Here is a 56,671-nt window from a genome sequence, read left to right on the forward strand (position 1 = left end):
ACTTTCGCGTTGACAAACGATTCGGTCTTGCTGCTGGAATAGACTTTGGTTGACGATGCGGCTGTGTCATCAATCTGCGCTCCGGCGACGCCCACCGAGGCTTTAACTTCATTGAGGGCTGAGACCAGGTCCCCTTTGGCGGTGGTGGTCAGGTTAGCCAGGTTGCCAACTTTACCGTATAGCGACTTGATATCGACGGCAATGGCCTGGGCAAATAGGGTTACTCTCTGTGCGAGTGTCATAGAATTGAATTGTTACGGTTTGTTTACGCTTGTTTAAAGAGTTCATAGATACTGGCCAGGTCCGGTGCAACTTCGCCTGAGCTATCTAGTACAGTCGTGATCATCTGCACATTGATCGGGATTACGGCATCGATAGTCAGCGGCACGTGCTGATCTGAATAGGCGGGGGCATTGGTGGTCTGTCTATTGGTAACAACTCCACCCGCCAACACCGCCCTGTTATCAAAGTAGAGCGTATGCGATACCCCCCGCTCCGGCAGGTTGGTCGTGTCCAGCACCAGGTCGATAGTCTTGCCCGTGACGGTCACTGTCGGCTGCTCGACCGACGAAAACAGCCCACCGCCATTACTGAATTTCCAGCGCACAGCGGTGGGCATCACAAAGTCATCCGGCAGGGTAACCAGCAGGTGAAGCTGGTTACCCCGGAATAGCACCAGGTCAAGCGTGGTGACGTTTTGGCGGATGGTATTTTTCATCTAGTACGAGCAGCGAGCGGGTTTGATGGTATGACGCATGGCGTTGACCACAGCCTTGATCATTACCCATAATTCAGGATCACTTTTGTAGACGTCCTCCTTCAGGTACCACTCTTGTTGTTCAAGAGGAACATGGCTAGTAATGGCATAATAGCGGTTCCATAGCTCATCGACACTAATGTCCGGCTCATTGAGGATCTGGATAATCTCCCAAGCAAAGACTACCTGTTTGGACTTAGCCCAGTACTGCTCAAAGGGTACGCCTTTCTGCCACGAAGGACAAAATCCTTGAAATAGGCCGTAGACAATCTCACCCAACCGGCGATAATCGGGGTTTTCAAAACGTTTGTTAGCTTCTACGAATGCTTGCATTGTGTTAGGAATTAATTGTTGGGAAATGGATCTTCGTCTTTGTTGTTGAGCCAGTAGAGCGTAGCGTTCTCTCCCGCGTTGAACTGAGCGCCGAAATTGGCGTGGGGCCGGATATTGATCCGGTTAATCACACCCTGCCAGGTTGAGGGTAGATTGATCACGGCAGTGTGAACCTGACCATCGGGAATCACCTCGAATTTGACCGTCTGATTGTCGCCGTTCCCCTTGCCGTTCCGGTACCGGATTACGTCCTCGTGCGCGTAGCGGTTGGTGCTCTCGTTTAGGTTTGGATCACCATTCGGCGTTTGAGCATTGCGCTGAAACGACAGACTCCACTGGGTTTCTTTGCCTGAATACTTATAGCGCAGGTAGATTGTCTGGGTCTGATCAGCCTTGTAAATCACCGCAGGCGATGACATCACCGCATCGTAACCTGCGCCGAAATAAACCTTCCAGCCATCCTTTGCGCTGCCAGAATAACCATCATCCCAGGTGTGGATATCGGGCGCATCACCACTATTCAGATACCAGCCTTCACGCCCGGCCCGATTCCACTTGAAACGGGGGGTAAAGTCCGGACGGAACGAATGCGCGTAAACGTAAGCCCGAACCTCATCGACGGTGCCTACGATGACCTCGGCCTCGTGACGGTATTTCATCACGTGATCCAGAATCTCCTGGGGAGAGGCCGTGATGGTGGCATAGCTACCACCCATGTGCGGGTTATCGGCAAAGAAACCGCCGTCACCACGGTAGGCGTAGGCAGCCTCGTAGTTGTGCTTTAGCATCAGCCCGATGCCCTGCCCATCCTTACCACCTACCCAGATCCACGGCTCGCTTAGAAACTGCCCACCCGGACGCCCACCGTTCCAGTCTACGTTGTTGGCATTATTGCGGCCCAGCCGGGCTTCAATCGTAGTTAGGCCGTCATTGCTGTAGGGATTCGTGCCATCATACCACTTGAAGATATTGAGCCCGTTCACGTACAAGCACGGGGTCTCCTGGGGCTTGGTCACCACACGGGCATCGGCATACTCAGCCGCACCCTGCTGGTTAAAGTTGGCCTGGTAGTTGAGCTTCAGCGCACGCCCGGACAACCGGACCCACTTCTCCATCGTGATGGCCGAGACTGGCAAATAGAACCGGTTCTGACCATAAATCGGGGGTCTGGTTTTGTTATGAAAACCCTGCCCATCCGGAGACACGTGATACTCCTGAAGCTCACCGCTGTTGAGCATATCATCCCCACACTCATTCGGATTCAAACCAAGACCTGTGTCGTGAGAAGGGCCAGCCGCCCCGTTAGCGGCATCCGTATAAAAGGGCTTTGGTAGCTTATACAAGCAATCACTTAACCCCTGACCCCAGAAGATTCGGTTGGGAAAACCTGAGCGATTTACCGGGCCGTCATCATCGCCGTTATACCTGTTGGGGTTGTACAACAAGGTGTGGCTGACGTTGCCTTTCTTGTTCCAGAGTTTCCAGATGGCACCACCGCCCCCCGGTGTGTTTGAGTAGCCTTTCTGGTTATCAAGGGCCAGCTGGATCTTGATAAACTCGTTCTCGAATACGGGGAATTTATCGGCTGTCGAAGCGGTAGGCCACGACGGATAATCGTAGGTGTCGCCCCGGTAAGAATAGTAACCCGATCCGGGCGAGGTGACCGTTGTGGTTTGGCAACCTGTTACGGTAACCGTGGCGGTTGCTGACTTACTACAACCATTCTTCGAGGCCGTTACGGTGTAGGGGTAGGAGCCGTTCTCGCTGGGCGCGTTGAAGGTGATCGACGTGCCCGACATCCCGTTTGACCAGGCATACTGTAAACCGCTGGCCGCTGTTCCGGACGCCATAGCGGTCAGCTGCACGGATGCACCACAGCTTACGCTGGGCGAACTGACCGCCAGTTGCAGATCACCACAGCCGGTCGAGTTATCGGTGGGTACCGTCGTGGTACCAACCCGGCTTACCGCGATTTTGTCAGAAGCGAAATAGCCTTGGGGCGTGATGCGAACCGAGTTGGTGCCGGTTTGAAACCCCGATACCGTGGCGGTCGCGGTTTTTAATGAGCCTTCCGTGGCCTCCAGCTGAAGCGACTGCGCCGAGCCGTTATTGACGCTGATCAGGGCGGTCGGCGGGGCCGAGTTCGACTGATACGACAAGACCAAGGTGTAGCTGCCCGGTGCCGGAATACTGCTCACCGAATAGGTCAGCTCACCGTCTTTGATCTTGCTGTCACTTGCACCGGGCTTATCGTAGGTGGTGCCCGCGCCGGACGCCTGGTAAGCGGCAAACGACTGGTTGTAGTTGATCGGTACCGTCGTTGAGCACGTGGGCTTGTTTTTGGGCGGTTTGGTACCTTTGGGAATAATACAGCCGTCAGCGGTGGTCAGATTCCAGACGCCGTCGTAAACGGCTTTATTGAAAGCCGCTTGCCCTGTACTGGTCAGGGCGTAGTAGCCTTTCGGGGCGTCACTCGTCACGACATACGACTCACCCTTGTAGGTAATCGTCGCCTGAATGTTGGCTTTGTTTTGCCCCCAACTAGCCAGGCTCAGCAGGCTAAAGAGAAGTACTAAGAAACGATTCATAGTCAAGTTACAGAAGTAGGTAGGTTAGTTTTGCGCACTGCCGATGCGGCCCGAATAGCCCGCTTTTTCCCAGAGCGTCTGGGCAGCGGGCAGGGCTTCGTAAGTTTGATTGGTGTCGGACGAATTGACCGTGAACTCGTAGACCTGAGCGCCGGGGCCGCGCAGTTTGACCTTAAACTGATTGTTGTTCAACAGCCCACCCGGAACCCGCACGATATCGGTTCGCTCATCGGTCCAGCCCTGATTCATACCCCCCAGGATGTAGACCTGCCAGCCCGTGGCCGTGGCTTTGTAGCGTAATAGATAGGCCGGTTTCTGCACGCCATACGTCCCATCACTGTAGTTGTAGGCGTCGGTGCCATCGTAGGCCGAAAAGCCGCCCGATCCACCCACCTGCACCTCTGGATTCTCGATAAGTGTACTGCCCGTGTAGAAACGCTCCAGCGGCTGCATATCCGCTCTGGCCTGAAAGATGGCCGTGTACGTGTGCAACTCGTGGTTGTAGAGCGGCATTGACTTAAAATCACCCCGCACAAATTGTGGACTTGTCGGAAATACGTAAAAGCCCCAGTCCTGCTCGTTCCCCGCAAAAAAGCGCGTTACTGCGTAGCGTGAGTAGGTCATGTACGGCGGTTGCCAGACCTTCGGAGTCTCGTAGCCGCCAGGATTCTGGATATAATCGAAGGGCATCCGCTGAGCCGTAGCCGGGTAAGCGCCATCCACAAAGCCCCCATCGCCCTCGTACATCGGCTCCATCATCCGCCAGAAGGGCCGGTACTTCCCTTGACGGTCCATCATTTTCTTGCGGTTCAGCTGGATATAGCCCTTTTCGTCGGCCACGATGTGGACCGTTTTCATCTTGCTCCACAGGTAAGGCAGACTCTGGGTACCCGCTTTTTTGTTGACCCAGATATCCTGATAGTCCTGACCACCAATATCGAAGTTGAACAGGTAGTAATAGCCCATCAAAAAATCCTCGACATCGTAGTGCGAGCCGGTCAGCTTGTAGGTACGCTGTCCGCCGTCCGGATTGTTGAGCGTGATGTTCCCCTGACTGTCCCCACCGATGTGGCTTACGTCGCAACGCCCCTCGGCAAAAATGCCGTTCCCATTCTTGAAGTCCATCCGGGGACGGCCCTGGTAGGGAGAAGCCCCGAACGTGATTTTGCAATCCGGGTGCGCTTTTTCCTTCACCACCAGCATACAAAGCCTATACCGGTTGGTACGCCGGATCTGGGTTTCGTTCTGCCACCAGCTGTCCCCCATGTTGCGGATCTGCTCGACCGTTCGGGTCACCCCATCGGTTTCGCACTTGACCAGGTGATTTTTGCTCGACTCCCAGGAAGGCCAGTACTGCCCCGTGCCGTAGATGCCGAAGCCCCAGTCTGAACTGGTTTCGATGTTGAGCGCCAAATACTTCATAAACGCCAGGTCGCCGTACCCATACGAGGGACAGCGGGACCAGATCATGTTGTAATAGGTCTGGAGATCATTCTCGTAGAAAGCCGCTCCTTCGAGGGTGTGGTGGATGCCTGACTCGGTGATATATGCCTGTCCTTCACCGGGGCTGTACTGGCTGCGCGTAGACGCCTCGACGGCATAGTCATTGAACGTATTGATCCCGTAGTCGAGCCGTTGCTGTTTGGTGGCTAGACCCGCGAAATCGACACTAAAGCGAAACGTGGGTGAGTAGTATTTGCCCGTACCAAACTGAGCGGGGTTAAACTCCCCCCGGCCCTCCGGGGCGTAGGGAATCAGGGTGCGGCCCGCTGACCGGCTACGCACTGCGTCGGGGGGCAAGTGATCGACCAATACTTTACTACCGTCCGAATAAAGACGGTAGACCAGCTGAGTGCCATCCACCAGGGTAGACGCCCGGTGTCCGGTGATGGTTTGTGCCTGCGATACAAGGGTTGCCAGCAAGCACCAGAGTAGGGTTAGCTTTTTCATTGTTTAGGTCCGCCGTCGTCGTTGGAATCAGATGTGTAAAGAATTGCGTTGACCTCGTCGGCTGGATTGGAACTGACCGGGTCGGGCGTGGTGGGTGTTGTGCCATCGGGGGTAAAGTCCGCTGGGTTAGAGGTCACCACGATATCATCATCCGCCGGGCACTCCCGTGTTTTCCACTGAAAACCGGCTACCGAATCGGGCAGGGTGTAGACGATCTCGGTACTATTGACCATGCCCGACTGAGCACTACAGCCACTTGCCAGCGTCACCCGAAGCCAGCACGCTACGCCGTCGATGGTGCCAGGCACGTAATCGTATTCTTGAATTGCTGCCATGATTAGGGGGCGGTGTAGAGGGTTGTCCGGGCCTGGAGGCCGGTGATGGTGACAGTCCGGGTGATCACGTTATTCACGCCGTCAGGGCTGATATTGATTTCTACCTGCTCACCCGGATTGATCGGGCCGATGTTGCTGCCAAACTTGTAGCAGCCGATCACGCCCGACGGGAATGCGTCCATTTCGTAGAAAGGGAAATCGAAACCGCCCACCATCTTGACTCTCGCCTGCCAGGGTTTACCGTCTGGGGTTCTGTAATAGGCGTGGAGCTGGAAGGTATTCGCTTGACCACCCTCAAAAACTGCGTACTGAATGGAGGTTTTCTGATTGGCGCACGGATCAGCTTCGGCCACATTGAGCAGCTGTACACCTTTGGTAATGGTCGAATTGTTGCCAAACGTGAAGCGGAGCGGTAGCGTCAGATTACCCGAAATGCTGTTCTTATCGAGCGTTACCGTACCCTTACCCGCTCCAGCGGTCGAGAAGGTCATCCGGTCAGGATAATTTCCATCGATGCTGTAGGAGCCGGAGCCGGTGTAGTCCTTTGTCGATCCATCCGAGTAGACTTCCACCACCTGATAGGTACCAGTCACTGCATCCGTGGCACTTTCCTGCAACGTTAGATCGCCTACGATATCGTAGTGGTCGAAGGTCGCCTGCGAATCGTTGACGTTCTCGAGCGAAATGGTTCGCTCAATAAAGCCACCCCCAGCCGGGAAGGTGAACCGCAAGACGCGGTCCAGATTGGCCGTGATGCTGTTGCGGGGCAGGGTTACGACGCAGGTTGCATTCGCACCGGTGACGGCGGTCATACCGTCCGGATAGGGTTCGATGATCGAGTACGAACCAGCTCCCATGTACTGGGTTTCTGTTTCGTCCGACATAGTTGCCACAATGCGGAAGCTGCCCGACGTGCCCTCGACTAGTTGCGGTGGCCCTTCCTGCTTGTCGATGCGGTAGGTTTTGGCAAACACGGCGGTCGCATCATAGATGCTCACGTCTTTGAAGGCCGATAGACCCGTTGCCGGATTGTACGCCTTCAGCTGACAGCTGCGCGTATCGTTGGGCGTATTGTTGCTGGCTATCGTCAACCGGGCTTCATTGCCTACTTTCTCAAAGGCTACGTCGCTACCGCCATTGTAGGCAATCTGGGCGCTGGTTGTTACGTCCTCCTGGGAGTTGTCGGTATAAAACTGGACAACTTTATAGTAGGTCTGGGTGCCTTCCCGGACCCCGCCATCCCCTTGAATGAGCAAACTTTGCGGCTGCTTGGTCGGTGGTGGGCCGTCGAGCGGAGTCCAGCTGGGGGCCATCACTTTCACGATAGCCAGTTGCACGCGGGGGCAATCACCACCGGCCTGTCCGTTTTTGGTGACCGTTAAGCGCACGTAGCGGCAGGTGCGGTAGTTGCCCTGTAGATCCTTCTCGACTTGCAGGATCACCTCGTCCGCCCCCCGTGACTGGTTGTTGACCGTTGCCATGCGGAACCAGTCGGTGCCGTTGATCGAGCCATCGACGTAATACGCAATCGGCATGGCTCCCGGATCATCCTGACGAGGCAGGATCTTGATTTGCTGAGGAGCCGCTGTGCCGTTTAAATCAATCGTTACGGTTGACTGATCCGTTTCGCCCAGACAGGGCGTTGACCACATATTTTGCGTGTTCTCGCTGGTCAGCGTCGCGGGTACCCAAGCTGGATTCGCCGTTTCGGTACTGGAGGCCGTGACAGACTTGCCAGCGGCCACGTTGATCAAATTCGACAGATCCAGACAGCCCTCATCGGAGGTTTTGGGCGAGTAGCGGAACGCGTTGGTACCCGAAACCGGACGAAGCTCGACCACCAGTTTCTGACCGGTACGGAATTTGGCCGGAACGGTGTACTCAAAGCCGTAGATATGGCCGGTTGTGTTCGTTAGTCCCAGCACTGTACTGACTTCCTCGCGCTTGACGTGGGCGGTGATGGTCGTCGCCAGAATACCATTGATGTAGAGCCGTGCCTGGGCGCGTTCGTTAGGGTGGTTAAGATCCGCTACCCAGCCCGTGATCTGAAAGCAGGTGACGGTATCGAGGGAACCATCGTAGTTTGGTCCCAGCAGGCCAATCGGCTCCAGATAACGCGGTGCCCCCGTTCTTACGAAGTTGAGTGAGGCTGCGGTCAGCGTGGTGCCCTTGCTGTAGGTTTTACCCCCAAACGAGGCCGTCACGGTGTAGGCTCCGCCCACTTCCGCATCCGGGCCGGGCGTCATCACGCCGGTCGCAAAGTTGATACTAGCATCCTTGCCCTGAACGGAGAACACAGCCCCGACAGCGGGTTTGTTAGTCCCATCGGTGTAATAGGCCGTGGCAACAAATTGACCGGTCTGGTTGATGGGAAAGCTGTTTGGTCCCGTTACCCGGATGTAATCGAGCTGTTTGCCCCCACGGCGGTAGAGCTTACCGTCCGCACCGATCACCACCTGGGGTAAATCGCTATCACTGGTGGTGGGCAGATCGGTCTGAATGCCGCCCATCAGCTGCACTAAAAAGTCGGTCCATCCCTTTCGTTTGGAAGAACCCGACTTGACGACCTGGTCGAAGATCCGCTCGGAGGAATCTTCTCCGAATATAATGGTCACGTCGCGCCGGACATTTTTTTTCTGATTGCGACAATGAACGGTGTACAGCGTGCCATCCACGAAGGGGGCACCGCTGGCCTGAACAAGAAATTTGGGTGATGCCTGCCAGGTCTGGCCGTCGAGTGAGTAGTCCCACTCGTTACCCGTTGGGGTATCAATGCGAATGCCTGCCATAGTTACGAGGGTTCCTGATCACCGGTCCAGCTGCGGGCAACGGGCCTAAAGCCGACTAGATCTCTGATTTGTTGAAATGAGGCGCTGAGCGCGTTTAGATTGGCCTCCGTCACGGTTGGCACATCGGCCAGGCCCGCTTCGTCCCGGTTGGTGGGTTTTTGCGTCAGCTCTTTGTAGCTGATGGGAAGATCCTGTCGACGGAATAGCTTTGCTCCTGACTGCTGGGTGAGAAAGCCCAAGGTTTCGGGATTGGGCCGGGACGCTGCGTTTCTAAAATTTAAAATGTCAACTGGGGTGAGCGTCCGCACCGAATCGTCGATCGATGGGTCGCGCGTGAGCACGGGCTGGGTTGGCTGAATCGTTACCGTGCCAACGGGCAGGGAAACAACCGGCACGGTCTGCGCTACTTCCAGCGTATCTTCCGAGTAGTACTCATCCCGCTTAAGCAGCGAATAGGAGAAGCTGTGAGCAAACTGATTGTCGCCGTCTTTGAACTGCTTGATCTGTTTGCTGGTCAGACCAATGGCTACCGCTTTGGACCCCTTTACTTGGAAGCGGACGTACGCACAGTAAAAATCATCCCACCGGATCAGATCGGCCTGCAGCTGCCAGCCCGAGGTTACCTCGAAGCTCTGTTGACGCGAAACATTGTAATCGACAAACTGCGCGGCTGTTGGCGCGTAGTTGGACGGTAGTGCCCGTTCGGCCTGCTCGTAGAAGCGCTGCAACTCGGCTGAGCCTTTTCCCCAGGTAGTGATGCAATCGAAAGCGCCCAGGCTATTCTGGTAGGCAAAAAAGCGACGGTAAGGTTTGGGGTCGTAATCGACAATAAACCGATACTGGGCGCTGTAATCAGCCGAAGACGATCGGATTTTAACGTAGTACTCCTTCAGGTGTTTGCCAGCCGGAACACCAGCCAGTAAACCACGCTGGGCAATGCCAACGGCGTAGGTTAGTTTGTCTCCCTTTTTGAAGACCATAGCGGCCTGCACGCCGGGCACGTTTTGGGTGCTGTCATCGTCATACTTGACGAACACGTCCAGTGTGACGGGCTGAGGAGCATCTTCGCGCAGGTTAACGAAGGTTAGCCAGGCGGGTTCGTCGACGTAAATTTTGCGGGTAACCGGTCCAAACCGCAGGGGACGATCCTGGGCGGTAGTGGCTCCCTTAACGTAGTTGATCAGGGAAAACCCACCACTGGCCCGATGCTCAAAATCAGCACCGCCCAAATAGGCGTGCCGAATTGTATCGTTTTTGATCAGCGTAGGCTTGATCGGATTGCCCCAGGCTTCCCCGTAGGCGATGTAGTATTTACGGTGGGAGGTTTGGGATAGCTGGCCACCAGTAGACCCAAATGCGGGAATGTCCGCGCTCAGGTAGCCGTGCAGCAGATCGCCGGCATCAAACTCGCAGCGGCCATCGTCATCAGCTTCCACGTGCTGTTCGCTGATCAATTCAAAATCGTCGTCCCCAACACCATCGGTACCAGGCTTTTGCAGGTATACTTCAATGTACACCCCATACCGCTCCCGGATCAGCGCTTCGCCACCAGCTGGCAGGGAACCCGACACGTGAAAACCAACCGAATCGCCGTAGGGCTCGACCGTATAGGCCGTGCCAGGCCTTTTTGCCGTTAGCTCGATGATACCGAAGGGAGGTCCCGGATAGATAGCGACCGTAAAATCCTGCCGGATGGGATAGTAGCCGGTGAAGTAAGGCAGGATGCTTTCCAGGTAAGCCGCTGAGCCGTCACCCGCCGGAAATTCGCCCGGTTCGGTCGGATTCGTGCGGGCCGTCATAACGACTTCCTTATTGCCCCATTGAAGAACGAACTGATCGCCGTCAGCACTGCCCCGATCGTAGACCAGAATGGCGGTGACTGCTTTGATTCCGGTGCTTTCGTACCGACCGCTCCCCGTAAACTGGTAGCGCATACGCCCCCCTTTGGTGAGCGCAAATTCGTCGGGTGCAGAAACTAAAACAACGGCCATGCCGCGAAATTGCCTAGGGCGCGCGCGCTAATACAGGACAACAATCAATCCTGGTAAAGCACGTCGCTTTCGGTCAGGGTCAAGTTCACCGGCACCAGCCAGGTGAACTGAATACCATAGCCGTATTTATCCCCACCCACTGGGCCAATCTTCTGACAGGGAAACTTCCGGATCTCCATGCTGATGTCCTGATCAGCAAGCTCTCCGCTTTCGCTGTCCTGAATCATCAGCGCAATGGCTTTAAGCAGGATAGCCCGGTTTTGCCGGTACACTTCCCGTTTGCCTGCTTTACTGGCTGAGCCGCCTGCCTTGCTCATCACGGCCATACTGCCCACGATCTGACTGTAGTAGTTGTCCCGGCCAGCCGTTTCGATATCTTCCTCGAAATCTTCCCAGACCAGTACTGGATTCGGACCAAAATTAAAACTGATCACTTCCGTGGGGGAGCCAACGTCTTCCACAAAACAGAATGTTTTATTGGATTCGCTGTAGGCAATGTCCGCCAGCCGGCTGGCCAGGCCCTCGCCGTAGGCTTTATAGAACTCAGACAGATCGGTCATTTCTCTAGTTTTGCTTTAAGCTCCTCGTTTTCCTTCATGATCGCGTCCAGCGTACTCAGCACCAGAAACAGGTTTGACCGCTCCAACTGGGCAAACGTACCCAGGGCACTCGTCTGCCTGGCTAATGATAAGCCCACATCCAGCCAGCTTCCACCGCCATCACCCTGGCCAGATTGTTTAAACAAATGCGGGAACTGAGTCGGAAAGCGGTCCAGACAACCTTCAAAGTTCATCAGCACGCCCTGCTGAATTTCGACCGGTACTATAGACACTCGTTTAATTTGCTCAGGATGTTCCCGGATATCAAACAGCTTCCGATAGCCTTCGCCGGAGGGTTGAAAGAAAAACGCGCGGGGCCGGTAGAGCGAAGCCATTAATTCAGCCAGGTCTTCGGGTTGACCGTCCGACCGGTAGCGATCGCGCGCAGCCTGGGCGTACATAAACTCCCCGAAGGTCAGAAAGTCAAGCCCATCGCCGGGACCGATGTAGGTGCGTTTACCGATGCGCAGTTTAGGCAGCATCCACCGCTCAGGCCGTGTATCCAGAAAGTCAAGCAGGCTAATCAGACTCACCCGATTGTCATCGCTTAGCTTATGCCAGTACTTGTGGCCAATGCCGTACCAAAGCTCGAGCAACACCCACCGACCAGCCGGATCGGAGTCTAGACCGATCCGCCAGTTCAGTAGCTGCCGGAAGTGGCGGGGGGTGATATCAGCCCAACCAGCCGGGCCGGTGAATGTCTTAGAGCCGATCTGGACGGTGTTCATGCTGCTGCAGCTTTTGCCGCTGAGCTGCGCTGAGAGCGGTTTGTCCTTTCAACTTTCTGCTCGACAGCCGTCAGCCGGTTCTCCATATTCTTACCGCTATCGACTACGGATTTAGCCAGGTTGTCGACCGATGTAGCCAGTTGTAAATGGCTGGCGGAGTTCTGATTGACAATCTGAAACATCTTTTCCTGCGTTTCCTTGCGGTCATCAGCATGAGACTGAATCAATTCGGTGAGCTTTTTCCAAAGCGTGTAAATCATATACAGCGCAATGGCCGCAAAGGGGGAAATCCTTAAAATTTCGGTGATTATGGGTAGGATATCCATGCCATTTTAAGCGTTTACAATTGTGATAAATACGTCGTCATTCTGGGCTTCCGCTTCCCGCAGAAGATCCATGAGTAGCTTTAAGCCGACGGCTGAACGCTGTACCATGTTGCCCACGCGTTTTGTGCCCACCAGAATACAGCCGTCCGTATCTTTCGTCCAGTTACCGATGTGAATCCGGATGCCAGAAAAGAAGGGCACTTTTAAAAGCTCTGGGAGGACGATACCAAACCGTTTTGATTTGGTTAACTCCACTTTATAGCGACCAGCTGGAATCGCTGTTTCACCCCAAATTTTACCTTCACCTTTGGGGCCGAATCCCCGGATCGGGTCTTCCAGGGTAGCCAGGATCTGCACCGATTTATTTGCCTTGAAAACGGCTAAAACACCACCGGTATAGCTATCCGTACGGTCAATTCGATTAAGCAGCAGTTCCATTGCGGGGGGTGATTATAAATTTTCGGGTAAACGAATACAGCCCGAAAGCGACCGCTATCAAGGCAAATAGAACGATAGCCGCCGTTCGCCATCGTTCCATCCAGGTTTTGTACTTAGGATCGACACCCCAAATGGCTTGCTTTCTGGGTACTTTGGCCAGCACGTCCTTAGCAATAGTGGCCGAATCACACCCGCCCTCGACGCGCGTCTGATTCTTGTCCCGGTAGAGCCGTACCCAGCTGGTCCGATTATGCTCCTCGATGATTACGCGGCTGGTGTCGGTTCGAACAGTGATCACAGCCGAATCGCGGGGTATTGTAACCGCCACCGGTACCGTTACCATTGTGGTGTCCGTGACCGTTTGGCCGTACTTGCGAAAAGCAGACTCGAAAGAAGAGCAACCCGACAACAGGTAAGCGATCAACCCAGCAACAGCCAGCAATAGCAATTGATACCGGCAATCACGAATGGCATTAACCAGGTGAATTAACGCCGTGATGGCGATCACCCGCAGGGTGCAAAACAGGACTCGAAATAGGACACGTGTCATAAGAAACGGTGGTTAAAAACTAACAATAGGTCGATTAATGATTGGGCTACCGCCGGAGGCCTCCGGGGAAGGGTTCGAGGGCGTATCGTTGATCAGGCCAGCTAATTCAGAAAGGAACCGGGAAGACTGCTCATCGAAGTAGGTGATACTACGCTCCAGTGACTTATCACTGGGAGCCGATCGGTAATTGGTCGTTAGCGATTGGGAGATGGCCAGCACCTGAACGCCGTCCTCGGTGATGCTCACCAGGCGTTCGCGCAGGGCACGGGCAACGGTCAAATACACCAGCGCGCGACGGGCAGCATCCAGCTGATCAGCCTGCTTATCCGTTAGGCTCGTACCCAGCAGGCCGGTCAGTTTATCGCCCAGCATCCTGCGAACCGACGACTCCGCCGTGCGCATCGATGCGGCCAGGGTCGAGAAAATCAGCCGCGACGATTTGATGTTGTAGTACCGGTTAAAAATCGCAGCCGATGGGATCAGTTTGCTTTTTTCCTGCTTGTACTCCTCCGATTCTTTGTAAGCTGGAAACGTGTCGAGATTCTGGGCCAGGAACTCCAGCAGCTGCTCGATGCCGTCAAAAATGGTATTCTGCAGCGAACGCGTCATGCGGTCGACCTGCCACTCAAACGCATCGTTGGTATCCGCCGTCTGGGTACGCATCAGTCCCAGATCGGTAATCCGGGCCGTGTTCAGACTGGCATAGCGGAGTAGGACCAGGGCGGCCATCGGCACCCCGACCAGGTTTAGCAATTCTTCTTCGTCCGGATTTGTCGCTCCGTTTTCGCCCAGCTGATCCAGCAGCTGATTGCCCACAAACGTGGAAAGAAACCGCTGGGCTGGTCGAAACGAAGGTGATAGCTGCTCGTGACCGACATCCCCCGAAAAATTAACGAAGCTGCGGACCTGCTCGACCGAGTTAAATATTAGGTTCATACGGCAGTCTCTTGTTTAGCGGTGGTGGCACCGGTGCTCTGGGGAGTCATCACCGTATCCCGAAATTTGAAGGTTAGGCGGGGGAACCGCTTCTTCCAGCCGTTGTACTCCGCGATAAATTTGAGGGGTTCCAGAATGCGGGACCGGTAGGGCGTGGATTTGGCAATGAAGATGTTGTACGCCTGGTTTTTATCCGAGCCGCCGGAGCGCTGGATATCTTTCGACTGAAAGCCAAACAGGGACGGATCGGTGCCCAGCGCATAAAGCAAATTAGCCTGGCCATCGGAGTAGTCTTCGTTGTACTTATTATCCTTCTCCTTATCGTCCAGGACGTGAATGACGACGCCTAATTCGTTCTTGTTATCGTCGAACCACTTGTCGGTTAGAATTGCTTTGTTGGCATTTTCAACGTTGGTCAGCGATTCGGTCATGCCTTTCAGGAACTCATCCCGGATAGCCCGTTTTGCGTCGAAATTAGACTCCGTCCAACGCTCACCGTACACCCGCTCCCAGTACTCCTCCGGCACTTCAATGTGATAGCGCAGGGCCATCTTATTGACCATGCCGAACTTTTTAAACTGGGGAATGCTGGCCAGATAATCCAGCCAGCCCGACGTGCGCACAGCATCCCAAGCCGGCAGCTGGTAGTAGCTCTTACCCGGCGAGGGAAAACAAAGCGGATAAATGAACTTGGGATCTTTCTGGCCACGTACCCACTCGATCCGGTCAGAGCGGTAGGGACTAATGGCCCGAATGAGTTCTGTATCCGCATCGTCTGCGGTTGCTTCGGGCCAGTTGGCATTGAGGTAGACTTTATCCAGTGCACCGGTGCGCTCATCCATGCGGCCCCAGCGGCAATACGCTGTTTCGTTGTTATGCAGCTGGTTGATCTTTTTGCGGTCCCGGCTCATGCAGAACTCCGGAAAGCCGTTCCACCACCAACCCATATCGACCGAAGCCTCCAGCAAGTAACGCTCGAAGGTGGTATCGGTTAAGAAATTGTAGATTTCGTCATCGTCGATCTCTTCATCCGAGTTCAGCGAGGCCGTGGCCATTACGCCACCGGCAACCCAGAGCGCTGCTTTGTCGGCGATCGCCTGGGGGATGATGGTTGACTTGCTGGCCAGCTCAATAATTTTCTGGGGATAGTCATTACCCTCACCCCAGAACGTAATTTTATCGTCACCGGGCGAAAGCATCCGGCGCTTGACTGGCTCAGTGGGCATCACGCCCAGTTCAGCGGGTGAGGTGGGCGTCCCTTTCACGGTAGGGAATCCTTTCAGTGAAACAACCGCCCGAGCCGCTGGCAATAGAGCGATATTCCCCGCATCGTTTAGTGTAACTTCACTCATCGTACCGACTGACCGTTAACTTCTAGGATTAAGTGGAGGTGGATTTTGCGCAGCTGATCGCTGCCAACAGCCCGGATCAGCCGGGTCCATTTAGCTTTGAGCGTTCGTTTGGCCTTCTTTTTGGGGCCAACCTGCTCGAATTGTTCGGTTTTTGTAACCCGACCGCCGTTGACGTGCCAGACGGCCTTTTCATAGCGAATGATCTCGCCACCGGTGCCTTTGTCTTCGTCAGCTGTGCAAAAAGCGATGGCGAAGGGTATAGGAACCCCCCGCGCATCGCAGCTTTCGATGATTGCCAGAGCCTCCTGCCAGGAGAGTAGTGTCGTCGGACGTGTGGCAGACTTACGGTTTACATGGCTCATCGTCGTTTAAGTGAAGCGTTCGGGTTACGGACCGAAATAGGGCGGCAAGTTGCGCCCACAGCGGGGCGAAAAACAGGACAACAATCAATCAGCGTGCACCGCTAATCTCAAAATTGAAATGGCTACCTTTAGGCATGGCAACGTTTAACACCAACAACGCCCTGCGTTTGCTGCTTTACGAGGAAGAATACCTACAGTACTGGCTCGATGCCGGCTACACCAAAGCGGACCGCGCGCGGACCCGGCATCGATTTAAAAATGATCAGCTGAGTCTGGACTTGATTGAGGAGATGCTCGACAAGTGCGGCTTCAAAGTCGCGCAGGAGAAGAAATGGAACAAACCCCAGAAAAAGCTGTGAGTTTGATTCAATCACCTGGCATGATTGGCCCTGCAATTCTGAAAAAACCCAGAAAAACGCGCAGTTTCCGTTTTACGCTTTTTTGAGGGTTAACCGTCGTGCGCTCAGATGAATAGCAGTGAATCGCGTTTCAAATTTGATACGAAAATTTTAGCCTGTTTTTCAACGATTTTCGGCTAAATGGCTGATTTGTAAGGGTCGCTTGCCTGAAAATAATGGTATATCAACTTTTCCCGGTTTCCTGACCCCGCTACGCACTACCGGTGAGTGCAGTTGCAGGGGGTGGCGGGGGTCGTGCATATATGATTGGGCCTTCGACCGGGCCAAATAAAAAGCCCAGCCTTGAGGCTGAGCTTATCGTCATGCTTGCAGTCGATCTTGTAGTCTAGTTACCAAAGACAGCACCCAATAGGTCGGTCTTACCAGGCTCCACAATGGTTAGATACCAGAACACGGTATCCATTGCATCGGTATAGTGGGTGGTCTCATCCTGGGGTACTTCATCGACGTACTTCTCATCCGTCTTATCTTTCTCAAAGCCATTCCTACCCTCTTTGACCTTTGCATTGCCCATTGCCTTCACAACCTTACGCATGTTCTCCCGGTTGAAGCGTTGCTTGGCAAAGCGGGTGTCGATCTCTCTGAGGCACCAGCCCCAGGCCAGGAACCTGGCATCGTGCGAGGGTACTTTCGAGAAGTACTTGGTCTTGACCTTCCAGCCAGCAGCCTTCAGTCCTTTGATCACTTCATCCGCATAGGTCATCGGGGACTTACCATCCTTACCAACAGCTGTAGGGTCATACACATAGGTAAGCTGCTTTTTGTAGAAATAGCGGTAATACTCCACAAACCGGGCTACTACATCCTGTACCTTATCGGGGTACAACACATCAAAGGATTTGAGGTACCTGACTTCATCAAAACCTGATTTATTCATCAGGTGTAGTTTTGAAAAACGCTGGCCAACAACAATACCGTTAAAGCTGCTACCATAGTCCATTCCGATGGTGAGCGGCTGGTTATGGTCCAGATCCGCATCCTTCCGGCAGTCATTGTACGATTCCCCCGCTATAACCCGTTTGTCGACAAAATTGTAATCCGTCGCGTCGTACTGGTGATGGTGCTGGTCAAAGTCCGGATAGAAGCCGTTATCGACGCCATCCTGCTCTTTATTAAGAATAAACGCATCGAAAGCGCTGGGCTTAAACATGCGTTTCTTTTCCCTAAAATAAGCCAGGCCCAACGCGTGCACGTTGGCAAAGCTGGAAGCGGCTGCATAATGGACCAGCCCTTTACGAAGCTCATTCAATTGGCGCTCGTAGCTCTCGATCCGTTTGAGCCGGGCCGCATTGCGCGCGCGGGTTTTGAGCCGCAGTCGTTCATTGTAAAGCTCAAGCTGAATAGCCAGAATCAACTCGATGGCTTTCTGGTGGTGTGGCTTGAGTGACTCTTCTCTGTCCTTTAGAATCCATTTAGCCTCCCGCTCGGTCGGCATATCGGTGGTAAAGGTCACGCTGTGATGTTCCGGGATATCGCCATAACGTTCGTAACCGCCCCGGTTAATGGCCATCACTTCCGAATCGAGTTTATCCTTTTTAAACGTTTTGGCTTCGTCACCCAGAATAGCCGAGATGCTCATACCATTGGCAGAGCCGGGCCGGTCCTGGCTGACCATGCGAAGAACCGACACGCAGTCGGTTCCCGGATTACGCATAAAAATAGAGTGGTGCGGATCGAGCGGAGCGTTGTAGGGCAAACGCAAATTATACTTCTTATCAGGAAAGCGACCCTGCCAGAAATCGACGTTGCGCACGTAGCCCAGCGCTTCCATACCCTCCATGAGTTCGGGCAATGTGCGGTCCATGAGTTGCACATAGGTAGCGCCAATGACAACGATCGACGAACGCGCTAATTTCTTTAGCAACTGATGCAGTTTAGGAGCCAGCACACCCCGCGTTTTTCCGGTACCACGTCCGGCCACAACGGTGGTGTACTGCGCCCCGATCGCCAGACAAATCATCTGGAGATAGTTAAAGTGCATTCGTTTTTGCTCCCGTAGGTCTTCTTCAGGACTGATGGACGCCTTTGGGGCCGGAAGACTATCCCGGCGCATGAGTTGTTGATTCATGGCTATAAGGGTTCTTCGTCCTGAATTAAGAGCTCTCGCCGGGCGGCTTCTTCACCGATAAATTTGGCGACCGTTTCGAATAGTTTCGGGATTGGCTTAGCCCCGATCAGACGCGGGTCGAAATCGATTAGCAGTTCGATGTTTTTGCCCTGGTTGTCTTCTTTCTGCTCGACTTCATCACCGACGCCCATTTTCTGCAGGATCGCATCGCACTGAGCGACTACTTTATAATCTTCAGCTAGGGAAGCCTTCACGCGGTTATCCCGGATCTGGGCAACCAGCATGATGCGATCCCACTCCTTATTGGTTTTTTCCATCGATGCAAAAAACCGTTTCATGTTGCGCACGTCGCGCCAGGCTTGGGGTTCACTGACTTCACAATCTTTCATCAGAAAGTTGACCGTGAAGGAATCTGTTAGCGGTCGCTGGGTTAGGACAAACTCCCTGGCTTTCTTCCAGCGCAAGAGTTCAGCTTGCAGTTCAGGCGTAAGGGGGTATTTGTCCTCATCCTGGTACCACTTCATGATCTTGTCAAAGATCAGCTCGAAGCGGGCTTCTTCGGTTTTCATAAAAGCTACGGTTTAGCCCGCTCCGGGCGGGGGCGAATCATGGTTGCTCTTTAGCTCTAATTGTTGTTTACGGGCCAGGTACAGATCGTACTGGACTTGATAGGACTGACGTTGCTCAGGCGTCAGGTTCTTTTTCTTCAAATAGCCTTTATAGCGGCTCACATAGCTACGTGTATTGAGTAGGAGCGACCGCTGGTCGACGTCCTGTTCAATGGGTTGGGGTAAATAGCCGTACTGGGTAAAGAAATCCAGCTGACTGTATAGCTCATCAAGTTGAAGCGTCAGGCGTTTAACCTGGTAGGCGTATGGCCGGCGTTGGATCTGGGCCGCTTCACTATTGCCCAGGTGCTCATTGGCCCGAATCCAGGCTTTGGCATCCGTGCGCAGATCCATCAGCTGAAAGATCTGTCGACGAATACTTTGCACCGCTTCGGGTTCATCCGTTGGGGGCGTTTCTACGCGCAGCGGATTGGTCGTAACGACAACAACGGAATTACTCCCGGAGCCGTAATCCATCGACACCGCCAGGGGAGCCGAAGATTGTTTTGCTGCCAAGGGCGAAAGATCCGGCCCAGGCTGCAGCATACTATTCTGTTTGTTGCACCAGGCGGTTAGTTCAGTCTCTAACCGGTTACGGGTATACGCATCTTCGCCCATATCCAGAACACTCAGGGCAAAGCCAGTATAACCTGTTTCACGTAGCAGAATGAGACCAGCCTCGTAGTCGCCAGAGGATGTTAGCCAGGAAGTAATGCGCTCCAGCATGATGATTACTATAAAAAATAGCGGACGTAAAGACGGCCGCTATTTTTAGGTAGATTCGGTTAAATCGTTTTTTGGACCTTATCCCAGCCAAGCCGATCCAGCAACTCAAGAAGCCCCAGATTATCGGTTAGCTGCTTAATGGTGTAGCTCCGCTGCAGCAGCGGGATGTATACTTCCGTTACACCCTTTTTGATACCGACCAGCTTATAGGTTGCTGGACCCAGCGGTGTGGAAGCTACCTCCGTCACCACCGGGGCTTTGTCTCCAGGCTGCATCTTAAGCTGGATCAGCGGCCATCGTGATGGTCGACGCTTTGTACTTGATCTTGTTAGCGGCAAAGCAGCTATACTTGAAGTTCCAGCCACGTCCGTCACCCGAGTTCTTGGTTGCATCGTACTCCGGCATGATCTGAACCTGAAAATCAGCATCACCTACCTGGAAGAGTTCAGGAATACCTGGTACGGGGACCAGCGCAATCCAGCGCTCGTTTTTAGCATCGTTGGCGAATGCTTCGATTTCATCCGATTCACCAGGGTGATAAAACTCACCTGTTACGTCGAAGCTGTTGCGGTCAGGACCGCCCAGGGGTGAATACTTCACCGTACCCGTATCTTTCGTTACGTACAACTCAATGAAGCCTTTACCCACTGGGAATGTATGCGCTTCAGTGATGTTGTATTTTCCAGCAGCTGGCTTCTGAAGAATCAGAAAGTCCAGAAAAGGCGCTAACAAAATACGCTGGGCCGTACCACCCATCCGGCTCACTTTACCCGGATCTTTGATTGATTTATAGGCCATCGGTTAATCCTGTTTTTCGATTAAAAAGCCCGCCTGAATGCTAACAAGCTCCTTTTGAAGTCCTTTATTGCTGATCAGATCAGCCACCGTGTAGGTCTCACCTTTGTACTTGAAAGACTTGGCGTGCACCTCAAATTTTTTCTTGTTCACTTCGATGATGGGGTGAGACGACGGTTTGGTCTCCAGTTCATTCACCCGCGCCTGCAGCGAAGTAATCGTTTCTTTCTGGCCGGTGATGACGCTAGCTGCTTCGCTAAGTGCACCAGCGGCATCGTCTTTGGCTTCGAGGGCAATATCCAAGGCGTCTTTCGTAGCCTGATGCGCATTCTTCTCAGCCTCCAGCTGAGCCAGAAGTGACTCCACGGTCACCTCTGGCCCTTCCCCCGCAGGGGATTCTTTTATTTCAGACATGTCGGTTTGTTATCGGTGAGTTAGGGTATAAAAAGTAAATCGGTAGGACTACCGACTACTCCTGATCATTACAGAAAATAAGCTCAGGTAAGATGAAGCCAACGCCATACCACCAGTCGGTTAGAATGTTGACCTGACGCTTATCAGCCTGTACGTCGAAACGCTTCTGGTTCTGGGTCTTTTTCTTCAGGACAATGCTGTTGTCCTTTGGCGTACAGAAAATACGGCTCTTGCCTTGCATCGACGCCCGGCCTACGATCGTGATATTGGTATCTTTAACCGTATCGTTGAGCGCGTTATCGACTGTGTCCTTGCCATATACTTTGCGCAAACCACGACGGTAGCGTTTTTTCAGACGCTCGTTCATGTTGAGCTCCATTGGCTGGCTCCAGTACTTCTCATCGATCTGATCGCACAAATCCTCGACATACTCAACCATTTCAACCTCATCGGTTGGTACGACGCCCATCGTAATAGGTGTGGTCCGCGTGCCAGCAATATGCTGTTTGATGATGGTCAAGAAACCGTCCATACCAGCACCAGCAGCACCTACTACACCAGCTGTTGGCTCAACGCGTACACCTTTGCCGATTTCGAGCGTTTCCATATCGTCTTCAATCTGGTTGACGATCTGCTGCTCGATCCACCAACGCACAAACGGCCAATCCTTCGGACTGACGTTGTTATCGGCCAGAAAACCTAGCCAGCTGGCTTCCAGATCGTGCGGAGTTTCCGAGGTGTCCACTTTGTGGTGGAACATCTTAATTTGCACCGGATCAAAAGCGAGTGGGTTGATGGGCGTAAAGCCTTTTTGATACGCCTGTACCAGCCGGCCAAAGGAAACCTTACCCGCCTGCCAGATCGTGTCGTCAGTCAGCTGGGTGGTGAACATACTTTCGGAGGCCAACTTCCGGCGCAACACCTGGTAAAGTCGGCTAATGTTTTGTCCCCGATCCTGGTAATACGCACCATATTCGGTTACTACATCCTGAATATCCATTTTTTAGAAAGAGTTACGGAATTATAAATTGATTGGTTATTTGCGCGAAGCCGCGTTTTATTTTGTCTGCGATGCGGCAACGTTGTCCCACAGCCAGCTGCCTTCCAGGGATTTGTTATGAGCTAGGTTAGCGATCGTTTTGTCTGAATCGCTCTGCTCACCCGAATCCGCCTGGACTTCGTTTTTCTTTTGCACCTGCGTTTTTTCGGCTGCGTTCATCGCGCCGTATTCTTCCGCTTTTTCTTTAAATTCATTACGCTCGGTGGTCAGCGTACTGACTTTGTTATTAGCCGTCGTTAGCTCATTGGTCAAACGAGTTACTTCAGCCGTAGCCGTTGCCAGGGCTGTGGCATCGCCAGCGCCTTTATTGGCATTCTCAACAGCGGCATCGAGTTGGGACTGTGAAACGATGGCCAGTCCGGGGTAGGCGGCATTCAATTCGGTATTGATAGCCTCCAACTGAGCGTCGGACAAATCGGCTGCAGCCGTACCTTTCACCGCTGCCAGAGCGGATAATTTTACGTAACCTAACATGGTTGTACGGGGGGTTGTGTTTGAAGTTGTCGTAGAAAAAGATTTGAACGCTGATTTCAGATCAGCAATACCGTCGATCAGACCGTTCTCCAAGGAATCGGTACCATTGAATAATCGACCCTTGAGTGCGGCTTCATTAATGCCAGGCCGGCGCGCTAACACGTAATCGATGAAGCGCTGGGCTTCGGAATCAGCGGCCTGCTGGAGTAATTTGAAATTACCGTCAGCCGCCTGGCGAAATTCTTCGTTTTTCTGGGTCGACTGTTTAGCGTAAAGCTCTTTGGTCACGATACCCATTTTATCAAAGTACTTGCTCCAGTCCTGATAGGAGATCAGCGTACCAATCGAGCCAGCCCGGTCGTTTGGCCGGCTGGCATAGATGGCATCACAGGCGCAGGCGACCATGTAGTGGGCCGAAGCGGCCATCCCGTAGTCGATAAAAGCAAACGTCGGTATGGGTGAAGCCTGGATCTTATCCGCCAGTTTATTGCCGGCGTTAGCGGCCCCACCTGGACCATTGATCCGCACAATCAGCCGGGCTGCATTGGGATCGGCATAGATCATGTCCAGCTTCGCGCACAGGTAATTCACGTAGTAGTCGTAAATCACACCCGTGATGTTAAGGATAACGGTACTACCTTCTTTCTGCGCAGCCGGGTAGTAGATCCAGTTCGGATCAGCGTAGTGAATTGGATCTTCGTCAATCTCCAGCGCAAGCACCCCATTGCCCGAAACAAGCTGAGCCAGTAACATGGTGCCGGCTTCGCGTTCAATAAGCCAGGGCTGGGCCATAAAGGCCATCAGATCGAGATTGTGTCTAAGCATACGCAGAGCGCTGGGTGGAAGTCCCTTTGAGGTTGAGATCATAGCCACGCTGGCCCGGTACGTCGGGATCAGTGCCCAGTTCGTGGCTGAAGGTGAGTGCCTCGTCGGGCAGACCCACAATGCGAACAAGTCCGCTGTTATCAGTAAAGCGGACGATTAATTTTTCGTAAGCAAACAGAGCATCGATAGCCGCAGATTTGACGGCATTATCGTCAGGCGAAAAGCCCTTAATTTCGAAGGAGTATAAACGACCGTTATCGGTGTGCTGGCTACCCATGCGGTACTGGAGCGTACCCTGGGTGCAATAGATACGCGTCCAATCGAAGCCGGCTTTGAAGGTAATAGCACCAGGGACCTGCGTAGGCTCGACCCCCACAGCCGCCACTACATCAAGCCACCTGCCTCCGCCCGGATTCCATTTGCCACTGCGTGCTATCTCGCTCATGGGGCAAGATTACGAACTCAGCATCCGGCGAAACAGGACAACAATCAATCGGCATAACGGGCGTGCTGTCAGCCGCCAACGAACCTGAACACATCGACCGGCGATTCCGGGCGTAATAACGAAGGGCGGTTTGCAAACTCAGTTCCTCCTCGGTAATGCCGTAGCGATTCAAAAACCGCTCGACTGAGGCTTTGATGCCCATCCCGTAGCTCATGCGCAGGGTGACTTCTTCGGCCATTTTTTCGAAGAACATCTGGCGGACGAAATCATTAAAAACCGAGATCTTCTGGGGCGTCAGTTTGGCTCCGGCTCCGTAGCGTTGCACCCAGGCGGGAATACCAATCGTCAACTCGGCTGTTAGCCGGCTGTACTTGCGGGGTAGGCGCGTATCAAAATGACAGTAGCGATCCAGGCTGTTGTAAAGAAAACCAGCGTAGGGGTTCGAATAGCCGCCTAGCGTAAAGGGCTCTGTGTTGTACTGAGAAGAAAGGAATTTTAAAACCAGCGGATAAACCGGGATCGTAAACGTTGACAAAGGCGAAGGGGTCATTATGCTGAAGCGAGTGGGGGTTAACTGGAGCGAAGCTAGTTACCCTTTACCAGTCGATACAGGACAACAATCAATCGTGTTTCGTTAACACCCTAAATTTAACAACTGTGACGCATTTGTACGGTATGATATAATGAAAATATATTCTTTGCCTTGGTAGTTCTAAAAAAACGTTAGGCTGCTCAATTATGGCAGCCTAACGTTAAGTATCTCCAGAAACGAAAAGTTAGTGATACCGCAAAAGTTCAAGACTTTTTATGGTGCCGAAATGTACTCCTCGTAGGGATGGGGGATGAATGCCTGATCGATGCAGTACTGGATGATCTGCTCATCGCTGGGTATCTTCCAGACTGAGGAATCTTCAACAAGTACCGCTTCAATAACGCTATTTGGCACAATAGCAAAGCCCATTAGCGCAGTAATCATGGCCGTCAAATCTTTAATCAAGAGTTGATAACCCAGACGCTTCTTGTCGTTTTTGATCCATAGACAGAATCCATCCCGGTAAATTTCGTAGTCAGTAAGGTTTAATCGAGTTGCGAATAACTCGCTGCGGATTTTAAACAATGCGGCCATATTACACGATTTCTTCAGTCTCATACCCCCAGTCCTCCAGTTGAGTCAGCAGTTGTACTACTGCCGTCATGTCGGGCCGTTGGGAGATAAAATTTCCCCACAGCGTTTTGAAATTGGCATACCGATCACCTTCGCCTACAAAATCCTCGCTCAGCTGATCAAGCTGCTGCTGGGTCAACTCAGCCAGGTTCTTAAAAACAGGTTCCTCGTACAGATCAGAATGGATAAGCCGGGACTGATCAATCCTCTTTTTAATCTCCTTTGGTGATTGCTTTACCGAAAGCGCATGTTCACTAATAAGATTCACGCACGTGCTGTCACCTAAATCAGCTAATTGAGATATGGACGATGGCATCACGTAAACTATTCTGTCGTCGTGCAGGGTCAATTCAATGAGATTGTACATGGTTGAGTAAGTTGAAAAGTTTACGATTCATTAGACCATTCCTGACCAGCTAGATAAGGAGCTACTAGATTGCGGCCCGACCAGTCCTGGCGGCTACAGGCATCTTCTAAAATGTCCTGTGGGCAGTGCTGGCATAAATGGGATACTTTATTCATATCCTTATCGCACAGATCCGACCATAAAACGTATAGGTTAGTCCCCCTAATGGTTGTTGCTTGCTCAAGCATTCCAATGATTGGGGCTGATATACTGACATAAGAATTGTAAAGTTGAATAAGGAATTGCATGGCTCCGGGATTACCGTTAGCCCAACTGATTAATTTTTGCATGCTGATTTATTCGATTAATCGACCTGGTTGCTTTAAATTTTGTGTCGCTTCATATACCCACCCTGTCACGGTTCCTACTTCTACATTGAGAAGGCTACCGGATTGGTAGTTGATAATGGCCTGATCGAGTTTGCCCAGAAATGAGCGTTGGAAGGGAGATAGGCAATCTCTTTGCATATCTTCATGTAAAGCTTTGGCAACAGCCACAGGCATGCTAACCGCATATTCCTTTTGAGCAGACTTACCACCCCAGGACAGTATGCGCTCCATATTCCAGGTTTTGGCGTACTGGATGATCACCAGTTGCGAAACAGTTCGCTGGGTTAAGGGTAGCTGCTGAACACCTTTGAACGTGTGTAGGTAGCTGATCAGACCCGCGCACTCACTGGGGAAAATTTTAAGCGTGATCTTTGCCATGCGCTAAACGGGTCTGGTGTGAAATGCCTGAATCTTCACTCTGAAAAACTCCTGTACCTGTCCATGAGGATGACCTTCGCGCAGTAGCTTTTCCATGTATTTCATCAGTGCATCCTCGTTTTTGAACGTCCGGCTTGGATCGAAGGGGTCTTTTACAGCTGCCTGCTTACTGGAATCAGGAATGATAGCTGTTCCGTTTGGAGCGTTAGACTTGCCACCCGTGGGGAACATTTCGGTACCATAGTTATAGACAATCGGGTTGTAGAGATCTTTTAAAAACTTCATCAACCAGGCTTCAGTAATTATCACTGGCTCAGGCATGAACCGGGTACCGTACAAGCTCATCAGCTTCACGCTATCATTATCGTCATCCGAGAAATTGCGATAGAAATCGATTCGGTATCCTTCAACGATGTACTTGGGCTTTAGCCGAGTAATACAGTTCAGAAGCAGTTCCTGCTTATTGGCCTTTTCAGCCATTCCGAACGGCTTTGAGTAGCCGTAAAGGGTTTGCAGGCGAGGCCGGTAGATCTTCCAGCTGTAGGTAGAGCCGGGCCGTTCAAACTTGCCAAAGTTCTTGATAAACGTACTTGAATTTCCCTCCGATGGCTGTTGAGTTTGGGGCTGGACTTCTGGATTAAAAACGGGTTGGACAAGTTGTCCGATAGACGTTGGTCGGTTACTTCTTGGGCTTTCCATAACAAAATAATATTTGGGAGGGACACAGGCTAGTAGGTGCGTTTTAAGGCTTCCTGTGGGATTTGTTGGCAGAGATGGGGCCGGTCGCGTTTTTCGATTTTTTTCGCGCATTGTACACTTGTACAGATGTACATTGTACATATTTCCGGTACATAGAACATCTTAAAAGTTTCTCTTACTGAAGGGTGCACTTTCAGTGCCTTTACAGTACAGTAAAACCGCACTTAAAAAATAGCCGCTTAGCTATTAGGGCAATACTTTCTCCGGTCGGCTCCTGAAAATCTTTTTTTTCAGTGCGTAGCGGTTACGGGATGCGCGTGAGCAATTAGACCGATCCGATTTGCAACTCAGACCAGGCATCCTGGGGCGATATGTGGCCTCACGTAGTTACGTAGGGACAAAAAGGTACTGGGCGAAGGTTTTTCGCATGATGATACGTTCGTTAAAGAGGCACGAGTTGTGCCTGGCGGCAGGGAGCCGGACTCGAACCGACAACCGCAGCATTTAAAGTGCTGTGCTCTACCAATTGAGCTATCCCACCGTGTGTAAACTACCGGGCCAGATCGGGCCAGCCCGGTAGTCTGCTTCTATCCACACCATTACCTCCTTTCAGGTTCAACCAATCGGAGGTCTACCATAACAGGGTAGATCGTTTGTCAGCCACGTGGCTGAGCCAATGTCTTGCTGATAGGGCATAATTGCCTACCTTTGCCCGTTGCGTTTCCGCAATAGTTAATTATGAGATTACTTTACAGCTCTCTGCCCGTGGTAGCGGGCTGTTTTATTTGCTACCAAACAGATCCAGCTGGTTTAGCTTAGCCAGCTTACCAAACCTCACTTTCCAAGCATTGTCAGCCCGATCATAAGCGAAGTGACACCGTGGGCACATCGCCATCAACTGCTCGTCTGTCGTCTGCTCAGGCATCCGGTTCAGGTGCGCCGTCTGGAGCTTCACTTTCTTTCCGGTTACCGGGTGCGGCTGGCCATGCTCGGCTCCGCAGCCCTTCACCTCGCATCGACCACCCGCCCGAATGAATCGGATGCGATGACTGATCTGTTTCCAGTCAGGCGGGTAGCGTTTGCGATCAATAGCCATTAGCCTAACTCCGTCATGCCGTCCAAACCACGACGGCGGTTTAGCTCCTGCTGAATCCGGTTTGCCACATCTTGGCACCAGAGAATAGCTCCCTGACCGATTAGCGTATTCACCCAGTGCGAACCGCTGATGGTGTTAATTCGCCACTCGATTACCACCAATGAATCATCCAGTACTGGCGTTGGTACCTCGCTGTCAACCAGACCGGTATCGACTATGTCCTCGACTGTACGCATGACGCTTTATATTCTGTTTGTGCCAACGTATGTTGCTGTTGGTAAGCCAGATACAGGCTAGTATTAAACTCAGCACAAGAATTTCATACAGCCAATGGGCGTGCAGCTGTAGCCACTCAATTAGTTTGATCGTTTGCATGATCGGTTCGTAAGATCTTGGTACTGGACAACATAGCCTTCATTACTGCCTTCAAACTCATCTTCAGCGTAAATACCGAAACGTCCTTTAATCTGCTCGTGCCGTGCGTGGCCAGCCAGCGCAGTTCCTTGCTCAGATACTTTCTGAGTAGCTTATAGTGCTTTGCTTTAAGAATAAACTGGGTACTGTCGGGAGAAGAAGGCCGGTCGGGATCTCGGCAGGGAAGTACTAATTGTAGCTGCAGAAGTTCAGGGAGCGTACAATCAAACGGTGTGTAGTTGATAGCTGGCAGATACGATGTTTGCTGGTAATCTTTATTGATCAACAGGTGCAAACAATGAAAACCTAATTGAACATTATAATCTATATCGAGCACCGCACTTTGAAAACCAAGCGGTTTAGGACTGGTAAACTTGGCAATACGTGCCGGGCTTAAGTGAGAAAACATACGTCGGGCCAGGATCGAGGCCAGTGACTGGGGTTGATTGTTCTGCGTTTCCATTTTATAGTTATTATGAGAAAATTGGGTAATGCGTTACTGACCTTCCGCCTGCGGAACGGGCCGAATAAATTCTTTAGCCTGGGGGAAGGGGGGATCAAGCTGCGCGTCGACGAAGTGCTTATTAACGTCACCCATCAGCCTGTTAATGATACCGATCATCTCGACCGCTTCGATACCGATTTGCTCAAAATCAAACCAGATCCGGCCCTCTTTCTGAGGGTCTTTATATAATCCGACCAGCAGTACGCCGTCGGCTTTCAATGACTCTATAGCGTGTTGCCCTAAACAGTGGAGGTGATACTGGTGGTAGATCTCCTCTTGCTTCTGTTTGTTGATAGCGTCTTGGTTCTTAGAATCCATAGCGAGGAGTAAGGCTTTTAATGATAATCGGATAAACGCCTTTCGCATCTACGACATAGATGTTACCGAATCGCTCCGGGTCGGTAATGTCAGGCTGTACAAACAGCCGCTGGCCTACGCGGTAACTCTCCAGGCTGGCCAGCGGTAGCTTTAAACCAACTTCGATTTGAGCCGGTACGTCGATGAAAGCCTGTACCAAAACGCTGTCGGGTGTTTCCGAAAAGCGAGTAATTGTTTTGCTACCGCAGCTACTAAGAGCCAGGCAGAGAGCGGAGAAAAATAAAATTTTCATATATCCATTCACATTTTTGGTCTAACTCTTATTAACCACTCCGAACATCGGAGCTGTATCAGGCATGTGCGCAATGAAGATGTCCCGGACTGGGGCCTTCACCTTGTGCAAATTGTAGCCATGTTTACTAGCCGCATCGAGCCAGTACCTGAAAACACCCGCTTTTTTGAGAGCCAGGATGATTTCTGCACGTAAAATGGGATTCGCATCTTGATAAATATCCCAGAGTTTATTCTTACGCGTGGTTGGTTTTGAAGCGGTTGTTTCCATTGCTATAGCCTAGTTTGCAGTAACTATTAAAGTTCTAATAGCCAATACATTTTGCAGCGTTTAGCACAATTATTGGCGTCAATTACTAATTTTGGTACTCATTACAACTTAAATCGGTAATGCAATACTAGATTTTATTGGAACTGATTCCAAATTTTGAATCAATAAAATTGAAATAAAAAATGCACGTTAATATTTAAACGCTGATTTTCAATGGAATACAATTTCGGAGAGAAGGTTGAGCGGTTACTAAATGAGAACGGAAAGACAAAAAAAAGTCTTTACGACCATCTGAAAATGACCGCAAATGGTTTCGATGGGATGCTTAAAAACAACAGTATCTCTGCCGTTAGGTTAGCGCAGATTGCAGATTTTTTTGGAATGCCAATTCTATATTTTTATGGAACGGATAGCGCTCAAAGTGATATCGTAGAAGATTTTGGCGACCAAGTAACCAGAAGAATGGCTCAAAACATTGAGGAAATTAAACATTTGTTTGAGGAAGAACTCCGAGTGAAAAATCAGCAGATAGCTGGATTGCAGCGAACGGTTGATGCTTTAGTGGGAAAGTTTGAGGGTGATACCGATCAACCGACTTCGAACTACGAAGCTGCTCAGGAAAATGCTAAACGTGCCTATTTACAACTAGGACTTGCTCTTGTAGATGCACCTCGGCAACTTGCCCCTAAGCGACCAATCGTGGCTTCAAAGTAGGCATCACCCCGTTAACCTAAGCGGTTAACACGGTTATTAAGAAGAGGTTAGATAGTTAGGGTCAAATCCCTCGCTCTCTGCTAATGATAAGCGTAACGCTGTGAAAAACAGTTAGTTACGCTTTCTTGTTTTTAGGTGTTGCAATGTCGTTTTAACTGCTGCCACAACCCTTCTTTTTACGCGTACTCATAGGCTATTTGTCAAACGGAACCTCCTAGAGACATCACTCGCTGAATTTAATCGTCACATCGCCTTACCTGGTTATGTTGACGGTAGGCATTTCGGTCTCCCGGCCCGCAAGCATATAGTCAAAGCATAGAACGGGGGGCAACTGGTAACTTTATAAATCAGACAAAAAAGCGTTGCCTGGCTGCCTAATAATGCGTATTTTTAATGGAGAGCAAGTGGGTCTAAATACGATGTTTGTTGCGGTACAATGAAGGATTCAGTGATTCGGCCCGGTGATCGGGTGGTGGTTATTCGCATGGTTCGTGGCTACGACCGGGGTACTTACTATGCGACCGTGGTACGCTGGACCGATGGCGGGCGGATTACGGTTCTCTCGGACAACGTTAGGAAAGGGGGTAAAAGTGGTTTCACCCGATAACGTCAAGAAGCGGTGATTACCTACGGATTTAACCAACAGGTTAAGGTTTGACTACGACTGATATTAAACTTGTCGATATAAGCAATCAATTACCGAATCTTGACTTAATAAGTGTAAATAAAAACTGCCCGGCTCAGCTTGAAGTCGGGCGGTTTTTTTGTTGGGCTATGTCTTGCCAAGCGATGGACAGGGAGCGGCTTACTTAAAGTAAAACTTTACTTGTTGTGATAATGCTACCCAGCAGAACAAGCCCTTTTATAGTTGTAGAAGGGCTTGTTTTACCGCCATTTGGGAGAAATGTTATGGTTTTTGGGCGATTTGTTATCGTCCGATGGCTTGGCTCTGGTCTACTTTTGTCTCGCAGCGCAAGCGGGTGCTGACCTGCATCAAGCGGTTGTATACCCTTACGTTTTACTAACTATTTTTTTGGCGGGCAGGATCACTAACCCCCTGCACCAACGCGTATGAAAACACGATTTACTCGTAAAGCCCGGCGGCTAGCAGCTTGCTGGCAATGGGGACTAGCACTGCTTCTAGGCGGCAGTGTAGCCACAGGCGTTCAGGCCCAGAACTCCGGATCGGTGACCACCACCCAGAGCTTTTCCTATACCGGCCAGATCGAAACATGGATGGTACCGACGAGTGTTACCTCCTTAACCATTGAAGCGAAGGGGGCTGAAGGGGGGGACATTGTCAACTCGATAGTTTCGGCGGGCAAAGGCGCCATCGTGATGGCCCAGATAATCGTTACGCCGGGTCAATCGCTGAGTATCCTAGTGGGTCAGCGCCTGGATGGGCGAGCTGCCGGGGGCGGTGGCTCGTTCGTGGTTGGTCCGGGTAGTCCAGGTAATCCTACCCCCCTAGTGATCGCCGGTGGCGGCGCGGGGGCGGCGGATCTCGATTCTCCGACCAAGCACGGCCGAACCACAAATGATGGTGGTGGTGGTGGTACTGCTGGTGGTAGTGGTGGTACTGCTGGTGGTGGTGGTAGTGGTGGTAGTGGTGGTGGTGGTGGTGGGCTCCTGGGTAATGGTACTGGTGATGGTGGTGGCAAAGCCTTTATCAACGGAGGAGATGGCGGCTCTAGTGCTAGTATAGGTAGTTTTGGTGGTGGTGGTAGTGGTAATGGTACTGGTGCTGGTGGTGGTGGTGGCTACTCTGGTGGTGGTGGTGGTGGCTTCTCTCGTGGTCGTGGTAGTAGTGGCGGGGGGGGCGGCTCGTTCACGGCGGGTACTCGGCTGTTTGAACGGAGTGGCGCTACCGATGGTAACTCGGGCGATGGCCTAGTTACCATCACTTATGTATCCCCTTGTACGCCCTTCACCGTCAACCTGCTCGATGATAGCCCCCTGACCTGCGTCAAGAAAAGCGTCACACTCACCACCACCCGCGGGCCTACCGGGGCAACCTATGCCTATAGCCCAGGCGCTCAGGCTAGCTCAACCAGCAGTGCCACCGCTACAGTGACCAACTCGGGTCCCTATAGCGTCACGGTAACTGTACCCGGCGGCTGCTCGGCCACGGCCACGACGAACGTTACCAGTAACACCATTGCTCCAGCGGCACCCCTCATTGCTACCCAGTCGGGCGGGCCTTACCCAGCAAATGTGAGCAGTCTGACTATTTCTCAAAATACGGGCAACGTGATCCTGGCCGTTTCGGGTTGTCAGGACGGTACTATCAACTGGAACGGAGGCAACAGCCCCACGTTGGCGGTCTCAACGGCTAACCTGGGCACGCAAAGCTTTACGGCTACCTGCACCAGTACCCAGAACGGCTGCACCAGCTCCATCGGCACCGCCACGGTGACGGTCGTTGCGCCCACGCTCAAAGTACTTTCACGTGATCCTGATAATGGGCTCTTGAACACTAACACGCTCAAGCCCTATCTGTTGCTGCAAAATGCGGGCACTACGCCCATTCCCTACAACACCATCACCCTACGCTATTGGCTGACGACCGAGGATAATGTCGGTCTGGTCTTCCAGAAGAACTACGTGCAGATTGGGCCAAACAACCTCAACCTGCGCTACGTACCACTGGCTACTCCCCGTCAGGGGGCCACGGGCTACATCGAGTATAGCTTCACTGCGGGGGCGGGCAGTCTGGCACCAAACGGCGATTCGGGACCGCTGGAAGTGCAGGCCAACAAGCAGGATTACAGTAACTTCTTCCAGGGCGACGACTATTCCTATAGCACCAACGGCAGTTATACGCTCAACCCCCGCATCACGGCCTACCAGAACGGCACCATCTTCTATGGTCAGGAGCCTACTTCTGTCAACTCGCAGACGGCGGTGCAGGTCTATTCAGCGCCCAAAGAGGGAATCACTGCTTATCAGGTGCAGCCCCGGCTGGAACTACGCAACACGGGCAACGTAGCCCTGTCAGTCCCTGATTTTCGATTACGCTACTATTTTACCTCCGACAACAACCAACCAGCCAACGTCTATGTCGATTATGCCGACATCGGCGCGGCCAACGTGCGAGCCCGGGTGATCAAGTTACCCGCGCCAGTCGGCGGAGCTGACAGCTACGTCGAGTTGCGCTTTACCGGTGGCCCCCTGACGCTCAATCCAGGCAGTAGCTTAGGAGCCATCGATCTACGGATTGTGCGATCAGACAACGGGCTTTTTGATCAAAGCAACGACTACTCCTATGCGCCTAACTACAGCGGTCTGGGGCTGAACAATCGCATCACGGTGCTGCTCAACAACCGGCTTATATTTGGCACTCCTCCAACGGGTGCACCGGCCCGGGTAGGGTCTGATGAGCGGGTCGGGTCGTTGTCGGTGAAGGTGCTGGGTAACCCCGTAGTCGGTCAAACAGCCGAGGTCGAGATAAGCGGTGTGAGTGGTCAGGATGTACAGCTGAAGCTAGTCGATCTGCAGGGTAAAACGCTGCACGGTCAGAGTATCAAGCAGGCTGGTTTAGTGGAACGGATCAGTTTACCAGTGGGTAACGCCCAGGGCATTCTCTTACTGGATGTGAGCACAGCAACCCAGCGTCAGCAGGTCAAGCTGTTGCGGCCCTAGGATAGTCAAAAAACTAGTCCATAAGAAGCCCGGCTAGTCTCCCCGCTGCCGGGCTTCTTATAGGTATAAAACCCGTAAAGCCACAATCGTCACACAAACGGTAATTATTGGCTAGACAAGCCTAGACGTGATTTTAGGAATAGGCCTGTCATTAAGCTAGAGGTTGGGGCTGTGTCATTTATTGGCTCTGGTGGGCTGAATTTTATGATTAATAAGGCGTATTGACCCGTATTTGTTACAATTCGGATAGTGTTTGGGCGATTTTGGATAGTTGCACCCCTAGCCTCGGTTTATCTTTGCTGCCGCTTCCCAGGACATTTGTTGATTCATATGTACAGGAATTAATGATTGATAAGGCGTAGCTAATGAGGTCACGTTCAGCTAAAACAGCCTCATTTTCGTTACTGTATATATGTAAATACTAGTATATTTGTATGTGTACGAGACGCCATTTTTTTAACCCTTTGGCGTAAAAGTATGTGAGTAAAATCTATAGGTTCTATCAATCAAATCAATTTAGTAATAGTCAAGACAACCAAGTACGTTTATGAGAAAAATTTCTACGTCTTATCTTTTTGCCAATCTGTGTCTGCTCATTAGTGGACTGGCATTAACCTTTTCCGCATACGCGCAGACTAATTATCCTGAAGGCAACGATTTTCCGGGCATTGCGGGCGCACCCATTTATACACTAAATCAGGCGGGCGACTATACCTTCTCGGGTACGGTTCAAACGCCAAATGACCAGCAGGATGCATTCAAGGTAGTTATACCAGTTGGCTTTAAGGTAACGAAAGCGGTCCTTCAGGCTTCTGGAGGGAACAGTCAGCAACAGCCAACCGGCTTTATTTCCTTTGCCGACAGCTACCCCGGCTACTCGGCGGCTACTTTTTCAAACAGCAGTGGCGTAAACGCCACCCGCACGGGGGACTTGGGACCCAATTCCGAGAGTAATCCCTACATTGGTCTTGCTTCAGTTGATTACAGTGTTGGAACAAGCTGGTCAATTCGGGTTACGGTAGTATCAACAGGTGGAGGAAGTACCTGTACCAATCCAACCCTACCCACTATTACCACCACACGAACCGCAATCTGTGCCGGAACCACCACCACCTTATCTATCCAGAGCGGAAGCTTAAACGACGCGACCAATTGGAAATGGTACGAGGGGAGCTGCGGAGGTACGCCGGTCGGTACTGGTTCGTCCATACAAGTGAGCCCTGGATCAACCACGACTTACTATGTACGGGGCGAAGGGGGCTGTGTAACCCCTGGTGCGTGCGCATCGCAACAAATCACAGTCAGTGCACCCTTCTTTGTTAGCCTGTCTAATAATGGCCCATTGACCTGTGCAAAGCAAAGCGTGTTGCTGTCCACGACCAACGCCCCTTCTGGCGCTAGCTATACCTACAGCAATGGAGCAGTCGCCAGCTCGGCCAGCAGTGCGACCGCCACGGTCGCCAACTCAGGGCTCTACAGTGTGACCGTTACCGTGCCCGGCGGCTGTTCCGCCACCGCCCAAACGAACGTGACCAGCAATACCGCCGTGCCCAGCGTAAGCATCATTCCGGCTTCCCAGACCATCTGCCAGGGCCAAACGGCGAGCTTTACGGCCCAGGGCGCTGATGCGTATCGCTGGAGTACAGGGGCAACGACCGCCAGCATCTCGGCCAACGTGGCTGGTAGCTACTCGGTGACGGGTACGGCCGGCAATGGCTGCTCGGCTACCGCCACGGCGACTTTAACGGTCAATGAAAAACCGCTGGCTCCCAGTGCTAACAATGTCAGCGTTTGTCAGAAAAGCACACCGGTTTCCCTGGTAGGAAGTGTCACCCAAGGCTCGAACCTGCGTTGGTACATCGCTTCTACGGGCGGCACAGGTTCGAGCGTAGCGCCAACTCCGCCAACCAACACCGTCGGATCGACGACCTATTACGTGAGTCAGGTCAACAGTAGCGGTTGTGAGAGTGATCGCACCCCTATTACCGTCACCGTAACCCCCTTGCCGAATCCTTCGATCGTAGGGCTAGCGGACAGCTACTGCCAGGGGACAACAGCGGTGACGCTACTGGGTTCACCCTCGGGTGGGGTTTTTAAGGTTGATGGCAGTACCGCTACGGTATTTAACCCCGCTAGTCTGTCTGTAGGGCAGCACACGGTGGTATATTCCTACACTAACAGCAGCGGCTGTAGCAACACGGCTTCGCAGAACGTCACCATCAATGCCTTGCCCGTCGTCTCGATAACAGGTCTGGCCAGCGCTTACTGCCAGGACGCCACCGCAGTCCCACTAGTTCCGCTGGGCTCGCCCGAAGGCGGTAGCTTTACTATCGATGCTTCGGCGGCCACGGTTTTCAATCCCGCCACGCTGGCGGTAGGTTCCCATACCGTGACCTACTCCTACACCGATGGCAACAGCTGCACCAATACCGTTACCCAGAACGTTACCGTCAAGGAAGTGCCCGCCACGCCCGTGCTGGTCACCCAGGCGGGCAACTCCTACCCGGCAGGCGTGAGTAACCTGACCATCAGCCAGAACGTGGGCTCGGTAATCCTGAGCGTCTCGGGTTGCTCGGGCGGCACCATCAACTGGAGCGGGGGCAGCGCCACCACGCTGGCCGTCTCGACCAGCAGCCAGGGTACCCAGTCCTTCACCGCCACCTGTACTCGCAACGGCTGCACCAGTCCTACCACGACGGCTACGGTCACGGTAGTCGCGCCAACGCTCAAAGTGCTTTCGCGCGATCCTGACAACGGCCAGCTGGGCAACAACACCATAAAGCCTTACCTGATCCTGCAAAACGCGGGTACCACACCGATCGCCTACAGCACCATCACACTTCGCTACTGGCTGACCACCGAGAATAATATTCCCCTACTGTTCCAGAAGAACTACGTCCAGATCGGTCAGGGCAACCTCAACCTGCGCTATGTACCACTCGATCCGGCTCGTCAGGGGGCTACGGGTTATATCGAGTACAGCTTTAGTGCGGGAGCGGGCAGTCTGGCCCCCAACGGCGATTCAGGTCCGCTGGAAGTACAGGCTAATAAGCAAGACTATAGCAGCTTTTTCCAGCCCGATGACTACTCCTACATCAATAATAGCAGCTTCACGCTTAACCCCCGCATCACGGCTTACCAGAACGGAGTAATCTTCTACGGCGTTGAGCCTACGGGCACGGGCAGTAGCCGCGAAGCAGCGCCGGAAGCGGGCTCGCTGCTCGTGGTAAAGGTGTTGGGTAACCCAGTGGTCGGTCAATCAGCGGAGGTCGAGATCAGTGGTGTGAGTGGTCAGGCCGTACAACTCAAGCTAGTAGATTTGCAAGGTAAAACGGTGCACGGTCAGAGCATCAAGGAGGCTGGCTCTGTTGAGCGGGTCAGCTTACCAGTAGGTAACGCTCAGGGTATACTGCTACTCGATGTGAGTACGGCGACCCAGCGCCAGCAGATCAAGCTGTTGCGGCCCTAATCAATTTACGAGTAACGAAATGCAAAAGCCCGGATCAGCGACGATCCGGGCTTTTCATAGCTTACGAAATAGCAAACAGTAGAAATCTTCTGTCATTGAGCCTTGATTGTGGCTCATGGTGTGGATAGTTCAAACCGCTCAGCTCAGCTTGAAGTTGAGTGGTTTTGTACCAGGAAATAGTATACTCGCAGCATGGTTAAAAGCTGGCGATTTTCGTTCGCTACATTACCCGGTCATTTTGACAACCTAATCAGTTCACCATTTATCTGTACATCAAAAAAGCCTCCGGGTGTCGGGGGCTTTCTTACTTTTTTAGGATGAGACTGCCAAATCAACTGTCACTCGTCGACTGGGCTTTCCGGAGCTGATCAACCTTTGAAACCGAGATTCGATCGCTTGCCGGACCTGGGACTCGGTCAGTCGAATTGGACGTGGCTCCAGGTAGGGGAGAGATAGGGCCGCAGGGGGGCTAGTACTGGTTGGTGTTCGGCTTTGCGAAAAGGCTGTGGTTTTAGTGGCAATTAAAACCGAAAAACAAGTATTCTTTATTGCCCAAAAAATAAGTCAAAGCCAATACCCAGTGAAAATGATTTCGATGTGTCTGTGTAGGTGCCTGGAGTGGGTTGATCCGCTTCGTAGGTACTCCGATAGCTATTGTAATTCAGGCCTGCGTTCAACGCTACGTTGCGAGTTACAAAATAGGCTACCCCAAGTGTAGGCACAATCAGGGAGTAGTGAGAACTGTTTTTAACCGTCTCTCTAGCGGAAGAAGTTTGTTTTGTGTTGGTAAGACTATAGGTATAGGACAGCCCAATATAGGGTTTAACCTTTGCCGACCCAACATAGTAGCGCACGAAGGGGCCTAGTCCGTAAGAGGTTGCGATGCTTTTTGCTGGTACAGGGGAAGTCCCATTTGAATTATACTCTGGATAGCGAACGGAAGCGTAGCTCAGCGGTACTCTTGCTCCAACGAGTAGGCCGTTGGCTACAAAATAACCAGCAGAAGGCGATAGACTAGCCGAAAAATTTCGCTGTCCGTATTGACCGGAATACGTGAAATCGCCAATTTGGGTGCCAGCCATCCAGCGACCTTTTTCAGTTTGTGCCTGAGCGGATGAAATGAGAACGCCCATCCATACGAATAACAATAACGCTACCTTTTTCATACAATGCGTGGATTAAATAACTGTATTATATACTATGACAAGTAAAATGGTTATTTAAAACAAATCTACTACTCCTTTAAGAATTTTTATGATAAGTTACGCCGCTAAAAGCCGTTGCAGCTCACTGGTCAAATGCGGTTTACTTCGGTGGGTGAGCTGCTCAGCTTGTCTTTATGAGCCGGGTCTTCGGCGTAGTGCTTAATGGTCCATCTGCGAAACGCTCGTTTAGCAGTCAGTGCAGACATCGAATTCTCAGGCTTGATCGTCAACCTGCATCATTTGTGCACCGTTGGACTAATCACTCAGCCCGTCTGCTCGTCATTGGTGCAGGGTGTTCCGTCACACTCTAGGTGTCGAGCAGATGCTAGCCAAGCATACACTTTATGGCGAGACGGTACGATATAACCGCTTGCTAAAGAGATTCATATGAGCCACCTCTTTGGGATTACCTTGCCGGAAACGTAATCGATAATTGCATGGCCTTTACCCAAATTGAAATCGAAAGCTATACCGTTGCGGTATACCGGGATTCAAGTACCCGTTTTGAAATTAAGCTGACCAGCAAAGCGCTTCAGCACGGCATCCGCTATCAGGCCCGGCTCCTGTTTGAAGATCCTGTCTCCAAGAATAAAGGGTACATTCAAAATGTGGATGGGCTTAATTTCGACCCCAGAACCTTGTTCGTCAACTATGATATGGCGGCCTTTGTAGGTTTCTATCAGGTGCTTAGTACCGAAAGCCCCGTTTTTTATTTTATTGCCTACGAGGATAAAGTGACGAACAACACAAGCGTAGCTCCGTTAAACAGCCGTCTGATTATTCAGACCCAACTCAAAACTAATTCTGAAGTGCCCGGCGATTTTGAGAATAAATAAGCTGCTGTTGCCGCGCAAACTTTGGCTTCTGATTGTCTCACGTTGAAACGAAATACGATTCAACGTGAGACAATCAGAAGTTTTTTTTACTCCAGCTTTTCGGAGCTTTCTATAACCGAACTTGACACCTCTTTTCAAATTAGCCCGCGGGCTATGACCGAGGCTGCCTTTCGTAATGACTATCGGAAAGCAGAATGGTAAATGAATCGCTCTTCAGTCAGTAACGGCTTGCCAAACCTCAGTTCTATCGCTTCTAGATTTAACAGACACACTAAATTTTTAAGGTATCTTTAGCAGAGGTGTAACAAATAGACCGGTCATGTATCAAAAGGTAAAAAACTGCTATCATGAGAATTGTCCGGCTCGTCTTACTCGTTACCTCACTACTCTTTTCACTTCGTACCCAAGCTCAGCAAACAGCTTTTACCGTAAAAGTCACTGGCCAGGGGGAGCCGGTACTCTTGTTGCCTGGATTCGCCTGTACCGCAGACGTGTGGCAGGAAACTGTTGCGGCTATTTCGGCGAACCATGAATGCCATGCGTTTACGTTCGCCGGGTTTGGGGATGTTCCACCGATCGGTTTTCCCTGGCTACCTACCATTAAGGAACAATTGATTGACTACGTTAAAAAGAAAAACCTAAAGCAAGCGACCATCATTGGGCACAGTTTGGGAGGAACATTAGGCATGTGGTTAGTGACTTCCGAACCGACTCTGTTTAAGAAACTAATTGCGGTCGATGCCTTACCCTGCACAGGTGCCTTACTGATGCCTACTTTTAAGGCAAGCCAGATGGTGTACGATAATCCTTACAGTAAACAACAACTGGCTATGGATAGCGTACATTTTCACCAGATGGCTCGACAGATGGCTTCCGGGATGAGTCTGAACCAAACGAAGCATGGTCAACTCGTTGACTGGATGATGAAGGCTGACCGAAAAACGTACGTGTATGGCTACATTGATTTATTGAGGTTAGACTTGCGGGACGATTTAGCGAACACAACCGTGCCCATAGTCGTTCTGGCCGCTACGCATCCCAATCGGCAACAGGTTGAAACGACCTGGAATCAACAGCTGGCGAAGCTAAAAGAAAAGCGGATCTATTACGCTGATCAGTCCGCTCACTTTATCATGTATGACCAGCCAGCGTGGTTTATCGCTAAAATTCGGGAGAACCTCCAATAACCAATGCCGCTACAAAAGGAGGAGTTCACCCAAATCTACAGCACCCATTTTACGAAGGTATTGCGTCTCTGTAAGGGTTACGTAAACGGGGATCAGGCCATCGCTACCGATCTGGCGCAAGAAGTGTTTATGAAAGTGTGGCAACATCGGGCTGAATTCAGAGCGGATGCTTCTGTCAGCACATGGATCTACAAGATAGCGGTTAATACCTGCCTGCTACAGCTTCGAAAGGCGGCTGTTAATAAAGAAATTCGAACGGATATCCTGCCTGATCGGGCCGACGAAAGTGATACGCTAGCGACGGAAGAACGATTTCAGCAAATGTATGCGGGTATCTACCAACTCGACAGCACTGCCCGCTTAATTATCCTGCTGGTACTGGACGGACTGGCTTACGAAGAAATTGCGAGTATCGTCGGGATTTCGGAAAGTCTGTTACGCGTGAAAATTCACCGAATCAAAAAACGATTAGCGAAACTGATACAGTTATGACCGACTTTGAGCGTATTCAATCCCTTTGGAACCAGCAGCCAGACGCAAGTCAATCCGAGACAGCTATGACCATTATGACGCGAGCCGAAACGGACAGTAAACGGTTACTTGCTACTCACCGCGGTACAATGGTCACTCTTTCGGCTACCGTACTCATACTGGCTGGCTACTTTTGGACTTACGGGACGACTAGCAATCGGACGGTTTTAGTGGGTAGTCTGCTCATGGTCGTTTCCCTGTTGTTGCGCATCGGTGTGGAATACGTCAGCTATCGCCGGTTCGCCCGTATAAAACTAAACACCGATTTGCGGACCTGTCTGGAGCAAATCAGCGCCTTTCATCGGGTAAGGCAACAGATTCAGTTCGTGGTGACGCCCCTGAGTTTTGGAAGTTATGTGTGGGGATTTATCTTGCTTTTGCCGTACATCAAAGCGGGGGTAAGCGAAGGATTCTATTTGTACATCATCTTTTCCGGCACCCTCTTTCTGCTACTCATCGGCGTTGTCATATACCGGCAAATTCGCGGTGAGATGCGCTTGCTGGCTCAGCTTAAAGCGAGTTATGCAACGCTGCTGGAAAATTGAACAGTGATCCCAAAACGGAATGATCCTGGTTCAGGCTGTCGCGCCTGGATGTGATTTGTGTTTCTTTATTGTGCCCGAGCGAAATTCCCTGGTAGACAGCTAAACGTAACTGTCTACCAGGGAATTTCGCTCTTAGATAGCTTTGATCATAAAGTTGGGCCGTACATAAGTAGAGGTTATCATACGCAAGTCAACCAAACTTAATCGTATTGGAAACAATCAAAACGTATTTTTGCGGTGTACTACTGATTAAAAGCGTGTTTTCTTCGTCAATAGGCGTCCTGACTTCTCCTGAGTGGCCTTCCTGTTTGCAAAGTCTGATTCACTCATACCGCCTAAAGTCAAAACGTACAGAAAATAGCTTTTCAACATGAATCCTGTAGTCTAAGCAGCCAACTTAGTAACTAAACAGAACGTTGCTACGAATAGCATCATGAAATACTTCAAAGCACTAAAATCAACGTATGATAGCCGAGCATAAACAAGCCCTCGCCATGCTAGCCAGCCAATTACTCAACATTGACGATGATCTGGAGCGTCTGGTGAGTGATATTGAAGAGGAGAGCGACCCTGCGGATACGGAAGCGGTCTGGGAACAGATTCGGGTAGTTGTATCGGCACTAGCTGTGGCCCGGACCAATCTGGAGGAGCTATTGGAATGAACAGGAATGGTAATCAGGTGGCTTGATCGAGCGGAAAGGCAACGAGAAGCCGACAGCGAATCAGGCTCCTGGTAAGACGTGAATACGAACGGCGCAACCGGTCTCGACCAGCAACTGCATGGAATTGCAGCCGTAAGTAGCGCCGTATAAAATAGTCTTTACGGCTGTCCGTGATTAATGGGCTGCCCCGCTTTTTCGACCTGGAGGGTTTGCGTGACTGTTTCGCGTTCCACGGGGTACAAGTCGTTTTCTTTTTTGCTCAAATTAAGCTTATTCAGCAGATTCTGTATTCGTGAGGGATCGTAGCCCGCCAGGTAAGCCAGGAGTGATACGGATACCGAAAATCGAAGATAGGACGAAGCGGTTATACCCGAAAAGCCACCCGCGTTACCTGGGTCGTTGGCAGACGTAAAATCGGTTAAGTACGATCCCGCGATAAAGATCATAAAGGTAACAAAGCCCCGAAGCAGCGAGACCAGCGGGTTTTCGGTCATGTACAGGTAGCTTTGAAAATCTTCGGAACTAGAGCTGATTTTCGACGGCTGTACGAGCGAAAACTTATTACTAGCCGCCAAATTACTGGCAATACCTCCCAAGGCTCCCGCCAGAGAAGCCAGCAGCGCCACGTTGATAGGCGTAAAACTTACGGCATATAACGTCAGGTAGTGGAAGCTTACTGTATCGGCGGGCGCAACGCAGGGACGGTAATCGTTGGCGTCCAGACTCAGACCCAGAATAAACAGCAGCAACCAGATCAAAAATAACCCCGTGCCCAGCAGGGTCTTGACGAGCTTCTGGCCAACCGATAACGGGCGGAACTCCGCGCTATTCTCAGCCGGAGCCGGAATTCGATTTGCTGACGATTCCATAGTACCTAGTGGCTAAGAGGATTAAGCCAATGACCTTCTGTTAGTCGTGCCCTTACCGGAAATAGGTATCAAACGAAGCTAAAAATAGCTAGTCCAACGGGGGATTCGGCAACTGGGCATCATTATCGGTTGATGAATTACTAGTAGCGGCATTCGAAAGAGGGGACGACAGTTATGAGACGGGTCGTTACTTAGTCACCTACTGTGCTGTTGGCTTTGAGAAACCGACAACACAGTCGCACAGAAACCGAAGACCTCACCCAGCAAGCTGGGGCTGAACCTGATAAACCCGTCGAACGCATTCAGTAAGGCGATAGTTGTTGAACGGCTTTCTTAACAAAAGGAAAAGTTGGGTCGTTTTTAGTAGTGGTTCATAGACAGAGAAATGAAACGAAGCCATCAACTACCTTGTCGCGTCAGTTCGGTACGAACCGCTGTTTTTGCGGTAATCTTTCTTCTTTCAGGAGCGTATGGCTTTTCGCAAAAAGTCGCTATTTATTCGTACGGTAAGCCGGGCACAAAAGACTATGAGGAGATTGCATTCTGGGTTAGAAGCAACAATCGGGCTGAGATCAATTACGTATTTGGCGAAAACAGGCGTCCTTCACCATTGAGATATGCTGGTAAGGACGTGCTCAACGGCGAAAAAGGATTCAAAGTGCAGTTTACCAACAAGCATGTTTTGTACGTGATCCCGAAGGAACAATCGCTTAAAATCTCAGACCTGTCTGGAAATTATCGAAAGAATTTTACCTGGAAATACGAAGGCCCGGTTGCTGGCATCGGTACATTCTGCGAACCGTGTGCCGACGATGAGAAAGAAGCTATGCAACTAATTCGATTGTATTACATGAAGTAAAGGCATTTTCTCGTTGAACCGGCATCTTTAGTTAACTCTTTCGGCACGCTTAACCGTCTCATAATCCGGCTGTTTCTGAGCAAACGTTTATTTTCAGACGAAGAATTGTTTACGTATATGGTAAATAGTTAGGGTAGGTGACTCAATGAGTAATTCTACTACCGTTAACACAATATAGGCTCTTTGTTAAATCGGTGTATTGGTTAGTTTTCGTACATTCAGATAATATTAAGCCTGTACCTCTGTGGATTATAAGGGATTTACAATTAGATCTAGAACCGTTTTAACCGGTGATATTGACAACGATTATTATGTGGTAGACGGTGAAACCCAGGCCTATGAGGTCATCGAGCCAAAATCGGGATACATACTCAGCATCTTTTCTACGGCAGAACTCGCGAAAAAAGCCATTGACAAAAATGGCGAACGGTGGCTCAAGGCATAAGTGATAAGTAGCCGCAAAACTGTGTTGTACTGAAGCAGTTGGTCTTGCTAGTACTACTCAAACAGAATCTCCGCTTACGTTACTGCGCAATCGAGGCAACACCTGACTGGCACAGGTCGATTAACCGGCAAAAGTGGTTGGTTAACCGCAAACGATGGTAGCTGAGCAACATCTGCCGTCGACGCTGCGTATTCGTCAATACACCAATATTGACACCAAGCCAAGTGATGAAACGCAGTGAAGTTCTGATACAACGGTTAACCAATCTTCTCAATCGAGCCGTTCGAAGCCGCTTTGCCAGCGGGAGCCTGATTGCCATCCTAATTCTGGGCGCATTAATTGCCTGCTCGAAAAGCGAGGATGCCGTAACCCCAGGCGGCACAACGACAACGGAAAACGCTGTCGCTATCGATAGCATAACCACTACTTCTACCACGAAAGAAGGGAATACAGGCACCGCAGCCAATGCCGATGACATATTGGCTAACTCCACCTTTTCTTCTACGGTGACAGTTGGTTTTGGTAGCTCCGTTACGATCACAAACCCACTAGCCGCGAGTGGCGTAACGATAACCGAAAGCAATGGTGATGTCGTTATTAATGCTACCGCTACGGGTGTGGAATATATCCTGTCGGGAACGACGACAAATGGATCGGTGAAGATATACAGCGACAAAAAGTTTAAACTCACCTTAAACGGGGTTAACATCACCAACGCCGATGGACCCGCCATCAACATTCAGTCAAGCAAACGCGCTTTCGTGGTGTTGACCGACAACACAACTAACTCTCTAACCGACGGGACGACGTATACGGCCAGCGGAACGGAAGACATGAAGGCCACGCTGTTTAGCGAAGGCCAGTTGATCGTCAGCGGCAAGGGCAGCCTGAGCGTAAAAGGAAACTACAAACATGCCATTTGCAGCGATGATTACGTGCGCGTGATGGGCGGGACGATTACCGTAACGGGGGCGGTTTCAGACGGTATTCACAGCAATGATGCGTTTATTGCGGATGGCGGTACGCTGAACATTACAACGTCGGGAGATGGTATTCAATGCGAACAAGGCTACATTGTCATCAACAGCGGTACCTTTACAATCAACGTGGTCGATAAAGGAATCTCTGCCAACTACGACGTCGACACGACGATTGACCCGTACGTAACCATCAACGGGGGAACGATCACGGTCAATTCGACGGCGGGCGAGGGTATTGAAAGTAAAAGTATACTGACCATCAACGATGGAATCATCACCGCGAAAACAAAGGACGATGGCTTGAATGCAGGGACGTTTATCTACATCAACGGAGGAACCGTCTATGCCTATAGCACTTCCAACGACGCTATTGATTCCAACGGTAAAATTACGGTCACGGGTGGTAAAGTAATTGCTGTTGGTTCGACCGCGCCCGAGGAAGGCTTCGACTGTGATCGAAACACGTTTAAAATAACGGGGGGTGTTCTTGTCGGCATTGCCGGGGCTACCAGTACGCCAACGGCTACGGTGAGCACGCAGCCTTCCGTCATTTTGGGCGGGAGCTCGGCTAACCAGTTGATTCATATTCGGTCGAATGAAGGTACCGAAGCGCTAACGTTTCTGATTCCCCGGACCTACGCAACTATGTTGTTTTCGAGCCCCAAGTTGAAAACGGGTCAGACGTATACGGTATACACGGGAGGAAGTGTGTCGAACGGGACCAGTCTCAATGGCTTGTATACGAGCGGTACGTATAGCATAGGTTCACAATCGTCTACCTTTACAACCAGCAGCATGGTTACCAGAGTAGGGGGCAGCACCGGACCCTAGCCGATGCGCCATACACCGCTCAAGTCAGCTCGTATAAAAAGGCCAAACCCTTTCCAATACAAAAGGGGTTTGGCCTTTTTATACGAGCTTTCTTATACGTTGACGCTATTCGTTTCAACAGGGCGGGTCGAGTGCTGGCCAAATTTGTACTGGCTGTCGTAAGCCAGACCAAGACCAACGCTGGAAAGCTTGTTTTCCTCGGCGATGGTCGCGTTGGGAAAGAGTCGCTTGAACTCGTTTTTCACCGAGTGGACTTCGGTTGAGCCACCAGTAAGAATGACCAGTTCAATAGCATGTTGTTTAACCCCAGCTTCCTGAAGGCACTGTCTGGCCGAAGCGGCTATTTTCTGGACTTCTTCGTGGATGGCTTCGTCAAAAAGTGTCCGTTTGACGGGGATAGAGAAGCCGCTCTCAATGAAATCAAGCGGAGCGTCGTGCTCTTCCTGAGCCGTAAGGGCAATTTTCGTTCCTTCGGCAGCGGCCAGGAGCGTATGCCCCGTTTCGTGTTCAAGTACGTGCAACAGCCGTCCGTAGCGCTTTTTATCGTGCGATTGGTGGAGCAGCTGCCGGGTTTGCATAATCGTCTTTGGGGTGTACAGAAAGTTAACCTTACTCCATTCGGCCAAATCGTGATACGGCTTCAGGGGCACTTCCAGCTGTTTAGCACCGTACGTAGTCCGGTAGCCAAGTTCGGGCATAATAGCCGCCAGACTCAACTCTTTATCAAAATCGTTGCCGCCAATGCGAACCCCGGTATTGGCCAGAATATCGGACATGCGATCCGGTTTGTGAATGAATTGATTCGAGAGCCTGATGACCGTAAAGTCAGAGGTACCTCCGCCCAGATCGACAACAATCGCCAGTTTTTCGCCCGTAAGATTTACTTCGTGGGCAAAGGCCGCTGCAATGGGTTCGAACTGAAAGTCAATATTTTTGAACCCGATGCGTTGGGCAATCGCTTTTAATTCAGCCTGCGCGCGCGTGTCGGCTTCCGGGTCGTTGTCGACAAAATGAACGGGTCGCCCCATCACGACATTTTCGATTTCCTGACCCGCAACCGCATCGGCTTTGTCTTTTAAGTCCTTTAAGAAAGAGGTGATGATCGTCGCGAAGTTCATCGTCGCGCCGTTGACGACGGTCCCGTTCTTCATGAGCGAGGTTCCCAGAACGCGCTTCAGACTCCGCATAAAGCGTCCATCCTGACGATCAAGAAATAAATGAATCGCTGTTCGGCCATAGAACGGTTTGTTATCGACGCGCCGAAAGAAAATTGCGCTGGGAATGGTAACGTGCGTCTGCTCGACTGGCACCAGACTAACGTGACCGTCTTTGTTAAGGGCGACACTTGAATTTGATGTGCCAAAATCGATTCCGCAGGAAAGTGCTGTCATTCCGGTCTGGGATTGTGATCATGCACAGGTCTGTCGGTTTGGGTTAACGGACGATGCGATGCATGATTTTAGTTAAAAAGGCCGCAAATGTACAACGAAAAAGGGTTACTATGGAAAAGCCTTTTAAAAATAGTATTAATACAAATTCAGGGGCCATTGCCTCATTTATAGGTGTTTGAACCAACGAATGAAGATTCGGCGATGTAATTTGCTTAGATCTTAAACGGAGGAGTCGCTGGGAATACGAGTCTTTGGCTTCGCTAATCAAGAGGATGGGTCTTATTCATCGCTTGTTGATCGTACTCTATAGTATAGCTTTAAATGATAAATAAGTATCGCCAGGCGAATAGAAGTTGCGAAATCAAAGTGCAGTCTTCTAGATCCTATTTTTTTAGCACTTTTCCTCTTTCGACGCAACGTGTACCAAAACACACCATGGTAAAGCATCAGGAAGATAGTCAGTTATTGGCTGCTGCCATATTCTTGCTTTTTTCGCTTAGTATCATCGCGGGCCTGTTTTTTCGGGAACCGTGGCTTTGGATGGACGAGGTACTTAGTTACGTACTTATTTCCGACCCATCGCCCACGCATCTGAACCAGGCGGTAGTGAGCAACATGGATGCCAACCCACCGCTCTTCCCGAATCTTTACTGGCTGGTTGGACACATGATCAGCTTGAAACCGATTTTTTTTCGGTCATTTTCGGTAATTCTGTTTACAAGTACATTAGCGTTGTTTTTCTGGTATACAACCCGGCTGATCGGCAATGCAGTCACCAATTTTGTGCTGATCTCGGCAATGGTGTACCTTACCTATCAGAACTTCGAACACGCCACCCAGATTCGTTCCTACGCGCTTCTGCTGCCAATCAGCTACGTGTACTTTATTGTTTTACAGCAGCTTATCAATCGACCTACTGATACGTGGCTACTGGCTCTGCACACGGTCATAGGCTTACTGATGGCGTTTTGTCACAACTACGGGTTATTCTACCTGGCGGCCTCCGGAGCCTTTTTTGGGGTGTTGCTGATTTGGTCCAAAGAAAAAAGCTACCTGCCAATCTTTGCTACCTACGCGCTGATTGGACTGGTCTGGCTGGTCGTTTGGTATCCCAGCTTTACAATTCAGTCCGACGCGGGCAAGCCACATTCCTGGATTCCCCTGCCAACGGTTAAATCGTTCTTCACCGGGGTTGGCGACCTGATTCCCAGCGTATCGGATAAGCTCGAATGGCAATCCTCGTTCTGGTGGCTGGCGATCCTGCGCGTTAGTCTGGTAATCGGGTTGTTTGTGTACCTGGCTGTACCGAAGCTGAAACTGGGTTTCGATGCCATGCGCCGGGACAAAGCCTTTCAGTTTTTTCTGTTGTCAGGAAGTATCTATCTGGGGATACTCGTCATCGCCTTGGTTATTTCGTTTACCTATACGTCTGTTTTTCTGCGCCGATACATGTGGCCGAGCCAGCTTTTGATCATGTTCGAACTGGTTTATGCCTATTATCAGTTCGTTGGTGAGCGACGGGTAATGCCTCAGTTTGCCCGGCTGCTACCCATCTATGCGTTCGTATTAGGCGGGGCAATCTTTTACAAGGTCTGGAAAATGCAAACGTCTTTTCAAAGCCGTATCCTGACGTATCTACCTCAATTGAGTGCTCAGTATCCGGTATTTGTCGAGCGGGCCGATTATTTCTTGCCGATCTGGTTTCACAATCAACATCCTAATGTGTCGTTTCTGCTGGATTGGCGAAACGCTGACCGACCGGGGAATATTAAAAGTGCGACGGTAGACTATAAAATCCTGAAATCACTAAAAGACAATTATAACGTGAGCGGTATTATACCTGTAGACCGCTTCAATGCTACCAACTATCCGCACTTCTATGTCGTTGATGAACAGGCTGTCTATCAGATTGAGGATTACATCAAAAGCGGACAAGTGAAAGTAATTAGTCAGCGACCTGTGTCTATTGCAGGCGTCCGGTTATTGGAATGTTCATTCGTGAGCCAGGATAGCCTGCCAGCGGGATCAGCAAAACACCTGATAAGTTTCAATAAATAGTCAATAACAACCCGCTTTAAACGGGGAGCTGTTCTAGCGCTCTGCCTGCGGATGCCTGTAAACTTTTCCCATAGCCGGTGGTAAACCTGACGCGATTTTACCTTTTATTGCCAGGTAATCCTCAGACTGTAATTAAAGTATCCATGATCAGGCAAACGTCGGTAGCAGGTTCAGTAGCCAGTTTTGTTCAGACAAGTATCAGTATAGCGTGTGTTATTGGGGGAATGACCGTTCCCGCGTCTGGACAACAAATCGCCGATCCCATTGCCAGGCCGACTGATCTCCACTGCGAATACCTGACGAATCCACTGGGTGTTGATGCCGCCCGTCCGCGCTTATCGTGGCGGCTGGCTGATGGCCGGCGAGGGGCGCGTCAGACCGCCTATCAACTGTACGTTGGCACCGATTCGCTGGCTGTGAGCCAAGGGAAAGCGGATCAGTGGAATACAGATAAGATTACCGCTGCACAGACCTTATTGACGTACGCCGGAAAGCCGCTGAAACCTTTTACCAAGTATTACTGGCGGGTCGATACCTGGGACAAGGATGGAAAGAAAAACCAGGCCGCCGTGCTAAGCCGTTTCGAAACGGGGATGATGAGCGACAGAAACTGGCAGGGGGCGTGGATCAGTGACAGCCGTGACGTAGCCACAAAGCCCGCTCCGTATTTTCGCAAGGCTTTCCAGACGACAAAAAAAGTACGCAGCGCCCGGGCTTACATCGCCGTTGCGGGCTTGTATGAGCTGTATATCAATGGTCAGAAAATAGGCAATCATCGCCTTGATCCGATGTATACCCGCTTCGACCGGCGGACGCTGTATGTAACGCACGACGTAACGGCGCAGCTGCAATCGGGTAAAAACGCAATTGGCGTGTTGTTGGGCAACGGTTGGTACAACCATCAGTCAACGGCGGTGTGGTATTTTCACGAAGCGCCCTGGCGTAACCGTCCGGCTTTTTGCCTGGACCTGCGCATCACCTACGACGACGGCTCTGTTGAAACCATACGCTCGGATAAGGATTGGAAAACGGCTTTAAGCCCGCTGGTATTTAACAGCATTTATACTGCCGAGCACTATGACGCACGCCAGGAGCAAGCCAACTGGAACAAGGCCGATTTCGATGATGCCAAGTGGAAAGAGGTGATTTACCGGGCAACGCCGTCCGAAAATATCGTCGCGCAGGTTATGCATCCCATCCGGGCGGTGGAGCAGATTTCCGCAAAATCGGTCAAGAAACTAAACGATACTACTTACGTTTTTGACCTCGGAAGAAATATTTCCGGGGTTAGCCAGATCAACGTAAAGGGAAACGCTGGAACGACATTGCGCCTGAAACACGGCGAACGTTTATACGATAACGGACACGTTGATTTGTCCAACATTGACGTTCACTACCGACCCACGGACAAAAGCGATCCGTTTCAAACCGACATTTTCATTCTGGGTGGGCGAGGAGAGGAAACGTTTATGCCCCGCTTCAACTACAAAGGTTTTCAGTACGTAGAGGTCACCAGTAGCAAACCCGTTGAACTGACGCAGGCCAGCCTAACGGGCCATTTCATGCACAGCGATGTGCCGCCCGTGGGCCGTGTCCAGACATCCAATCCGACGATTGATAAGATCTGGCAGGCAACGAACAACGCGTATTTATCGAACCTGTTTGGTTATCCCACGGACTGCCCCCAGCGGGAAAAAAACGGCTGGACGGGCGATGCGCACATTGCCGTTGAAACGGGGCTATACAATTTTGACGGAATTACTGTCTACGAAAAATGGCTGGCTGACCACCGCGACGAACAACAGCCGAATGGGGTCCTGCCCTCCATTATTCCGACGAGCGGCTGGGGCTACGAGTGGGGAAATGGCCCCGACTGGACAAGTACTATTGCCATTATCCCCTGGAACATCTACCTTTTTTACGGCGATACAAAATTGTTAGCAGACTGCTACGACAACATCAAGCGCTACGTCGATCACATCAATGAACAAAGCCCGTCGGGACTGACAAGCTGGGGACTTGGTGACTGGGTACCCGTCAAGTCAAAATCGCCGGTCGAGTTGACCTCGTCAGCGTATTACTTTACCGACGTGTCTATTCTGGCTAAAGCGGCCAAGGTGCTTGGTAAACAGGCTGATCACGCCTACTATACAGCTTTGGCGTCCAAAATAAAGGCGGCTGTTAACAGCAAGTACCTGAATAAGGAAACGGGAGTTTATGGCAACGGACTACAAACTGAACTGAGCGTACCGCTTATGTGGGGACTGGTTCCCGAGGAACTTAAAGCAAAGGTTGCGGCCAATTTAGCTAAACGCGTTGAGGCTGATAACAATCACCTGGATGTGGGTCTACTGGGGACTAAGGCTATCCTAAACGCACTCAGCGAAAACGGTTACGGTGATGTCGCCTACAAGATGGCTTCGCAGGAAACGTTTCCTTCCTGGGGCTGGTGGATTGTAAACGGAGCCACGACGCTTTACGAGAACTGGCCGATTGACGCGAAAAGCGATATTTCGATGAACCACATTATGTTCGGTGAGATTGGGGCCTGGCTTTACAAAGCCCTGGGCGGCATCAAGCCCGATCCTGAGCAACCTGGTTTTAAGAATGTACTCCTCCAGCCCATTTTCGTTAGCGGACTGAACCGGGCCGATGTTACGCACAATGGACCTTATGGAGCCATTCGTTCGGCCTGGCAGCGAAATGCGGACGGACTAGCGTACGACGTAACCGTGCCGCCAAACTCGACCGCAACGCTTGTCCTGCCGCTGGCCAACGGCGCGAACGTCTACGAAAACAATAAACCTTTAACGGTCAGTTCGCCGGAGATTCATTTGCTGGAAAGTACTACGCGCCAATCCGGGCAGTATCGCTTACAGGCGGGTACCTATCGGTTTACAATTAAATAGCTGACGAGTGAACACTAGCGGAAAAACTCGGTTAAGAACGTAACCTAGTTTTAAGTATCATGTGGTGGAAAAAGGTAAAATCGTACGACAAACAAATACTCAGAAACGCTAATCTGGACCCTATCCCTTACGCCAAAGACCGCCTGAAGGTCGAGTTCGCAAAAGCGCTACTGGAGCCGTTGCCCGTTTCGCAAACCGACTTGGGGGATTCGGTTGAATTTCAGGCAGAAGCTATTTTGTTGTCTGTTCCGCAATGGCAGGCTATCAAAACGCAACTGGAAGAAGTCTCAGGGCTGGCTACCAAGGAACAGCAAGCCGTAATCGGGCGGATCATTGCGACAGTTGAAGAAGCCGTGTAAGCTCAGCAGTAACAAGGAAAGACAACGCTCTGGGAGCGATGGTCTGTCTTATCCATTAATTTACAAGAACTGAATACACAAGAAGTGCCATTTTTGTACTTTTGCAGTACCTACTCAGTCTAATCATTAAAAACAGCACGTCAGGTTTCGTTGATCCTGCGCCAGTTTGTTAACGGACAAATTGCTCGGGAACGCTTCGTGTTATGCAACAAGCATGGCTTACCAATTTCCTATCTTACTCGTCGACGACGACCCTGCTGTTGCTGAGATACTACAGATTGCGGCTACAAGTAGCTTTCCTGAAGCGACATTTATGCCTGTCGGTAGCTTCGAAAATGCGGTCAGCTACCTCGAAAATCTAGAAGGAAAAGGGCCGAAGCTAGTCTTGCTGGATGTTAATCTACATAGCCACGGCGAGGGGCTGGGGTTTTTATCCTTATTACGCGAACACCCTCAGGGACGTTTAGTGCCGGTGGTTATGCTTTCGGCCACCGAATCACCAGATCAAATTCGGCAGGCATACGAATTAGGAGCCGCTTCATTTACGGCTAAGCCATACAGCTATGCGGACTGGAAAGAGTACATGAGCCAGTTAAAAATGTACTGGTATAATACGGTGAGCTTACCCGGAATCTGGTTTGAAAAAGAAGTTTAGCCGAATAACCTACACACCGAAAGTTCTGTCTGCCTCTCGATCAGAAGAGGCTAGCTATACCGACTTATAGCGTCTCTGTCCGCCAAAGCGACAACTGAAGAGTGACCTTTTTGCGTTCCTTCGTCCCAAAGCCTCAATCTTAAGTCGATCACAGTATATACAATGAACCGAGTTCGCTTCACCCTTTTGTTTGATTCCCTAAGTACCCTGGCCTGGTTAGTCGCGTTGATTATCACGGCTATTTACATGGTTCGCTTAGCGATGCATCCTACCCAGGCCGACTGGATGTTTACATTCTAGCGATCTACAAAAATTTTACAATGATGACCAATAAGAAATCATCGATCGATCTTACCAATGTAATTACTTGGCTATCGGTACTACTGATTACTGCGCTTTATACCGCTGGTATCGTTACGGTCTTGTTTTAAAATAAGAGAAAACAAATCACTTCGCTTCTGTCAACTAACTGGAAGGGCGAAGATTTGTTAACTAGCTACTACCGTCGCGCTTTCTGTAAGACGTATCAAGGTACCTTTTGGTGAGGTTATATACAGTTTAAAAGCATTTTCCGGTAAATGGTTTACCAAGCCAGCGCATCGTTTGTTGAACAGACTCACTTCCGCTCGTAAGCAGATTAAATTCGTGTATGCATCATCCGTTCGTCCCTGCTTCTTACGATAACCGATCACTTATTTGATTAATTTAACCCTGCCGAATAATAAATTTTTTACTGTTACCATTAATTTAAGGGCAGAAGTTAAGTGCGCTAATTTTATAGAAAATAAAATTAGACTCCATAAAAGCTACCGATCTAGTCTTCTAGGCGGTGATTTAGTACTTTTTATAGTTACCGCTGGGCAAAAAGGTATATATCCTCCCTATACTCAATTGACGGATTCATTATATGAACACGCCTGGTTTTCTACTAAATTTAGACTTTACGCTTGTAAGTTCTGGGTTAGTTATGAAACAAAAATTATCCACGTCCAGGTATTCGGCTCCTCAGCCGTCAAAGCATAGTGAAGAGTTTTTGTTTGAAGAATTATATACCAATTACGTTGGTAAAGTATACAGTAAATGCCTTACCATGACTAAAGATTCTATCGCTGCACACGATTATACGCAGGATATTTTTCTTAAGGTTTGGGCAAAACTTGACACATTTAAGAACCGGTCAGCTGCCTCAACCTGGCTATATTCAATTGCTCATAATTACTGCTTAGACCGGATTCGGCTGGAAAAACGCTTCCAAAGCGAGAATCTAACCCAAATTGTTGCCGATAATCTTGCTGAAACAGACCCTCTGGAATCTACAGAGGCCCAGTTGCATAATTTGGAAATCGTTCTCAGTCGTCTGCCCGCCGAGGAAGTCTATTTTCTGCGCCTTCGGTACGAGCAAAACCTGTCCATAAAAGAGTTAGCGACTCGTTATCAACTTACGGAGAGTGCCGTCAAGATGCGCCTTAAACGCACCAGAGACAAAGTGAGAGACCTCTTTGACACGGCTGTGTATTGACTTATCGGTTAGTCCGACGAAGCGATTCCGCTTGCCCTTCGGTGCAGGACGTTCAGCACGGTCATGATGAAGCACAAAAATGACCCGTTGTTCTGTCTACTCATGGTTTCCTTTCGTCTCTTTTGCCACAAAGAACGAACAGCAGGAAGCAAGTAGCAACGAATAAATAAACACTTATTACTCAATTATACTACCCACCGTTCACAGTATTAATGCTGTAAACGGTGGGTATTTATTTTAGTTAATTATCTGATAGTTAGGGGTTTATTTGCGGGGCGCTGACTGAAAATAACAGCCACACAGTAATACTCTACTATATGAGTGAACAAAACGTCGGTTGTTTGGTAAAATAAGGTATATCAATGGCCTAACCAACCTACGTCTCTATGTCGACAGTACTAGCTCCTGAACCGTTGTCGCGCACGGGTGTCTCCAAGATTGAGACTAAACCTGTGACTCTGACGATTAATGGCGAGAAAAAAGAAATCAATATTGCCCCCTGGACTTCACTGCTCGATGCTTTGCGTGAGTATTGCAACCTGACGGGAACGAAAAAAGGCTGCGACCACGGCCAGTGCGGTGCCTGTACGGTGCTCGTCGAAGGAAAGCGAGTAAACTCGTGCCTGACGCTGGCCGTTATGCACGACGACCACGCAATTACCACAATTGAAGGGATAGCCGACGCCGAGACACTACATCCGCTGCAACAGGCGTTCATTGACCATGATGCCTTTCAATGTGGCTATTGTACGCCCGGTCAGATTTGTTCGGCGGTGGGGCTGATCAGCGAAGGGCGGGCAAAAACGACCGCTGATATTCAGGAGTTGATGAGTGGCAACATCTGTCGCTGCGGAGCCTACCCACATATCGTTGATGCAATCAGCGATGTAATGGGTATAGACAATCAAAACCAGAAAAGTGCCGCAGCTTTATCCCCTGAACCCGCTAAATCCATCTAACCTATGAATTATTTCACCTATGCTCGTCCGCAGGAGGTTGATACTGCCGTGGATGAACTAGTCGCTGATCCGCTCGCCAAGTTCATTGCCGGAGGTACGAACCTGCTTGACTTGATGAAGGAAAACGTCGAGCGGCCCGACCGACTGGTTGATATCAATCGGCTCCCTCTATCGACCATTGAAGAAGCGGAAGAGGGTTCGTTACGGCTCGGAGCGCTGGTCACCAATGCCGATACGGCATATCATCCATTGGTCGAACAACGTTACCCGCTGTTGTCGCAGGCTATCCTGGCGGGTGCTTCGCCC

At 50.9% G+C, this 56,671-nt stretch carries 60 protein-coding genes (2 of these 60 cut by a window edge); 20 read left to right on the plus strand and 40 right to left on the minus strand.

The window, feature by feature from the left end; translation table 11 throughout:
• The 16 genes in view from LQ777_RS11095 to LQ777_RS11170 are tightly spaced (at most 44 nt apart) and all read right to left on the minus strand, a layout consistent with a single transcriptional unit that may run on beyond the window.
• A protein-coding gene (locus LQ777_RS11095; protein ID WP_232562587.1) for a hypothetical protein crosses the window boundary here: on the minus strand, window positions 1-242 show its 5' end (the start). The gene continues 250 nt to the left of window position 1, outside the view; the window shows 242 of its 492 coding nt (coding positions 1-242); its start codon is at window positions 240-242; its stop codon lies off the left edge, out of view.
• A gap of 23 nt (window positions 243-265) precedes the next feature.
• Window positions 266-718, minus strand: coding sequence for a hypothetical protein (locus tag LQ777_RS11100; RefSeq protein WP_232562588.1), 453 nt, complete (start codon window positions 716-718; stop codon window positions 266-268).
• Window positions 719-1,090 carry a hypothetical protein gene (locus tag LQ777_RS11105; RefSeq protein WP_232562589.1) on the minus strand — a complete coding sequence of 124 codons (372 nt, stop codon included), beginning with the start codon at window positions 1,088-1,090 and terminating at the stop codon, window positions 719-721. It lies immediately after the preceding gene.
• Window positions 1,091-1,101: 11 nt separating this feature from the next.
• The gene (locus LQ777_RS11110) at window positions 1,102-3,678 is read right to left on the minus strand and encodes a hypothetical protein (protein WP_232562590.1); all 2,577 of its coding nucleotides are present in this window, start codon (window positions 3,676-3,678) and stop codon (window positions 1,102-1,104) included.
• Window positions 3,679-3,702: 24 nt separating this feature from the next.
• Window positions 3,703-5,628, minus strand: a complete 1,926-nt coding sequence (locus tag LQ777_RS11115; protein WP_232562591.1) for a hypothetical protein — start codon at window positions 5,626-5,628, stop codon at window positions 3,703-3,705.
• A complete protein-coding gene (locus LQ777_RS11120) occupies window positions 5,625-5,963 on the minus strand; it encodes a hypothetical protein (protein ID WP_232562592.1) in 339 nt (112 codons plus the stop codon). Before LQ777_RS11120 ends, LQ777_RS11115 begins: the two co-directional genes overlap by 4 nt.
• Before the next feature lie 2 nt (window positions 5,964-5,965).
• A complete protein-coding gene (locus tag LQ777_RS11125; protein WP_232562593.1) occupies window positions 5,966-8,752 on the minus strand; it encodes a discoidin domain-containing protein in 2,787 nt (928 codons plus the stop codon).
• 2 nt (window positions 8,753-8,754) lie between these two features.
• The gene (locus LQ777_RS11130; protein WP_232562594.1) at window positions 8,755-10,743 is read right to left on the minus strand and encodes a hypothetical protein; all 1,989 of its coding nucleotides are present in this window, start codon (window positions 10,741-10,743) and stop codon (window positions 8,755-8,757) included.
• 44 nt (window positions 10,744-10,787) lie between these two features.
• On the minus strand, window positions 10,788-11,303 hold the full coding sequence (locus LQ777_RS11135; protein ID WP_232562595.1) for a hypothetical protein: 516 nt from the start codon (window positions 11,301-11,303) through the stop codon (window positions 10,788-10,790).
• Entirely contained in the window at window positions 11,300-12,070 is a 771-nt protein-coding gene (locus tag LQ777_RS11140; protein WP_232562596.1) for a hypothetical protein, read from the minus strand. Before LQ777_RS11140 ends, LQ777_RS11135 begins: the two co-directional genes overlap by 4 nt.
• Entirely contained in the window at window positions 12,067-12,396 is a 330-nt protein-coding gene (locus tag LQ777_RS11145; protein ID WP_232562597.1) for a hypothetical protein, read from the minus strand. Before LQ777_RS11145 ends, LQ777_RS11140 begins: the two co-directional genes overlap by 4 nt.
• Window positions 12,397-12,402: 6 nt before the next feature.
• Window positions 12,403-12,834 carry a DUF5675 family protein gene (locus LQ777_RS11150; protein WP_232562598.1) on the minus strand — a complete coding sequence of 144 codons (432 nt, stop codon included), beginning with the start codon at window positions 12,832-12,834 and terminating at the stop codon, window positions 12,403-12,405.
• The gene (locus tag LQ777_RS11155; RefSeq protein WP_232562599.1) at window positions 12,818-13,384 is read right to left on the minus strand and encodes a hypothetical protein; all 567 of its coding nucleotides are present in this window, start codon (window positions 13,382-13,384) and stop codon (window positions 12,818-12,820) included. Before LQ777_RS11155 ends, LQ777_RS11150 begins: the two co-directional genes overlap by 17 nt.
• 12 nt (window positions 13,385-13,396) lie before the next feature.
• The gene (locus tag LQ777_RS11160) at window positions 13,397-14,320 is read right to left on the minus strand and encodes a DUF6712 family protein (RefSeq protein ID WP_232562600.1); all 924 of its coding nucleotides are present in this window, start codon (window positions 14,318-14,320) and stop codon (window positions 13,397-13,399) included.
• The gene (locus LQ777_RS11165; RefSeq protein WP_232562601.1) at window positions 14,317-15,672 is read right to left on the minus strand and encodes a hypothetical protein; all 1,356 of its coding nucleotides are present in this window, start codon (window positions 15,670-15,672) and stop codon (window positions 14,317-14,319) included. Before LQ777_RS11165 ends, LQ777_RS11160 begins: the two co-directional genes overlap by 4 nt.
• Window positions 15,669-16,034, minus strand: coding sequence for a hypothetical protein (locus LQ777_RS11170; protein ID WP_232562602.1), 366 nt, complete (start codon window positions 16,032-16,034; stop codon window positions 15,669-15,671). Before LQ777_RS11170 ends, LQ777_RS11165 begins: the two co-directional genes overlap by 4 nt.
• Window positions 16,035-16,168: 134 nt before the next feature.
• Here LQ777_RS11170 and LQ777_RS11175 point away from each other — a divergent pair, with 134 nt between their 5' ends.
• The gene (locus LQ777_RS11175) at window positions 16,169-16,393 is read left to right on the plus strand and encodes a hypothetical protein (protein WP_232562603.1); all 225 of its coding nucleotides are present in this window, start codon (window positions 16,169-16,171) and stop codon (window positions 16,391-16,393) included.
• 385 nt (window positions 16,394-16,778) lie between these two features.
• Here LQ777_RS11175 and LQ777_RS11180 read toward each other — a convergent pair whose 3' ends face one another.
• The 21 genes from LQ777_RS11180 to LQ777_RS11280 form a co-directional block, all read right to left on the minus strand.
• Complete coding sequence (locus LQ777_RS11180) at window positions 16,779-18,521, minus strand: hypothetical protein (protein WP_232562604.1); 1,743 nt, start codon at window positions 18,519-18,521, stop codon at window positions 16,779-16,781.
• A gap of 2 nt (window positions 18,522-18,523) precedes the next feature.
• Window positions 18,524-19,090: a hypothetical protein gene (locus LQ777_RS11185; protein ID WP_232562605.1), complete on the minus strand. Its 567-nt coding sequence runs from the start codon at window positions 19,088-19,090 to the stop codon at window positions 18,524-18,526.
• 12 nt (window positions 19,091-19,102) lie between these two features.
• A complete protein-coding gene (locus LQ777_RS11190) occupies window positions 19,103-19,855 on the minus strand; it encodes a hypothetical protein (RefSeq protein WP_232562606.1) in 753 nt (250 codons plus the stop codon).
• Between the two features lie 59 nt (window positions 19,856-19,914).
• Complete coding sequence (locus LQ777_RS11195; protein WP_232562607.1) at window positions 19,915-20,130, minus strand: hypothetical protein; 216 nt, start codon at window positions 20,128-20,130, stop codon at window positions 19,915-19,917.
• A gap of 1 nt (window position 20,131) precedes the next feature.
• Window positions 20,132-20,653 carry a hypothetical protein gene (locus LQ777_RS11200; RefSeq protein ID WP_232562608.1) on the minus strand — a complete coding sequence of 174 codons (522 nt, stop codon included), beginning with the start codon at window positions 20,651-20,653 and terminating at the stop codon, window positions 20,132-20,134.
• 3 nt (window positions 20,654-20,656) lie between these two features.
• Entirely contained in the window at window positions 20,657-21,064 is a 408-nt protein-coding gene (locus LQ777_RS11205; RefSeq protein ID WP_232562609.1) for a hypothetical protein, read from the minus strand.
• A gap of 55 nt (window positions 21,065-21,119) precedes the next feature.
• Entirely contained in the window at window positions 21,120-22,064 is a 945-nt protein-coding gene (locus LQ777_RS11210; RefSeq protein ID WP_232562610.1) for a hypothetical protein, read from the minus strand.
• A 57-nt stretch (window positions 22,065-22,121) separates the two neighbouring features.
• Window positions 22,122-23,423, minus strand: coding sequence for a S49 family peptidase (locus tag LQ777_RS11215; RefSeq protein ID WP_232562611.1), 1,302 nt, complete (start codon window positions 23,421-23,423; stop codon window positions 22,122-22,124).
• Window positions 23,416-23,868 (minus strand): hypothetical protein, encoded by a 453-nt coding sequence (locus LQ777_RS11220; protein WP_232562612.1) that lies wholly within the window; start codon window positions 23,866-23,868, stop codon window positions 23,416-23,418. The genes LQ777_RS11215 and LQ777_RS11220 overlap by 8 nt, the downstream gene beginning before the upstream one ends.
• Complete coding sequence (locus LQ777_RS11225) at window positions 23,813-24,418, minus strand: hypothetical protein (RefSeq protein ID WP_232562613.1); 606 nt, start codon at window positions 24,416-24,418, stop codon at window positions 23,813-23,815. Before LQ777_RS11225 ends, LQ777_RS11220 begins: the two co-directional genes overlap by 56 nt.
• A gap of 255 nt (window positions 24,419-24,673) precedes the next feature.
• Entirely contained in the window at window positions 24,674-25,018 is a 345-nt protein-coding gene (locus tag LQ777_RS11230; RefSeq protein WP_232562614.1) for a hypothetical protein, read from the minus strand.
• Window positions 24,996-25,400: a hypothetical protein gene (locus tag LQ777_RS11235; RefSeq protein ID WP_232562615.1), complete on the minus strand. Its 405-nt coding sequence runs from the start codon at window positions 25,398-25,400 to the stop codon at window positions 24,996-24,998. Before LQ777_RS11235 ends, LQ777_RS11230 begins: the two co-directional genes overlap by 23 nt.
• A gap of 20 nt (window positions 25,401-25,420) precedes the next feature.
• Entirely contained in the window at window positions 25,421-25,729 is a 309-nt protein-coding gene (locus LQ777_RS11240) for a hypothetical protein (protein WP_232562616.1), read from the minus strand.
• A gap of 6 nt (window positions 25,730-25,735) precedes the next feature.
• A complete protein-coding gene (locus LQ777_RS11245) occupies window positions 25,736-26,146 on the minus strand; it encodes a hypothetical protein (RefSeq protein ID WP_232562617.1) in 411 nt (136 codons plus the stop codon).
• Window positions 26,147-26,149: 3 nt separating this feature from the next.
• Window positions 26,150-26,845, minus strand: a complete 696-nt coding sequence (locus LQ777_RS11250) for a hypothetical protein (RefSeq protein ID WP_232562618.1) — start codon at window positions 26,843-26,845, stop codon at window positions 26,150-26,152.
• Window positions 26,846-27,626: 781 nt separating this feature from the next.
• Window positions 27,627-27,941, minus strand: a complete 315-nt coding sequence (locus LQ777_RS11255) for a hypothetical protein (protein WP_232562619.1) — start codon at window positions 27,939-27,941, stop codon at window positions 27,627-27,629.
• A complete protein-coding gene (locus tag LQ777_RS11260; protein WP_232562620.1) occupies window positions 27,941-28,177 on the minus strand; it encodes a hypothetical protein in 237 nt (78 codons plus the stop codon). Before LQ777_RS11260 ends, LQ777_RS11255 begins: the two co-directional genes overlap by 1 nt.
• Window positions 28,178-28,293: 116 nt before the next feature.
• Window positions 28,294-28,818, minus strand: a complete 525-nt coding sequence (locus LQ777_RS11265) for a hypothetical protein (RefSeq protein WP_232562621.1) — start codon at window positions 28,816-28,818, stop codon at window positions 28,294-28,296.
• A 33-nt stretch (window positions 28,819-28,851) separates the two neighbouring features.
• On the minus strand, window positions 28,852-29,178 hold the full coding sequence (locus LQ777_RS11270) for a hypothetical protein (protein WP_232562622.1): 327 nt from the start codon (window positions 29,176-29,178) through the stop codon (window positions 28,852-28,854).
• Window positions 29,168-29,470, minus strand: coding sequence for a hypothetical protein (locus LQ777_RS11275; protein WP_232562623.1), 303 nt, complete (start codon window positions 29,468-29,470; stop codon window positions 29,168-29,170). The genes LQ777_RS11270 and LQ777_RS11275 overlap by 11 nt, the downstream gene beginning before the upstream one ends.
• Window positions 29,471-29,491: 21 nt before the next feature.
• Window positions 29,492-29,740 carry a hypothetical protein gene (locus LQ777_RS11280; RefSeq protein WP_232562624.1) on the minus strand — a complete coding sequence of 83 codons (249 nt, stop codon included), beginning with the start codon at window positions 29,738-29,740 and terminating at the stop codon, window positions 29,492-29,494.
• A 213-nt stretch (window positions 29,741-29,953) separates the two neighbouring features.
• Here LQ777_RS11280 and LQ777_RS11285 point away from each other — a divergent pair, with 213 nt between their 5' ends.
• The 4 genes from LQ777_RS11285 (at window position 29,954) to LQ777_RS11305 (ending at window position 37,565) form a co-directional block, all read left to right on the plus strand.
• On the plus strand, window positions 29,954-30,454 hold the full coding sequence (locus LQ777_RS11285; RefSeq protein ID WP_232562625.1) for a hypothetical protein: 501 nt from the start codon (window positions 29,954-29,956) through the stop codon (window positions 30,452-30,454).
• A gap of 436 nt (window positions 30,455-30,890) precedes the next feature.
• Window positions 30,891-31,061: a hypothetical protein gene (locus LQ777_RS11290; protein WP_232562626.1), complete on the plus strand. Its 171-nt coding sequence runs from the start codon at window positions 30,891-30,893 to the stop codon at window positions 31,059-31,061.
• A 464-nt stretch (window positions 31,062-31,525) separates the two neighbouring features.
• Window positions 31,526-34,096, plus strand: a complete 2,571-nt coding sequence (locus LQ777_RS30590) for a cellulose binding domain-containing protein (protein WP_280059687.1) — start codon at window positions 31,526-31,528, stop codon at window positions 34,094-34,096.
• A gap of 547 nt (window positions 34,097-34,643) precedes the next feature.
• On the plus strand, window positions 34,644-37,565 hold the full coding sequence (locus LQ777_RS11305) for an Ig-like domain-containing protein (protein ID WP_232562627.1): 2,922 nt from the start codon (window positions 34,644-34,646) through the stop codon (window positions 37,563-37,565).
• 545 nt (window positions 37,566-38,110) lie between these two features.
• On the opposite strand, the gene LQ777_RS11310 is transcribed toward LQ777_RS11305, so the two are convergent.
• Complete coding sequence (locus LQ777_RS11310) at window positions 38,111-38,731, minus strand: outer membrane beta-barrel protein (protein WP_232562628.1); 621 nt, start codon at window positions 38,729-38,731, stop codon at window positions 38,111-38,113.
• 476 nt (window positions 38,732-39,207) lie between these two features.
• Between LQ777_RS11310 and LQ777_RS11315 the strand changes: the two genes are divergently transcribed.
• The 5 genes from LQ777_RS11315 to LQ777_RS11335 all read left to right on the plus strand — a co-directional run bounded on the left by LQ777_RS11315 (window position 39,208) and on the right by LQ777_RS11335 (window position 42,531).
• Window positions 39,208-39,606: a hypothetical protein gene (locus LQ777_RS11315; protein WP_232562629.1), complete on the plus strand. Its 399-nt coding sequence runs from the start codon at window positions 39,208-39,210 to the stop codon at window positions 39,604-39,606.
• A 347-nt stretch (window positions 39,607-39,953) separates the two neighbouring features.
• A complete protein-coding gene (locus LQ777_RS11320; RefSeq protein WP_232562630.1) occupies window positions 39,954-40,793 on the plus strand; it encodes an alpha/beta fold hydrolase in 840 nt (279 codons plus the stop codon).
• A gap of 3 nt (window positions 40,794-40,796) precedes the next feature.
• Window positions 40,797-41,285, plus strand: coding sequence for an RNA polymerase sigma factor (locus LQ777_RS11325; RefSeq protein ID WP_232562631.1), 489 nt, complete (start codon window positions 40,797-40,799; stop codon window positions 41,283-41,285).
• On the plus strand, window positions 41,282-41,869 hold the full coding sequence (locus tag LQ777_RS11330) for a hypothetical protein (protein ID WP_232562632.1): 588 nt from the start codon (window positions 41,282-41,284) through the stop codon (window positions 41,867-41,869). The genes LQ777_RS11325 and LQ777_RS11330 overlap by 4 nt, the downstream gene beginning before the upstream one ends.
• Window positions 41,870-42,333: 464 nt before the next feature.
• Entirely contained in the window at window positions 42,334-42,531 is a 198-nt protein-coding gene (locus LQ777_RS11335; RefSeq protein WP_232562633.1) for a hypothetical protein, read from the plus strand.
• 158 nt (window positions 42,532-42,689) lie between these two features.
• On the opposite strand, the gene LQ777_RS11340 is transcribed toward LQ777_RS11335, so the two are convergent.
• Window positions 42,690-43,400 carry a hypothetical protein gene (locus tag LQ777_RS11340; RefSeq protein ID WP_232562634.1) on the minus strand — a complete coding sequence of 237 codons (711 nt, stop codon included), beginning with the start codon at window positions 43,398-43,400 and terminating at the stop codon, window positions 42,690-42,692.
• A gap of 385 nt (window positions 43,401-43,785) precedes the next feature.
• On the opposite strand from LQ777_RS11340, the gene LQ777_RS11345 reads away from it, so the two are divergent.
• Together LQ777_RS11345 and LQ777_RS11350 are read left to right on the plus strand one after the other, a co-directional pair.
• On the plus strand, window positions 43,786-44,259 hold the full coding sequence (locus tag LQ777_RS11345) for a hypothetical protein (protein ID WP_232562635.1): 474 nt from the start codon (window positions 43,786-43,788) through the stop codon (window positions 44,257-44,259).
• 672 nt (window positions 44,260-44,931) lie between these two features.
• Complete coding sequence (locus LQ777_RS11350; protein WP_232562636.1) at window positions 44,932-46,515, plus strand: carbohydrate-binding domain-containing protein; 1,584 nt, start codon at window positions 44,932-44,934, stop codon at window positions 46,513-46,515.
• A gap of 92 nt (window positions 46,516-46,607) precedes the next feature.
• Here LQ777_RS11350 and LQ777_RS11355 read toward each other — a convergent pair whose 3' ends face one another.
• A complete protein-coding gene (locus LQ777_RS11355) occupies window positions 46,608-47,906 on the minus strand; it encodes an Hsp70 family protein (RefSeq protein ID WP_232562637.1) in 1,299 nt (432 codons plus the stop codon).
• Window positions 47,907-48,341: 435 nt separating this feature from the next.
• Between LQ777_RS11355 and LQ777_RS11360 the strand changes: the two genes are divergently transcribed.
• The 8 genes from LQ777_RS11360 to LQ777_RS11395 all read left to right on the plus strand — a co-directional run.
• Window positions 48,342-49,964 carry a hypothetical protein gene (locus LQ777_RS11360; protein ID WP_232562638.1) on the plus strand — a complete coding sequence of 541 codons (1,623 nt, stop codon included), beginning with the start codon at window positions 48,342-48,344 and terminating at the stop codon, window positions 49,962-49,964.
• A gap of 143 nt (window positions 49,965-50,107) precedes the next feature.
• On the plus strand, window positions 50,108-52,873 hold the full coding sequence (locus LQ777_RS11365) for an alpha-L-rhamnosidase (protein WP_232562639.1): 2,766 nt from the start codon (window positions 50,108-50,110) through the stop codon (window positions 52,871-52,873).
• 59 nt (window positions 52,874-52,932) lie between these two features.
• Window positions 52,933-53,232, plus strand: a complete 300-nt coding sequence (locus tag LQ777_RS11370; RefSeq protein WP_232562640.1) for a hypothetical protein — start codon at window positions 52,933-52,935, stop codon at window positions 53,230-53,232.
• 214 nt (window positions 53,233-53,446) lie between these two features.
• Window positions 53,447-53,887 carry a response regulator gene (locus LQ777_RS11375; protein ID WP_232562641.1) on the plus strand — a complete coding sequence of 147 codons (441 nt, stop codon included), beginning with the start codon at window positions 53,447-53,449 and terminating at the stop codon, window positions 53,885-53,887.
• A 162-nt stretch (window positions 53,888-54,049) separates the two neighbouring features.
• Complete coding sequence (locus LQ777_RS11380) at window positions 54,050-54,187, plus strand: hypothetical protein (RefSeq protein WP_232562642.1); 138 nt, start codon at window positions 54,050-54,052, stop codon at window positions 54,185-54,187.
• A 667-nt stretch (window positions 54,188-54,854) separates the two neighbouring features.
• Window positions 54,855-55,406 (plus strand): RNA polymerase sigma factor, encoded by a 552-nt coding sequence (locus tag LQ777_RS11385; RefSeq protein ID WP_232562643.1) that lies wholly within the window; start codon window positions 54,855-54,857, stop codon window positions 55,404-55,406.
• 386 nt (window positions 55,407-55,792) lie between these two features.
• Window positions 55,793-56,365 carry a (2Fe-2S)-binding protein gene (locus tag LQ777_RS11390; protein WP_232562644.1) on the plus strand — a complete coding sequence of 191 codons (573 nt, stop codon included), beginning with the start codon at window positions 55,793-55,795 and terminating at the stop codon, window positions 56,363-56,365.
• Window positions 56,366-56,368: 3 nt separating this feature from the next.
• Window positions 56,369-56,671, plus strand: the start of a protein-coding gene (locus LQ777_RS11395) for an FAD binding domain-containing protein (protein ID WP_232562645.1). Its footprint extends 693 nt past the window's final position; only the first 303 of its 996 coding nucleotides appear in the window; its start codon is at window positions 56,369-56,371; its stop codon lies beyond the right edge, outside the window.

The organism is Spirosoma oryzicola, assembly GCF_021233055.1.
GTDB classification, from domain to species: Bacteria; Bacteroidota; Bacteroidia; order Cytophagales; family Spirosomataceae; genus Spirosoma; species Spirosoma oryzicola.

Excerpts from the sequence above, each read along its gene's own strand:
- LQ777_RS11100 (WP_232562588.1), bottom strand. The coding sequence starts at position 718 with ATGAAAAATACCATCCGCCAAAACGTCACCACGCTTGACCTGGTGCTA.
- LQ777_RS11105 (WP_232562589.1), bottom strand. The coding sequence starts at position 1,090 with ATGCAAGCATTCGTAGAAGCTAACAAACGTTTTGAAAACCCCGATTAT.
- LQ777_RS11110 (WP_232562590.1), bottom strand. The coding sequence starts at position 3,678 with ATGAATCGTTTCTTAGTACTTCTCTTTAGCCTGCTGAGCCTGGCTAGT.
- LQ777_RS11115 (WP_232562591.1), bottom strand. The coding sequence starts at position 5,628 with ATGAAAAAGCTAACCCTACTCTGGTGCTTGCTGGCAACCCTTGTATCG.
- LQ777_RS11120 (WP_232562592.1), bottom strand. The coding sequence starts at position 5,963 with ATGGCAGCAATTCAAGAATACGATTACGTGCCTGGCACCATCGACGGC.
- LQ777_RS11125 (WP_232562593.1), bottom strand. The coding sequence starts at position 8,752 with ATGGCAGGCATTCGCATTGATACCCCAACGGGTAACGAGTGGGACTAC.
- LQ777_RS11130 (WP_232562594.1), bottom strand. The coding sequence starts at position 10,743 with ATGGCCGTTGTTTTAGTTTCTGCACCCGACGAATTTGCGCTCACCAAA.
- LQ777_RS11135 (WP_232562595.1), bottom strand. The coding sequence starts at position 11,303 with ATGACCGATCTGTCTGAGTTCTATAAAGCCTACGGCGAGGGCCTGGCC.
- LQ777_RS11140 (WP_232562596.1), bottom strand. The coding sequence starts at position 12,070 with ATGAACACCGTCCAGATCGGCTCTAAGACATTCACCGGCCCGGCTGGT.
- LQ777_RS11145 (WP_232562597.1), bottom strand. The coding sequence starts at position 12,396 with ATGGATATCCTACCCATAATCACCGAAATTTTAAGGATTTCCCCCTTT.
- LQ777_RS11150 (WP_232562598.1), bottom strand. The coding sequence starts at position 12,834 with ATGGAACTGCTGCTTAATCGAATTGACCGTACGGATAGCTATACCGGT.
- LQ777_RS11155 (WP_232562599.1), bottom strand. The coding sequence starts at position 13,384 with ATGACACGTGTCCTATTTCGAGTCCTGTTTTGCACCCTGCGGGTGATC.
- LQ777_RS11160 (WP_232562600.1), bottom strand. The coding sequence starts at position 14,320 with ATGAACCTAATATTTAACTCGGTCGAGCAGGTCCGCAGCTTCGTTAAT.
- LQ777_RS11165 (WP_232562601.1), bottom strand. The coding sequence starts at position 15,672 with ATGAGTGAAGTTACACTAAACGATGCGGGGAATATCGCTCTATTGCCA.
- LQ777_RS11170 (WP_232562602.1), bottom strand. The coding sequence starts at position 16,034 with ATGAGCCATGTAAACCGTAAGTCTGCCACACGTCCGACGACACTACTC.
- LQ777_RS11175 (WP_232562603.1), top strand. The coding sequence starts at position 16,169 with ATGGCAACGTTTAACACCAACAACGCCCTGCGTTTGCTGCTTTACGAG.
- LQ777_RS11180 (WP_232562604.1), bottom strand. The coding sequence starts at position 18,521 with ATGAATCAACAACTCATGCGCCGGGATAGTCTTCCGGCCCCAAAGGCG.
- LQ777_RS11185 (WP_232562605.1), bottom strand. The coding sequence starts at position 19,090 with ATGAAAACCGAAGAAGCCCGCTTCGAGCTGATCTTTGACAAGATCATG.
- LQ777_RS11190 (WP_232562606.1), bottom strand. The coding sequence starts at position 19,855 with ATGCTGGAGCGCATTACTTCCTGGCTAACATCCTCTGGCGACTACGAG.
- LQ777_RS11195 (WP_232562607.1), bottom strand. The coding sequence starts at position 20,130 with ATGCAGCCTGGAGACAAAGCCCCGGTGGTGACGGAGGTAGCTTCCACA.
- LQ777_RS11200 (WP_232562608.1), bottom strand. The coding sequence starts at position 20,653 with ATGGCCTATAAATCAATCAAAGATCCGGGTAAAGTGAGCCGGATGGGT.
- LQ777_RS11205 (WP_232562609.1), bottom strand. The coding sequence starts at position 21,064 with ATGTCTGAAATAAAAGAATCCCCTGCGGGGGAAGGGCCAGAGGTGACC.
- LQ777_RS11210 (WP_232562610.1), bottom strand. The coding sequence starts at position 22,064 with ATGGATATTCAGGATGTAGTAACCGAATATGGTGCGTATTACCAGGAT.
- LQ777_RS11215 (WP_232562611.1), bottom strand. The coding sequence starts at position 23,423 with ATGCTTAGACACAATCTCGATCTGATGGCCTTTATGGCCCAGCCCTGG.
- LQ777_RS11220 (WP_232562612.1), bottom strand. The coding sequence starts at position 23,868 with ATGAGCGAGATAGCACGCAGTGGCAAATGGAATCCGGGCGGAGGCAGG.
- LQ777_RS11225 (WP_232562613.1), bottom strand. The coding sequence starts at position 24,418 with ATGACCCCTTCGCCTTTGTCAACGTTTACGATCCCGGTTTATCCGCTG.
- LQ777_RS11230 (WP_232562614.1), bottom strand. The coding sequence starts at position 25,018 with ATGAGACTGAAGAAATCGTGTAATATGGCCGCATTGTTTAAAATCCGC.
- LQ777_RS11235 (WP_232562615.1), bottom strand. The coding sequence starts at position 25,400 with ATGTACAATCTCATTGAATTGACCCTGCACGACGACAGAATAGTTTAC.
- LQ777_RS11240 (WP_232562616.1), bottom strand. The coding sequence starts at position 25,729 with ATGCAAAAATTAATCAGTTGGGCTAACGGTAATCCCGGAGCCATGCAA.
- LQ777_RS11245 (WP_232562617.1), bottom strand. The coding sequence starts at position 26,146 with ATGGCAAAGATCACGCTTAAAATTTTCCCCAGTGAGTGCGCGGGTCTG.
- LQ777_RS11250 (WP_232562618.1), bottom strand. The coding sequence starts at position 26,845 with ATGGAAAGCCCAAGAAGTAACCGACCAACGTCTATCGGACAACTTGTC.
- LQ777_RS11255 (WP_232562619.1), bottom strand. The coding sequence starts at position 27,941 with ATGGCTATTGATCGCAAACGCTACCCGCCTGACTGGAAACAGATCAGT.
- LQ777_RS11260 (WP_232562620.1), bottom strand. The coding sequence starts at position 28,177 with ATGCGTACAGTCGAGGACATAGTCGATACCGGTCTGGTTGACAGCGAG.
- LQ777_RS11265 (WP_232562621.1), bottom strand. The coding sequence starts at position 28,818 with ATGGAAACGCAGAACAATCAACCCCAGTCACTGGCCTCGATCCTGGCC.
- LQ777_RS11270 (WP_232562622.1), bottom strand. The coding sequence starts at position 29,178 with ATGGATTCTAAGAACCAAGACGCTATCAACAAACAGAAGCAAGAGGAG.
- LQ777_RS11275 (WP_232562623.1), bottom strand. The coding sequence starts at position 29,470 with ATGAAAATTTTATTTTTCTCCGCTCTCTGCCTGGCTCTTAGTAGCTGC.
- LQ777_RS11280 (WP_232562624.1), bottom strand. The coding sequence starts at position 29,740 with ATGGAAACAACCGCTTCAAAACCAACCACGCGTAAGAATAAACTCTGG.
- LQ777_RS11285 (WP_232562625.1), top strand. The coding sequence starts at position 29,954 with ATGGAATACAATTTCGGAGAGAAGGTTGAGCGGTTACTAAATGAGAAC.
- LQ777_RS11290 (WP_232562626.1), top strand. The coding sequence starts at position 30,891 with ATGAAGGATTCAGTGATTCGGCCCGGTGATCGGGTGGTGGTTATTCGC.
- LQ777_RS30590 (WP_280059687.1), top strand. The coding sequence starts at position 31,526 with ATGAAAACACGATTTACTCGTAAAGCCCGGCGGCTAGCAGCTTGCTGG.
- LQ777_RS11305 (WP_232562627.1), top strand. The coding sequence starts at position 34,644 with ATGAGAAAAATTTCTACGTCTTATCTTTTTGCCAATCTGTGTCTGCTC.
- LQ777_RS11310 (WP_232562628.1), bottom strand. The coding sequence starts at position 38,731 with ATGAAAAAGGTAGCGTTATTGTTATTCGTATGGATGGGCGTTCTCATT.
- LQ777_RS11315 (WP_232562629.1), top strand. The coding sequence starts at position 39,208 with ATGGCCTTTACCCAAATTGAAATCGAAAGCTATACCGTTGCGGTATAC.
- LQ777_RS11320 (WP_232562630.1), top strand. The coding sequence starts at position 39,954 with ATGAGAATTGTCCGGCTCGTCTTACTCGTTACCTCACTACTCTTTTCA.
- LQ777_RS11325 (WP_232562631.1), top strand. The coding sequence starts at position 40,797 with ATGCCGCTACAAAAGGAGGAGTTCACCCAAATCTACAGCACCCATTTT.
- LQ777_RS11330 (WP_232562632.1), top strand. The coding sequence starts at position 41,282 with ATGACCGACTTTGAGCGTATTCAATCCCTTTGGAACCAGCAGCCAGAC.
- LQ777_RS11335 (WP_232562633.1), top strand. The coding sequence starts at position 42,334 with ATGATAGCCGAGCATAAACAAGCCCTCGCCATGCTAGCCAGCCAATTA.
- LQ777_RS11340 (WP_232562634.1), bottom strand. The coding sequence starts at position 43,400 with ATGGAATCGTCAGCAAATCGAATTCCGGCTCCGGCTGAGAATAGCGCG.
- LQ777_RS11345 (WP_232562635.1), top strand. The coding sequence starts at position 43,786 with ATGAAACGAAGCCATCAACTACCTTGTCGCGTCAGTTCGGTACGAACC.
- LQ777_RS11350 (WP_232562636.1), top strand. The coding sequence starts at position 44,932 with ATGAAACGCAGTGAAGTTCTGATACAACGGTTAACCAATCTTCTCAAT.
- LQ777_RS11355 (WP_232562637.1), bottom strand. The coding sequence starts at position 47,906 with ATGACAGCACTTTCCTGCGGAATCGATTTTGGCACATCAAATTCAAGT.
- LQ777_RS11360 (WP_232562638.1), top strand. The coding sequence starts at position 48,342 with ATGGTAAAGCATCAGGAAGATAGTCAGTTATTGGCTGCTGCCATATTC.
- LQ777_RS11365 (WP_232562639.1), top strand. The coding sequence starts at position 50,108 with ATGATCAGGCAAACGTCGGTAGCAGGTTCAGTAGCCAGTTTTGTTCAG.
- LQ777_RS11370 (WP_232562640.1), top strand. The coding sequence starts at position 52,933 with ATGTGGTGGAAAAAGGTAAAATCGTACGACAAACAAATACTCAGAAAC.
- LQ777_RS11375 (WP_232562641.1), top strand. The coding sequence starts at position 53,447 with ATGGCTTACCAATTTCCTATCTTACTCGTCGACGACGACCCTGCTGTT.
- LQ777_RS11380 (WP_232562642.1), top strand. The coding sequence starts at position 54,050 with ATGAACCGAGTTCGCTTCACCCTTTTGTTTGATTCCCTAAGTACCCTG.
- LQ777_RS11385 (WP_232562643.1), top strand. The coding sequence starts at position 54,855 with ATGAAACAAAAATTATCCACGTCCAGGTATTCGGCTCCTCAGCCGTCA.
- LQ777_RS11390 (WP_232562644.1), top strand. The coding sequence starts at position 55,793 with ATGTCGACAGTACTAGCTCCTGAACCGTTGTCGCGCACGGGTGTCTCC.